The sequence below is a fragment of the Pseudoalteromonas sp. SD03 genome, assembly GCF_040937955.1.
Classification (GTDB): Bacteria; Pseudomonadota; Gammaproteobacteria; order Enterobacterales; family Alteromonadaceae; genus Pseudoalteromonas; species Pseudoalteromonas tetraodonis.
The window spans coordinates 805,765-863,435 of sequence record NZ_CP162514.1; the positions used below are offsets into that span (position 1 = coordinate 805,765).

Below are 57,671 nucleotides of genomic sequence, written 5' to 3' on the forward strand. Positions count from 1 at the left end.
GTTGCTCTGGGCTTTTCATTAACATGGCTTCTTGCGCAGGTGTTGATTGCTTGAGTGATATATGCGCTGATGCGGAAAATGTAAGCACTAAACCTAAAATGGCTACTGCAGAATTAAAAAACTTCATAATTACCTCTTATTTAAAATGATTAAAACCAAAATTTAATACCCGCAACAAATGCGGTGTTGTTGTTACTTTGTCCACTTGATGTGGCATAGTCGGCGGTATTGCCAAATTTATTGCTCCATTCAACGCCAATATAGGGCGCAAACTGGCGTGTAAATTCATAACGAACCCTAAAGCCAATCGCGCTGCTTGATAGGCCACTTCCAAGTTCGTTTTGTTTATCGTTTTTGCCATAAAGTGTAATTTCGGCTCGCGGTTGTATAATTAGCTTTTGCGTGAGTAATAGTTCGTACTCTGCCTCTAACGTAAATGCGGTATTGCCTCGCTCACCTACGTATGCTGTCATATCAAGTTCAAACCAATAAGGGGCTAAACCTTGTAAGCCAAAAGCTAACCATTGCCGATTTTCACCTTCTTTATTGTAATCAAGACGAACACCTGCTTGAGTATCCCAATATGCTGATACGGCGTGACCCCATAAAATATCGGTTTGGTTTTCTTCAATACTTCCTTCGCTGAAATCACCCTCGGTTTTAATTACCAATCGATCAAAGGTAGTGCCGTACCATGCTTGTAAGTCAAATACACCTGCGTTTGCTTGCTCGTTATATTCAAGACGATCGCCTAGTAATGCGTAAAATGGATGCTCATCAGCGAGTGTTAATCGCTCATTGCCCTCAAGCGCATATGGGCCTTCTGTTAAAGTTGTTCCCGCAGAGTAAGCATGGGGGTCTCTTGCATCTTTAGGTGCACTTCCTCCTTGTGGTTGCATCTTAGCGCTATTCATTTGTGCCATTTCACTTTGCGCTAATAAAGGGAAACTAATTAATGAAGCCCCTGTTAACATTAATAAACCTAATGATTTAGATAGTTTTAATTGTTTCATGATACGACTACCTCTCTAAACATACCGGCATCCATATGGAATAATAAATGGCAATGCCAAGCCCAGCGACCTACATCGTGAGGGGTGGTTAAAAAGCTGATTCTTTGTGCGGGTTGAACAGGTATCGTATGACGTCGCACTTGCACATCACCTTGCTCGTTTTCTAAATCACTCCACATACCATGCAAATGCATAGGGTGCGTCATCATGGTATCGTTTTGTAAAATAACTCTTAAACGTTGGTTATGCTTCATATGCACTGGCGTGCTTTTACCAAATTCTAAGCCATCAAATGACCAGCTATAACGTTCCATATTTCCGGTTAAATGCAGCTCAATTTCAGCTTCTGGCTCTTGCTGGTTAGTGATCCCTTCAAGTGAGTGTAAATCTGCAAGTGTTAAAACACGACGACCATTTTTACGTAAACCAATACCAGGATCATCAAGATTTGTTCTCGGCATATCAACGCGCATATCAACTGAAGCTCCATACTCCGTTTTTGCATGACGCACTTTAGAGCTGGCAACCGCTAATGGGTTTTCAGACATACCATGTTTGCTATGATCCATCGCCATTGGACCGTGATCCATAGCGCTATGATCCATTTCTTTAGAGTTCATACCTGACATGCCAGCCATACCTGCCATTGCAGAATGCTCACCGCCGTGGGTCATATTGCCCATCATATCGGTCATCGTTAACCATTCAACAGGGTCAAGTGCAGGTACTGGCGCATCAATATTAGGCGAGCTTGATAAAGTTCCTTTTGCGTAACCAGAGCGATCCATACTTTGAGCAAAAATCGTATAGGCATCATTTTTAGGCTCAACAATTACGTCGTAGGTCTCACCAGGGCCGAATCTAAATTCATCAACTGTCACTGGTTCAACGTTTTGCCCATCAGCTTGTACAACTGTTAGTTTTAGTTCTGGAATACGAACGTCAAAAAAAGTATTGCTTGAGCCATTAATAAACCTAAGTCTTACTTTTTCTCCAACTTTAAACATTCCTCGCCAATTTGACATTGGCGTACTACCGTTCATTAAAAAGGTCATTGCTGATGCAGATAAGTCAGCTAAATCTGTAGGATTCATTCTCATTTGATTCCACATTTTGCGGCGTTGCAAAGCATTCGAAACACCGCTATTTGAAACGTCATCAAAAAATTCTGGAACAGTGGGCTGATTGAAGTTAAATACATCACTCTGTATTTTTAATTTGCGGAACAGCGCCATTGGGTCATCATCAGTCCAATCAGATAATTGAATAACATGCTCGTTATCTGCACTAATAATATCTTTTTCTCGCGGTTCAATAATTAATGCACCGTACATGCCAGTCATTTCTTGAAAGCCACTATGTGAGTGATACCAATATGTACCGCTTTGTTGTAATTTAAATTTATAAACAAAGGTTTCGCCAGGCATAATGCCTTTAAAACTGATACCAGGTACGCCATCCATTTGGTACGGTAAAATAATGCCATGCCAATGAATTGAACTCGGTACTGATAACTTATTTGTTACTCTAATAGTAACGTCATCGCCTTCTTTGAGGCGCAAGGTAGGGGCGGGTATAGAGCCATTGATAGTTGTCGCCATACGTACTACGCCAGTAAAGTTAACCGGCGATTCATCTATAACCAGATCAATTACTTTGCCGCTAAGTTCGGGCACAGTGCCTGTTATTGTTCCTGTTACTAAAGATGATGCAGCATGTAATACACTCGGAAAAGCAGCAAGTACACCTCCTGCAATTAAGCCTTGAACAAATCGTCTTCGTGGTGTGCTAACCTGTTGTGATGACTTTTTAAACCCCATTTCCTTACTCCTTCATACCAGAATATGTATTGAGTATAGAAAATAGACCTGTCTTAAACATGACGCGAACATTACAAAGTTGTAATGTTGGTGTCATGTTGCTGTAGTGACAGATACTGCATAATATTTGCAGAGGTAGTTGTTAGGACTTTAATGAAGGAATTGTATGCGCTTATTAGTTGTTGAAGATGAATCAAAGACAGGAGATTATTTAAAACAGGGGCTAAGTGAAGCTGGTTTTCAGGTTTCTTTGGCGCGCAATGGACTTGACGGTCATCACCTAGCAATGACCGACTTATTTGATGTAATAATACTTGATGTCATGTTACCTGACGTATCCGGTTGGAAAATTTTACAGTCGCTACGTGAAGCAGATAACAAAACCCCAGTACTATTTTTATCTGCTCGCGATAGTATAGACGATAGAGTAAAGGGGCTCGAACTTGGTGCTGATGACTATTTAATAAAGCCTTTTGCTTTTGCTGAAGTTTTAGCAAGAGTACGCACTCTTATTCGCCGTGGTGTAGTACAAACAGTTGACGATATACTGATAGTTGCTGATTTAGAAATGGATATTCCAAAGCGAAAAATACAACGTGCAGGCAAGCGTATTTTATTGAGTAATAAAGAGTTTAGCTTACTTGAACTATTGTTACGGCGCGAAGGTGAAGTACTGCCACGTTCGTTAATTGCTTCTCAAGTATGGGATATGAATTTTGATAGCGACACCAATGTGATTGATGTTGCCATTCGTAGGCTAAGAGCAAAAGTTGATGATGACTTTACTGTTAAATTAATTCATACGGTTCGTGGTATGGGCTATAAATTAGAGGTTGAAACTGATGGCTATTAAGTCACGGCCTTTATCACTTACGATGCGTGTTGTGTTGTTTGTCGCTGTAACCGTTATTGCGTGCTTAACTTTAGTTGCCACCTTAATAAATAGTTCGATAAAACATCATTTTTTCCAGCAAGATAGTAGTGAACTGCATGTTATTAATCAATCTATTGAATTAGTTTTAAGACAACAGTATAAATCAAACCTGAAACTTAAAAATGAATTATCTAACGCTGTAGCGGGTCATCACGGTGTTTACTATCAGGTAAATACCGCAAAAGGAGAGCTCATTTTTCAAAGTTCTGAACGAGATTTTAGTGATTTTGTAATGAGTGCTAATGCTTCAGCTGGCTTTAACCGTAACAACATTACCTCATGGCAAAATGATACCCACACCTACCGAGCTCTGGTGAGTAATTTAAGTACTGGGCAACAGCAATACAAAATTACTACAGCGATAGACATGAGCTTTCATTTACACTTTCTCAATCAATTTCAACAAAGTCTTTGGGCTATTATGTTTGGCTCTGCGGTACTCATTTTATTGGTGGCTTGGTTTGCTATACATCAAGGATTGAACCCTTTACGAGGTTTGAGTCAGAAAATGCATGACATCCAAACTAATAAGATGGATGTAAGGCTTGATGAAAATAAAGTGCCTATTGAGCTTGTTAATATGGTGCAGTCGTTTAACTCGATGCTCGACAGGCTCCAAGGTGAATTTATTCGTTTATCAAATTTCTCTAGTGATATTGCGCATGAGTTACGTACTCCACTAACAAATATAATCACTCAAACACAGGTTGGTTTATCTAAAAAAAGACAGTTGTTAGAGTATCAAGAATTATTGTTTTCTAATCTAGAAGAGCTGGAACGACTAACTAAGATGGTTAGTGATATGCTTTGGCTTGCAAAAACTCAGAATGGACTGGTTAAACCCGTTCAAAATACTCTAAAAAGCCATGATGAAATTGAAGCATTATTTGAGTACTTTGATGCTTTGGCTGAAGACTCATTGATTACATTTAAGAAAAAAGGTCAAAACCTTTGTTTTTATTGTGACAAATTACACTTTCGCCAATTATTATCAAACCTCCTATCCAATGCAATAAGGTATGCCCCAAAAGGCTCATCAATCACAGTAAATAGTGAAATATTTACCGCTGATAAAATATGTATTTCAGTGATTAATACTGGGGAGAGAATACCTTCTGAGCATTTACCTTATTTATTTGACCGCTTTTATCGACCCGATAAATCGCGCCAACGACACAGCGATGGAGCTGGTTTAGGGCTTGCAATAGTTAAAGCTCTAGCGCAAGCAAACGGTGGAAATATAGAGGTCAGTTCAAATAATCAAACTACCAGCTTTAAAGTTTTTCTAAATTTAGCTAAAAGCTAATTATTAAATTTAATAACCCAATGTTTGCTTGTACCTCTAGACTTCCCAGCTTTCATTAAACACCGGTTTATAAACTTAAAGTACAAAACGGAAGTAAACTTCCGGTTTCTAACCCAATATTGCTATATTTCGGAAGCAAACTTCCGTTTATAGGAATTCAAAGGTAGTTATCGGAAATATACTTCTGTTTTTGAAAGCGTTGGCCTAGATAGCTATATGAGCCATTTTTCGGGGTCTTATTTGAGCGAAAAGCGGAGGGTCGGGTAAACTCGTTTTTGGACAGAAATGAGTTAAAGCCGACCAGTGGTTCTATGCCAAAAGCGGACTTGGTACAAAACAAAGGCACCTCTTGCTTCTATCAAAAGGTGCCTTCTTATTTTGTTAAAAGTCGTTTTTATCTTTAACCGATATAACTTGACCGTTTTTTGCAATTTGGAAGTAAAGCTTATCTTCGTTGCTAGCATTAGATGCACTAACTACATAGAAATTGTCTTCAACGCTAGCAATCGAAAGTTGCGACTTATCAATATTTTTCCATGACTCATCTAACTTACCGACTTCAAAACCAGCGTCTTTAAACGTCATTTTTTGAATATGTGTTGCAGCGATGATAACAGCTTTCTGACCGCTGATGACACCATGATCTCCATGTGCCTGTACATTACTAGTTAGCAAGGCACCACAAAGCGCAACGATTGATATTAGTTTGTTCATTTTAGTCTCCATTTGGTATGAAATTCGTAAAGTTAAATTCGTTATTGTTTAAGGCCAATAACTTCGTATTGCCCTTTAACCAGTAGCTGTACTGACACTGGTTTATCTGATTTGTTTTGCCAGTACCAACCATGAGAGCCTGCAAATGGGGTGGTATAACTGCCTTTCATTTCATTAGTTGTAGCAATAGCATAGCTTTCAAAATATCCCGTTGTGTCACCTTCAGGCTCACCATGTAAATCGAAGTACAATGGAGCACCATCGGTTAACCATTCATAAGTCATTTTTTCATGCTGCTTCATATAAAATTTATATTCGATGCCGCGTCCCGCAGGGACTGTCACTTCTATTGTTTGAAACTCATCCGTGCCTTTAGTTGTCTCTAATGACGTTGTTTCCATTTCAGCCGCTTGTGCAAGTGCTGTTAAACCTAACTTGTTGCCAATACCTGTCGGATCGATGTTGTACTCTGCTGGTAAGATAAAGGTAACCAGTGCAATAGCCGCGACAACGACTGCTGAAATACTCGCTTTAACGAGTGTTTTGGTACTAACTGTATGTTGCATAAAATTCTCTTTTATTTCTGTATTTCTATAAGTTAAAAATCGATTAAATAGTAAAGTAACCAGTAAGTTGTAAGCCCATCAACATCACACCAGCACTCATTAGTGCAGTATTCGTGACTGTCGAAAAACGTTGAAATGACGGCAGTTTTCTCCATGCATTTATCATGATCAAAATAAGTGCGAGCGCAGCAAATTGACCAAGTTCAACACCTAAGTTAAAGGCAATCAGGTTGGTAATAAGACCTTCATCAGCTAGGCTAAATTCTTGTAATTTGGTAGCTAAACCAAAGCCATGAAATAGACCAAAAATCAGCACCGCCCATTGGGTATTAGGCTGCCAATTAAAACAACGCTTAAAGCCACCTAGATTATCGAAGCCCTTGTAAATTACGGAAAAACCGATAATGGCATCAATTAAATAAGCGTTGACCTGTATGTCACTTAACACACCAAATAACAGAGTTGTACTATGTCCAATAGTAAACATGGTGACGTACAACAGTACGTCACGGCTACGATATAAAAAGAAGATAACACCCACTAAAAACAATAAGTGGTCATATCCCGTTATCATATGTTTAGCGCCTATGTATAGGAATGGAATAAACTGAACACCTGTATTCTGTTCCAAAAACGCTCTGGTTTTATCATCAACACCGTGAGCAAAGGCTTCAATGCTAACAAGTGCCAGCAACGCAACTGCCAAATAGGTTAACGCTTTAATCATATTATTTGGCATCTTGAGACTCCAATACTTCAACATCAGTCAAAATAGACTCCTTTTCTTTGTGTAAAATTCTGTATAAGGCAGGAATGACAAACAGAGTCAAAATCGTTGACGAAATAATGCCACCAATGACTACTGTTGCGAGAGGTCGCTGAACCTCTGAGCCAATCCCTGTATTTAAAGCCATCGGAATAAAACCTAATGATGCGACCAAGGCGGTTGTTAATACAGGGCGAAGTCGAGTAAGTGCACCGTCAAATATTGCTTTATCAAGTGCCAATCCATTTTTACGTAACTCTCTAATGAACGACACCATAACCAGTCCATTTAGAATTGCTATGCCCGATAAGGCAATAAAACCAACGGCTGCCGAAATTGAGAACGGAATATCACGTAACAATAGAGCAGCTATACCACCTGTTAATGCTAATGGAACACCTGTGAAGATGATCATTGCATCTTTAAATGAGCTAAGCGCTAGTATCAACAATCCGACAATCATAATTAAGGTGACTGGTACAACAATACTCAGTCGCTCAGAAGCGGATTGCAGTTTTTGGTAGGTGCCGCCATATTCCACCCAGTAACCAGCCGGAATTTCAACACTTTCATTAATTGCAGTTTGGATATCCGCAACAAAACTTCCTAAATCTCTTCCGCGAACATTGGCAGTAACCACAACCCTACGCTTACCATTTTCGCGGTTAATTTGGTTAGCACCAGATACAAGCTCAATTTCAACAAGTTCTTGCAGTGGCACTGAATGACCGTCAGCCAACATAATCGGTAAATAAGGAAGTTCATCAATATTATTTCGTTTTGATTCTGCTAGGCGTACTACAATATCAGAGCGCACATCGCCTTGATAAAACTTACCTGCGACAGTACCACCCATCGCAGTTGCCACTTGAGATTGCACTTGGCTAATACTAATACCAAACTGCATCAATTTTTCACGCTTTGGTACTAAGTTAAGCAGTGGTAATCCCGTTGTTTGCTCGACTTGAATGTCTGCAATGTTATCAACTTGCGAAATAGCACCTTCTATCTCATCACCTAATGCGGTTAAAGTTTCAAAATCATCACCAAATACTTTAATGGCAAGCTCGGCTCTAACCCCAGCTAATAGCTCATTAAAACGCATTTGAATGGGCTGTAAGAACTCATAGCGGTTGCCCGGAATCGGCTCAACAAGTGCGGCCAATTCTTCTACGATTTGTGCTTTAGTTTTGTCTGGATTAGGCCATAATTCACGAGGCTTTAAGATAATAAAGTTATCTGCAACACTTGGTGGAACCGCATCGGTTGCCACATCTGCCGTGCCTATCTTAGCAAAGACACGTTCAACTTCTGGCATTTGCTTAATTTTATCTTCTAACGATTCCTGAAGTGCTACAGCCTGAGATAGTGACGTACCGGGAATACGTAAGGCGTGCATGGCAATATCACCTTCATCCAGATTAGGCGCAAATTCACTACCTAACTTAGTCGCTTGATAGCCAGAAAATATAACTAAAAGTGATGCCGCAATTATCACTAACCAACGTGCTTTCAATACCCATTTCAAAGCAGGTTTATAAAGGACCGCAGCGCCACGAATAAGTGGACTGTGCTTTTCTTTTACTGGCTTTTTAAATAGTAAGGCAACCATTGCTGGTACGAAGGTTACCGAAAGCAACATAGCACTCAGTAATGCAATAACTACAGTGATCGCCATTGGATGGAACATCTTACCTTCTACGCCTTCAAGAGCGAAGATAGGCAGATAAACTACGGTGATAATAAATACACCAAATAATGCGGGACGTATCACTTCTCTTGTTGCTTCGAACACTAACTCTAAGCGTTCTTTTAGCGATAACGGGTTATTTCCAGCCTGACTTAGCCTGCGGAGACAATTTTCTACGATAATAATGGCACCATCGACTAACAAACCAAAATCTAACGCCCCCAAACTCATCAAGTTTGCACTCACCCTTGTATGCACCATACCTGTTACTGTCATCAACATGGCAAATGGGATCACTAATGCGGTTAAAAATGCAGCCCTGAAATTGCCTAGTAGTACAAAGAGCACAACAATAACCAAAATGGCCCCTTCAATTAGGTTGAGCTGTACGGTTTTTAAGGTTTTATCAACTAATTTAGTGCGGTCATAAACAGCGGTTGCGACAATCCCTTCTGGTAAAGTGGCGTTAATTTCTTTGAGCTTTTCTCCCACGGCATGGGCAACGGTGCGGCTGTTTTCGCCAATAAGCATGAACACCGTACTCATCACCACTTCACGACCATTTTGTGTAGCAGCACCAGTTCTTAGCCCTTTACCGTTTTCAATATCGGCTACGTCTTTTATATAAATTGATGAACCATCAAGCGACTTAAGCGGAATATTACCAATGGCAGTCATATCAGTAACCTGACCGGGCAGCCTTAATAACCACTGTGCGCCATTTTGCTCTATAAAGCCTGCGCCTTGATTTTGATTGTTTTGTGCGATGGCATTAACCACATCGGCTTGTGATAGTCCAAAAGCAAGTAGCTTTTCAGGTTTAAAGGCGACTAAAACCTCCCGTTCAAATCCGCCTATAGGGTTCACCTCTACAACACCGGGTACACGCATTAACTGTGGTCTTATGGTCCAGTCATGTACGGTTCGTAAATCCATTGGTGTAATAGGCGTGCCATCAGCATGTGTTGCATCAGGCTCAGCATCAACCGTGAACATAAAGATTTCACCAAGACCTGTAGCTATTGGCCCAAGTTGAGGCTCTAAGCTTTGAGGCAACTCAGCTCGTGCCGCAGACAAACGTTCATTGACTAGCTGACGGGCAAAATAGATATCCGTATCATCGCTAAATATCGCTACCACTTGCGATAAACCGTAGCGAGAAACCGAACGCGTATAGGTTAAGCCCGGTAAACCTGATAACGCAGTTTCTAACGGAAAGGTTACTCTTTGCTCAACTTCCAAAGGTGTAAAACCAGCCGCCTCAGTATTGATCATTACTTGAACATTGGTGATATCTGGTACAGCATCAATGGGTAGTTTGGTAAAGTTCCAGATACCAAGCCCTGAAACAGCAAGTACCATCACCATCACAAGGAATTTGCGCTTTATTGAAAAGCGTAAAATTGATTCCAACATTTATACGCTCCTAATGATCATGTGATGCGCCAGACTTTTCAATGTCGGCTTTTAAGATGTAGCTATTATCAGCCACGTATTCTGTACCTGCTTTTAATCCACCTAGAACTTCAATCCATTCACCTCCGGCTCTTCCAAGCTCAAGCATACGGACTTCGTATTGTTTACCGACTTTGGCATAGACAACGGTGAAATCTCTAAAACTTTGCAAACCAACACGCTTAACAGCAAGCGGCACATCGATTGTTGCTACTTCAATATTTGCTTTAACGAAGTTTCCTTCTGCAAGTTCAGCATCTGCTAATTCAACCCAAACCATTCTTGCTTGATCATCTCTCACGCTTGGCTCAATAAATGACACCTCACCTACAAGGGGGTTCTTATGACCTTCAATGTTTAACGTAACTGGCGTTTCCAGTTTAACCTTGGAATAATCCGAAGGATAAACCGCTAATTTGGCAATATGGCGATTAAAATTGGTAATGGTGAGTAAGGTTTTACCATTGGTTTGCTCACCCGCGTTTGCGAATAACTGGGTAATAACACCATTAATGGGCGCTTTAATAACGTAGGGCTTAAGACTTTCATTACTTTCTACTGTGAATAGCGTTTGCCCTTTTTTAACGATTTCACCGAAATTGACGTGTAATTTGGTGATTTCACCATCAAAACGCGCTGCAATGTTTCGCTTAGCGCCCACAGGTAAACTTAATTTTCCATAAGCAGGAATGGTTTGATGAATTGTCGCAGGGCCTGCAATTTCAGTGTTGATTTCCATTGCATCGGCAACTGCCTGTTCAATTGTGGTGCGACCCTCGAAGTTGTCATATCGCCAATTGTACTTTTTACCCTGATAAGTTGCTTCAATGGCAACGACAAAAGAGTGAGGCTCATAAATCACCATATCACCGCGAAGAAAGTCACCTTGGGCATTGAAGTTAATATCATCAGTGCCATCGCCTAGACGGATTAACTTTACGTTTAAACTAACTTTCGCTGGGTCAATAGGTTGCCCTTCATTTGTTGCCCAAACACGAAATTCTGGCGGCACGCCTGTTTCAAAAATAGAGAGTTCAATTGCAAAATCACCTTCTCGTAACATGCGCCCACGGTGTGGACCTTTCTCTGGTTCAGCTTGCTCAGCCGCAGGTGATGATGCCGCAATAGCATTAGGTGCGACGACGCCTGTTAATGAGATAAGTATCGCCAAACTCAATGACGACAGGATATTTTTATTTTTCATAAGTTTGCTCACGGTTCTACTCGCTATCACTAACGGACACGCCAGTTAGGCGTTGAATTTCAATATGTTGTAAGTGCAAAGATTGATAAGAATCAAGTAACTGATTTTGGGCGCTGAGTAGCTCTCTACGGATATCACTCCACTGGTTGTAGCTAAGTTTGCCGATATCAAATGCCTGACTTGCTTCAGTCAATGCGGTTTCTAGTACAGGAATAATTTCAGCTTGAATCGTTTCAATGACATGGTGGGAATGCGCCATTTCTTGCAATAGCACATAAAGCTGTGCATCAAGTTTCTGCATTAACGCTTGTTGCTGACTTGCCAGAACATCTTGTTTTGCGAGTAAGGCAGCTATTGTTCCTGCATTTCTATTTTCACTTCCCCAAGGAATAGAGACACCCGCCACTAAACCAAAATCATCGGTCGTTTCATATCGTCTTAGTCCAGCAGTGAATTGCCACTGAGGTTTGGCTTCAATACGTGCGAGTTCCATTTGAGACTGGGCGATACGTTGTTCATCAGCAAACTGCTGTATTTGCGGGATTTGCTTAAGCTTGTTTAGCTGGCTTTCTACAGATGGAATTTCCGGCTTAAGCACTAAATTCCCCGTTAACTTAAGCTCTGCCTGAGGCTTACCCCATAAGGATGACAGTTGATAATGGCTGGCTTTTAATTCGTGCTCTAAATCTTCGACAGCGAGATTTCTTCGAACCAACTCAGCTTGAGCCAAGCGCATTTCGACATTAGAACTTTTGCCTGCTTTTACTCTTTTGGCAATAGCGTCAACCACTTCCTGTGCCTGAGATACCGCTAATTTATTGAGTTTCAGGCGCTCTTGTTTTATCAAGATTTCAACAAACTGCTTAGCAACAATCGCAGATAAATCGAGGGCTTTTATTTTTTGCTCGACTATTACTGCACTTGCTTGGCTTTTTGCCGCATTAACTCTGCCATCAATTTGATCTTGTTGAAGCAACCAAGAGTAGGTGAGCGTTGATTGCATACTTTTTAATGCACTATGCTCACCAGTCCCTAACGCATCTTCAATCATTAAACCTATTTGAGGACGCTCTCCAATTCCAGCTTGCTCGATATTACCTTGCCACAAGGCTTCTTGAGCTATCAAGGCTTTTAATTCAGGATGACTTTGTAGAGTCATGGTCACAGCCTTGCTTAAATTTATAACCTGATGTGATGACTGTGATTGCTGCTGGATTTGCGCATTAGCCAAAAAGGGAGTTGATGTTACTAAACCAGCCCCCGTTGTTAAAAATAGACCAACAGCCAAAAACCGATTGCCAGTCGGTTTTTTTCTGTTGCTTTTATAAAGATTAAATCTCATTCCATATCCTTAATTAATGGATGAAAAAAGTTTCGATAAAGTGATGAAAACTATCGACAGTGGATGCCGCTAGTACTGGCATAGTTGCCAATAATGCTAGAGTAATGATGAAAGTAGTAAGTGACGGTTTATTAATTGGATTTAATAAACCTTCAACACGAAGACTCGTGTAATCATGTCCGAAGTAGCTAACAGACGCCTGATCGCAATCCGTAGGAAGTGCTTTTTGAAGTCTAGCGACATCAATTAATGTCTGTGCGATATCAAGGTGGTCGTATTCTTTTGTGACCTCATTGTCGGCCATCTTTTCCGTCATTAAGACATATTGCTCGATTAGGGTTTGTTTTATACGTGACGGATAGAAGCTGGCAAGTGCCGTGAAAAGCACTTTAAATAACGGGTCTCTTGCCGTTACATGAGCCAGTTCATGATTAACGATGATATTAAGTTGTTCATCGCTAACTTGGGTTTGTAGTCCGGTTGATACATATATCTTGGGAGATATAAAACCTGTAGTAAAGGCAACAGGCACTTTAACAGGCATCAATAAATATTGATTGCCATTAGTCGTCCTAGCATCTTGTGCATCAGTAAAGCTTAGTAAACTCGATAATGCGATGGACTGTTTGGTTCTAGCAAAGGTAGTCTTAGTTACGCGCCAAGCTAAATAGATTAGTGCTAAAAGTAAGGTTAACGCGTGCCAACTTGAAAAGCTAAAAATATCGATATGGTGCCAATGGGCAAAATCTTCGAACCAGCTTATGTTAAAAACTTTATCAAACCCTAACGAGTAAGGCATAAAGTAACTAATACAAGAAAAGGCTATCCACCAAGGTGCACTCACTAGTGACCACAATATAAACTTTTGACTATTAAAACTGACTTGTTCGAGTCTGAACAACACAAAACGAGATACGACAGCAACAGTTGCAATACCTATCACAAATGCAAGCACTGAAACACTGAGCAAATTTAGAACGATTGCCATATCTCCAACTAACATAATTAAGCCCGCTCCTTTCTAAGCTGGCGTTGTTTCTCGATCATTTTTTCTAATGTATCGAGTTGTTCGTCATTAAGCTGTGCCGAAGCAGAACTGAACGCAGCAATTAAGCTATTTTCACCATCATCAACAAAGTCACTGGTTACATTTGAAATAAGTTGAGCAATTAAGCCTTCACGATCTACTCTGGCTGAATAACAATACGCATGGCCTTGTTTAGTGCGTTTAAGTAATTCTTTTTTAAATAACCTATCAAGCGTACTTTGGATAGTATTTAACGAATTACCACGAGCTAACCCCAGTACTTTATGTACTTGCTTTGCATCCGCTTCTTTCACATTCCAGAAATGTTGAAGCACTAACTTTTCTAGTTCACCTAACTGCATAACACTTTACTCTATTTAATTCGTTGGCTATATTGTCACAACAAAAACCGATAGGCAATCGGTTTTTTCATTTAAGGACATTATATGGGTTGGCTAATAACTAAGTATTTGATCACCGCTACGGTCATTGTCGCGGCATCAGAGCTAGCAAAACGAAATGATAAACTAGGCGCACTAATAGTGGCCTTACCGACAGTCACAATTTTAGCCATGATTTGGTTATATGTTGAAAAGCAGCCGTCAGAGAAAATAGCCAATCACGCTTGGTACACCTTTTGGTATGTACTTCCCACATTGCCCATGTTTTTACTTTTCCCCATGCTGATGCAGCGCTACAGTTTTTGGCTATCGTTACTCATCAGCTCATTAATAACTGTAATTTGCTTTTGGCTGTTTTCTTTATTGCTGAAGCAGTTTGGAATAGATTTGCTTCCTTGAGGTTAACAGCAAGGTCCGTTGTTCGCCCCACAGCTGCCATTAGAGTATTTACGTTAACGCGTAATGGGGCAGAAGCGAGTTATACCTGAATGACTGAAATTGACACTTTTGCGAAGTTAGGCTGTGAACGATAAGTCATGGTTAGCTGTAATAAGCTAACTATTAGTAAGAGAAAATTTTCCTATTTACACATGTTTAAACAAGCTTTAGTAAGTCCAATATTTATAGTTGGCAATAAGTTATACTAGATGCTATTGATAAAATGAGGATGTTTTCGCACTAAAGTAGGGGAAGTCCAGTTAGTCGTATCTAAGTTCCCCCAAAGCTAATAACTCTAGGCATTTCTTTATGCTGTAAGAACAGTCATATAACTATACTGGTCTTGTGCAACACATAGCGCTAAGTTTCAATATTACTAAATATTTAATAGGATCAGGGATTGAGTAGCTACTTACAGCAAGAGACATATGACTGTATTTTGCATAAAGATACTACTAAGTCTTATTGATGGCTTACTTAGTACATATTCCTTTTCAATTAATTTAGACGCTAAACTACGATATAATTGTAAGTTTTTATCTGAAATTAATGTAAGTGAATACTGTAAGCTTATTTAAATTTAAAAATATTTTAAATTCAATAGCTTGAGTTTTTAAGTTCCATAAACTTACACTTTTTACCCTGTAGTTCTACCATGCGGCCGTAGAAATGCGCGACAATCCTAAGCTTGCAAGCGTACCGCTGGCAATTGGCGGAAATAGTCGCCGTGGAGTGCTCTCTACCGCTAACTATATTGCTAGAGAGTATGGGGTGCGCTCTGCTATGTCTAACTATCATGCCAAACAGCTTTGCCCTGACTTAGTTATTGTGCCTGGCAGAATGGCTGTTTATAAACAAGTATCTACACAGATCCGCGCCATTTTTAACCGCTATACTGACCTTGTAGAACCTCTTTCGCTTGATGAAGCATATTTAGATGTGAGCCATAGTACTGCTTTTAAAGGTAGTGCAACGTTAATTGCTGAGCAAATTCGTACCGATATTTTTAATACCACAGGACTGACTGCATCTGCAGGGATTGCCCCAATTAAATTTATAGCCAAAATAGCCAGTGATGAAAATAAGCCCAATGGCCAATTTGTAGTATTGCCTGAGCAGGTTGACTCGTTTTTAGCCCAATTGCCATTAGGTAAAATTCCAGGGGTGGGTAAAGTAACTCTAGAAAAGCTTAATTTAAAAGGGTTATACACGGGGCAAGATGTGCGCGAAAAAGGGGCTAATTGGATGCAACAGCATGTGGGTAATTTTGGTGTGTCGTTATATCAAAAGTGCATGGGTGAGCATATAGGGCGCGTTTCCACCGAGCGGGTACGTAAGTCATTGAGTGTGGAACATACTTATGAATACAACAAAAACAGCCTAGATGAATGCCTTGAACAATTACCGCAACTGTTAGATGAACTCGTGGTTCGATTAAATAAACAGCAACTACAACATAAAATTAATAAATTAAGTGTTAAAGTTAAATTTGCTAATTTTGTAGTGACCTCAGCAGATCAAGCTGCGCATCAATTAAACACGGCTATTTTTAAAGAGTTACTCGCCAAAGCCTATCAACGTGGATTACAACAACCGGTGCGCTTATTAGGAATTGGCGTGGGTATTAAAAATCAATCAGAGCATAATTTACAGCTCAGTATTTTAGATGTGTAAAACGTGTAACTCCAAGTTGCCAGTAAATATGCAGGTTATCGCAGTTCACTGGTTATAAATTGCTAAATAAATAATAATAGGGACTACGTTTTCTAACAGGATCCTTTTTTATGGCATATCCAAAAGCAGTACTGGCTAAGCCGGTAAGTGCAAGCCTAGATTGTACATCGCATGATGCACTTATTATTATCAGCAACGACTTTTCTCATTTACCAAATACGCCACTGCGTGATGCAATTTTAGACCAAGCCCAAGTAGACTCACGCATAGGCAATCAAGTCACCTTGTTAGTGATTGCCGGTAAACGTGTCGTGTTAGCGCCAACAGGCCCTTTAAACAGAGATTATGACGACGTTCGTCGTTATTTTGATGCAGCCAAATTAGCCATTAATGAGGCAAAAGCATCAGGTAGTGTTAACCCTGCTATTTATTTACCCGCTTTAAATACGGATAGCCGTTATCAACATGCTCTTGAAGTGGCTTACTTAGGCGCATGCCAAGCATTATGGCAACCCCTAGAAGCGCGTGAGTTTCATGGTCAAGGTATTGAACCTATTACTCAAATAGGCTTAATTGATGCCAATGAGCAAACAATCAAAGCAGTCAATGCGTTAGCTGCGGGGCAATATGCCGCACGTGATTTATGTGGCACCGAGCCTGAACGCATGGCCCCCCCACGTTTTGCTGATTATTGTACTGAGTTATTTGAAAACAGTGCGGTGAGCGTTGATGTGATTGATGATTTAGCTGCCATTGATAAGCATTACCCCATGCTAAGTACCGTTGCTCGCGCATCGTATGCGGTAGAGCGTCATCATCCACGCGTTGTTAAACTTGAATACGTGCCTGAGGGCGAAGTAACCCGAACACTGATGTTTGTTGGTAAAGGTTTAGTCTATGACACGGGCGGTGCAGATTTAAAAGTCGGTGGTTTTATGGCGGGCATGAGCCGCGATAAAGGCGGTGCGGCCTCGGTTGCTGGATTTATGAAAGCGGTAGCCGATTATCAGCCTAAAGGGGTTAAAGTGATTGCCTTTTTAGCGGTTGTACGCAACTCTATTGGTTCAGATTGTTTTGTCCCTGATGAAATAATTACTAGCCGTGAAGGTGTGCGAGTACGTATTGGTAATACCGATGCCGAAGGGCGTTTAGCTATGGGGGATTTACTTAGTGAAATGAAAGATTTAGCTAAAAATGAAATAAATCCAACGTTGTTTACAGTGGCAACCTTAACAGGGCACGCTGCGCGCGCTATGGGGCCTTATGGCGCATATGTTGAGAATGGGCCCGCGCGTAGTGCTAATATTTCACGCCAATTAGCCGATTGTGGTGATTTATGGGCTGACGGTGCTGAAGTGTCGCGTTCACGCCGTGAAGATTATGATTTTATAAAACCACGCACTTTAGCTGACGATGTGCTTTCTAGTAATAATGCGGCTTCTGCTGTCACAGCGCGCGGCCATCAATTCCCTATGGCATTTTTAGCTGTGGTAGGTGGATTAGATAAGCATGGTAATGAATCTACTTTACCACTTCCTTATGTACATATGGATATTGCTGGTAGTGGCGTTGAAGGCGGCGACTGGCAACATGGTAAACCAACTGCAGCGGCAGTTAGCAGTTTATTTGCCCGCTATTGTTTATAATTTTCTATAAATAATCCTAAAAAGCCCTGAAAATCAGGGCTTTTTAATTGGTGGAAGATATTTATTATCCGGAGTTAAGGTTAACTAAGCTTAAAGCGCGATACCACGCTTGATAACTCAACACTGCTTTGTTTGAGTTTGTCGCTAGCGCGAGTTAAATCTTTGGTGTTACCCAATGATTGCTCTGTAGATTGTGATAAATCATTAATTCTTAAATTCACCTCGTCTGCGGCTGATGTTTGCTGCTCTGTGGCGCGAGCAATTTGGCCGTTCATATCGGTGATCACCGATACCAGCCTGTCTATTTCATCAAGTGATGCATTAGCTGAAGAGGCTTGTTCAACCGTAGAAATAGAAATCTCTTGGCTAGATTTTACCGCTTCAACTGCAGCTTTAGCCCCTTCTTGCAGCTTAGCTATCATAGCTTGAATCTCATCAGTGCTTTTACCTGTCCGGCTGGCAAGTGTTCTTACTTCGTCGGCTACAACTGCAAAGCCTCTTCCATGTTCACCTGCTCTTGCAGCTTCAATAGCTGCGTTTAGCGCTAACAGATTGGTTTGTTCAGCAATGCTTCTAATAACATCAAGTACCGAGCCAATATTATTACTCTCTTGAGCAAGGTCGGCGGTCACTTTGCTCACGGTTTCTATATTACTAGAGAGGGTTTCAATGGCGATAATGGTTTTCGACACTACATTTTTACCCGTTGATGCATTACTAGCAGCATCATTTGCGGCTTGCTCAGCAGCTTCGGCATTACGGCTAACATCATGAATTTGATGAGTCATTTGCTCCATTGCCGCGGCTACTTGGGTTGAGCTGTCGTTTTGAAGTTCAATGAATGATTGGCTGGTTTTGCTAGAATCATCTACAGCATGGGCATGCTCGTTTACATCGTTTGCGCTTTTGGCAACCAGCACCAAAGACTCCCTAATTTTAGAGACAAACAAGTTAAATGACCGCGACAGCTGAGATATTTCATCATTGCCATTTTCGTTGAGAGTACGGGTTAAATCCCCCTCACCTTGAGAGATATCTTTCATCATTTCTGCTGCTAAACGAGTCGGCGTTAAAATACTGCGACCAATAAAGTAGCTAAAAAGTACGACAACGACGATCATAATCATTACATTGATAACGATAATAGTACGTTGCAGCGAAAAGGTGTTGTCTATGGTATCAAGGTAAACGCCCGAGCCGATGATCCATTGCCATTGATTAAAGCCTTTTACATACGCAATTTTATCTACGGGTTTGTCGCTGCCGGGTTTTGGCCACTTGTAAGGCACATAGCCTTCGCCGGATTTTTTAACAACATCAACCATTTCAACAAACAAAGGGGTGCCATCAGGGTCTTTATTATTCGTTAAATCTTTCCCTTCAAGGGCTGGTTTAATTGGGTGCATTACCATGGCTGGCTGATAATTGTTGATCCAAAAATAGTTAGTATCATCGTAACGCAATGATCGTATTAAGGCCATCGCTTGAGATTGTGCTTGTGCACGAGTGAGTGTTTGACTTTGTTCAAGCGCTGCGTAGTGTGTAATGATGCTATAAGCAGTTTCCACCACATTTTTAGTTTTTAGATATTGCTCATTTTTAAGCGATTTATATTGATTACTTAAACTCGAAATACTCAATACAATTAAACCAAAAATTACAATCCCTACTAAAATGGCTAAACGTTGAAATATAGTAAAACGACGGAGGTTTGGCATATGCATGTTCCCGTATTAGAGCATTATTTCTCTTAAATAAGCATAGTTAAAATATAGGCTAATACGGTTTTATTTTCCTTATATTGTATTTTTAATACTCTCTTTGTTAACTAGTTTGCGTAAATACAATAAAAAGGATAGGCCGAACTTTTACTTAACGGGTGCTTATAATGAATTTAATTATTGTTTGTTGACGTTTCAATATAGCTTATCTGCATAAAAAAAGGCTGATACTTATATCAGCCTTTAGTCGAATAATTAACCCGGTTTTAGTTACTTTGTATTAAAATTACGGTTAAAGAAGTTTGTAATAGTTTGATGTAAATGAGTTTGAACTTGTTTACCGCGAAGGCTATGTTTTGAGCCCGGGTAAGTCATCATTTCAAACTGTTGATTGTTATCTTGCAGCTGTTTAAACAATTTAGTGGCATGGGTAAATAATACGTTGTCATCGGCCATGCCATGGTAAATCATTAATGGGCCTTTTAAGCCTTCAGCGTATGGGAACACAGCACTGTCGATATAGCCTTGGGCATTAGTATCTGGGTGACCCAAATAGCGCTCGGTGTAATGGGTGTCGTATAGAGCCCAGTCGGTAACCGGAGCACCAGATACACCCGCGCTAAAGTAATCGCCTGCTTTAAACATAGTCATCAGCGCCATATAACCACCGTAGCTGTGGCCATAAATACCAATGCGAGCAGGGTCTACGTAATCAAGAGTACGTAAAAACTCAACGCCTTTGATTTGATCCGCCACTTCTACAACGCCTAAGTGCTTATAAATTGCATCTTCAAACTTTTTACCGCGATTGTAAGAGCCTCGGTTATCAAGTTGAAAAATTACATAACCTTGTTGCGCCATGTATTGAAAATATAAATTTTTACTGCGCCAGCTATTCGTTACTCGCTGAGCATGAGGACCACCGTAAACGTTGACAATAACCGGATGCTTTTTACCCTTTGCCATATTTGCTGGTTTAAATAAACGGTAATGCATAATTTGGCCGTCTTCAGCGGTAATTGTTCCGTATTCGGGCTGGGCTAAATCAGTTAGATACGGGGTAAGTGGGTGAGAGTCATCAAGCTTATTCTCTTCAAGCCACGTAATAAACTCACCATTAATTTTGCGCAGTGCAGCTGAATTTGGCTTATTAACCGATGAGCTATTATCAATGAAAGTTTTATTATCTTTCGCTAGAACGACATTATGGTATTGGCCTTTTTCAGTAATGCGCTTCATACCCCCTTTTTTAAATAAAGGCGCACTGTATAAATGGCTCTCTAGCGGGGTATCTTTACGTGCAGCAAAGTAAACAACGCCATTTTTTTCATCTATCCCTTTTAGGCTATCTACGACCCAATCACCTGCGGTAATCTGGCGGATAAGTTGGCCGTTATTACGATATAAATAAAGGTGCTTAAATCCATCGCGCTCTGAGGCCCATACAAAATGCTTTTTATCTTTTAAAAATTCAAGGTCAAAATGCAAGTTGATCCAGGTATCACTTTTTTCAGTTAAAGCAACGGTTTGCTGTTTTGTTTTAGTGTTGTAAAAACGTAGTTCTAAGTTATGTTGCGAGCGGTTTTGCCATTGATAAGAGAGCGTATTGCTGTCGTTTAGCCACTTAGCGCGGGCAATATAAATATCTTTATCGTCGCCTAAGTCAATCCAGTCAACTGCTTGATCATTAAGCTTTACCACCCCAAGTTGAATGTCAACATTATTGGTGCCAGTAAATGGATAACGCTGGTTAAATAGTTTTACTTCATCAGCATAAATTTCGTTACGAATCGCTTCTTGAACAGGGCTTTCATCAACGCGAGTAAAGGCGATTTTAGATTCATCATTTGCCCACCAATAACCGGTCATACGGCTCATTTCTTCTTGCGCCACAAATTCGGCCATGCCGTTTTTAATTACGCCACCGCCATCTTTACTTAACTGAATTTCTTTACCTGAAGCCAGCTCTAGTGCATATAGGTTTTGCTCTCGGATAAAGGATACGAAATTTCCTTTTGGAGAAAAACGCGCATCGGTTTCAAATGCGTCTGTGTTAGTCAGCTTTTTACTATTTTTAGCATCTAAGTCATAGTAATAAAGATCGCCATTAAGAGGGAATAACAGTGCTTTCCCATCTTTTGACCATTTATATTCAAGGATACCTTTTCCAAAAATACGTTGGCGTTCGCGGCGTGCTTTTTCTTCATCGGAGAGATTTTCTGGGCCTGAAAATAACTGCGCCGAATCAACTAACAACCGGTTGGTATTATCTTTTAAATTATATTCCCATAAATCGTAGCGGTTATAGTCATCGGTTTTACCTTGTAAGTAGGTAACCCGGCTACCATCAGGCGAAAACTTAAGTTGTACCGGAGATTTGCCTGCTAAGCTCGGATCATCAAATATACGCTCAAGCGTTAGCGGCTCAGCTTCTGCGCTTAATGCGCCCGCGAGTAGGGGAATTGCCAGTGAGAGGTGTTTTAGTTTTTTTAACACAGGATTGCCTTTACTTACATAAAATTATCTCGATGGTAAAGCACAAGCGTGTGCAACTGCAACTAAATGCTATAAAGTGTGCGGTAAAATAATCTAAGGACTTTAACATGAGCAAAACATCATTTACCTTAGCACCTGAACTGAAAAGAGATTGTATTGAACTGGCTGATTGGCCACTTTGTAAGGTGTTACTATTAAACGACAGCCAATATCCTTGGTTTGTATTGGTCCCCAGAATAGCGGGCTTAAAAGAGATTATTGATTTAACCGAGCAGCAACAAATTACTTATTTACACGAGTCAGCGAAACTCAGTCATTTGTTAATGGAGGTTTTTAATCCTGATAAGTTAAATGTAGCCGCATTGGGTAATATGGTGCCACAACTACATATTCACCATATAGCGCGCTTTAAAACGGATGTTGCGTGGCCTGCACCTGTGTGGGGAAAATTCCCCAGTGTGCCTTATACTAATGAGCAGATAGAGCAATTAAAAGCGCATTTTTAAAAATCAAAATGAGTTACTTTGAGGGGATAGTATGAAATTAATCAAACAACTCTGTACAAGTGTATTTATTGCAGCCATTGCAGTGTCAGCAGTGATAGCGGGCGAGCAGCCAGTAGCTATAGATGTGGTAAATAACGCTAATATTAAAAACTTTGCAGCACATAACAACTTAGTTTTTTCAGCAGCGCAACCGACTGATGAGCAGTTTAAGCAACTATCGCAAGCTAAGGTGAAGCACGTTATTAATTTACGTGCAGCAGATGAGCAAGACTGGGATGAAGGCGCGTTAGTCAATTCTTTAGGAATGAATTACCACGCAATTGAGATTGCAGGTGCACAAGATGTAAACATTGAAAATGCAAATCAGTTAGCCAGCCTATTAGCAAAGCTTAACGGTGAGTCAGTACTTGTTCATTGTGCAAGTAGCAACCGTGTTGGTGCGTTAATGGCTATTTCAGCCCATCAGCAAGGCGCTGATATTGAGTCTGCAATTGAAACAGGCAAGCAGTGGGGAATGGCAAGCCTTGAGCCGGTTGTTCGTAAAGTGATGAGTGATAAATAATTAGACTGATAAGTAATAAAAAAGCGTTACAGTGTAACGCTTTTTTTATGTGAGCTAATTTAGCGCATATTAATTAAGGCCAAGCACATCTTTGCCTTGTTTGAAGGTCACATCTACAGGGATGTTCGCTTTGCTTAACTTTTCTAAATCTTTAGCTAGTTCCGCTTTAATATCGCCATGAGTGGCAATCAGTTGATCAACTTTTTCGTAATCACCATCACCTTGCAGAGTTAAAATAAGGCGTGATAACTTTGCCATAGCATCGCCCATTTTATCCATGTTGATGCTATACAAGCCATCTTCATTTTTAGAGAAGGCACCTTCTTGAGCAAAAAAGTTAAAGCGGATCATATTTGCTTTACCATGTGCACTTGAAGCACCAAAGCGCACTGAGCGGAAAATACCCGCCATAAAAGTGGTGTAGTAATCTTCTAATGTACCTTCGGTGATTTCCCCTTTTTTAAGTAACTGTTCAACCATGTATAAACCAAGAATATCGGCTTTACCTTCTTCCAAGGCGCTAGCATGCTCTTGTAGAGATTGGCGAACGGTACCTTTGCCGGTAATAGTATTTTTAATACCTAAACCGTGAGCTACTTCATGGAACATAGTGTTAGCAAAAAATGCATCAAAGGTAATGTGTTTGCGTTGCTCAGGTACAATTAACTGCTCTGCGATAGGGACTAAAATTTTATCAAACTTCGCTCGCATTGCATTTTTAAGCTGTAAGCGACGTGTGCCTTTTTCTAGCTGCACTTGCTCATCATTGGGTAAGTTAATTGCAATGGTTTTACTGCCGGCATTTGAGTGCCCAGCATAATAAACAACATCGTAGGCATTTAAGTCAGCATCTGAACCAGGTACTTCTTGCTTGTACTTGCTATCAACAGGTAAGCCTTTTTGCAGCTCAGGTAAAAAGGCAGCAAATTTAGCCAGGCGTTCGCTCCATTTTAAATCTTTAATTAGTACATACGATTCATAGGCAGCACGGTAACCAAATAATTGGTCTTCGTAGTTTTCAATTGGGCCAATAACAACATCGATAGGATTATTTTTCATATCCATCCAAGCAAAGTCAGAGGCTTGGAAATCATCGCTTTGTATTGCGTCAGCTCGTAAGTTTAGGTAGTTGGCAAATTCTTTGTCGTCAGCTAATTTGCTAGCGTCTCTAAGTAACTTAGCTGCTTGGGCAAGTTCTACGGCATATTCTTCTGAATAAGGCGTGCTGTATAAATTACCTAGTTCATCGCGTTTAATAAGTGAGTAAAGCCCTGTTTTATCTTTTACATCAGCGTTATTAAGCTCTTCTTTGGTGATGTCGGCCGGATAAAAACCTGCCCCAAGCGGCTTTTCTTTATAGCCAGATAAAAATACTTCATCGCCATTTAAGCGATCCCATGGGCCGTAGTTAATATCAGCAAACTGACGTACTTTTTCATCATCTAATTGTGCTAAAAAGCTTTGTTTATCTTCACCAAATGCTTGTTTCCAAAATAAATCGTCCATAATTTTTGAAGCATCAATAAGCTTGGCAACCATGGCTTTTTGGTTCTCAGATAAGTGTGACAAATCGCTTTGTAAGCTAAAGTCTGTGTATATGTCTAAGCGTTGACGGTCAATATTAACGAGTGTTGGCCCTGAAGGCGCTTGAGAAGCCGTTGGCGCTGAGCTTTGCGGCGTATTGTTTGAAGACGGTGCTTGCTCAGAACAGGCACTAAGAAAAACGATGCCAGAGAGCAGTATTGCTTGGCTAATTTTATTTAAGATCATTATATTGCCTTTAAAAAGTCTATTTTATAACTTGTATACTGTAAGTTAAGGTACTGAATGAGTATTAGTGTGCCTTAGCATGCTTGCATTAAAGCAAAACATACTAGCAAATAGCAAGTATTAGACGTTAGAGTGCACTAATGAGGGGCCGCTGGTAAATAATCAATAATTATCTACAATTCTTTCTATTTTAGGTATATGTTTAATACTACTAAGCTTTGAAATAATTAATAATATAAGACTTGCTGTAAAGTGTAGGTCATTAAGCAAAGGGATATTTTATGTCTACAGAAAATGCCTTACTCACTATTTTAGTTGACAGAATTAACAACGACACACTGGTGTTGCCTACGTTACCTGAGGTAGCGATTAAGGTTCGCCAAGCCGCAGATAACCCCGATGTTAATTTGATGCAAATGTCAGATGTGATAGCACATGATCCTGCATTGTCGGCGCGGATGATCAAAGTCGCAAATAGTGCAATTATGGGCCGAGCTGTAAAGGTGTCTAACTTGCACCAAGCCGTTACACGTATTGGGCTTAGGCAAATAAAAAATATTGCCACAGCCATGGCGATGGAGCAGTTATTTGTATCTAACAACGAGTTAATAAAAGGCTACATGGGAAAGGCGTGGCATAAAACGCTGCATGTGGCCTCGCACTCTATTTCATTAATGGAGTTTTACTTAAAAAGAAATACCCATACATCGCTAAATCGCGATGCCATTACATTAGCTTCATTAGTTTATAATATTGGGGTGTTACCCATTTTAACTGAAGCAGAGCGTCACCCTGAAGTGTTTGCAAGCCCCAGCTTTTTAGCCCATGCGATTCAACGTTTAAGTGGTAAAATTGGTGGTTCAATCATGAAAGCGTGGGAATTTCCTGATGTGTTTGTTGAGGTCGCGCAGCACTGGGCAGATGTGAATCATCGTACTGCTGAGGTGAGTTATATCGACTTCATTCGTGTTGGTGCAATCCTTGAGGGAACCTTACAAGTATCTGATAAGTCAGCAGCGCTGCAAACGTATATTGATAAAGGCATATTTCCTTCATTAGAAATGTTAGAGAGTGAAGAGTATTTGCATATGGTTGAAGACGTAAAAGAAATGTTTAGTTAATACCAATTTTATTAAAAACATGATTATTCTAGCGTATTAAATAATCCGCTACCTGCGTTAAAAATTATTTATATAGAACAACTATGTATCATAATTTTTGCCTTGTTATCGACTTATTTCTTTGTCGCTATAATAGATCACTAATTTAATGCAATTGGTATAACTTGTTTTTGAACAATAAAAAGCACGATTAATATCGTGCTTTTATTTTTAATACTATTTAATAAAGCTTTTACGCTAAATCGTCAGCATCACCTAAGCCCTGTGTAAGCTCTTCTAGCAATTGCTTAATTTCTTCAGATGCAAGAATAAAATCAGCATCTAGTTTAACCGCCATATCTTCTTTAGGAATATCGGCATTTTCTTCTTTAAGTGTTTCTGAATAGCTTAAACGTTTAATTGAGCCATCGTTTTGTAGCATAAATTTAACGCGCTCTTGCCAATCAAGGGCAAGCTTAGTAACGCGCTTACCACTTTCAAGGTGCGACTTCACTTCGTCACACGATAGGTCATGGCCTTTGAGTTTTACCTGAGCACCACTGTCATCAGCTTCTTCAAGTTCAGCGTCTGATCCAATTGCAAAGCCTTCTGGAGTACTAAAGTTAGTAAGCCAGTCAGTTAAAAATACGTCTAAATCATAATTAGCAAACGCAGGAACAACGGGTAATGTCCCTAATGATTTACGTAATAGAGCAAGTAGTTCCTCTGCTTTATTAAAGCTTGCACTATTAACTACCACCCACCCATTTTCTTGGTCTATAAAAGCAAACTGCAAGCTCGATTTTTTAAATGCTTGTGGCAATAAGGTGTGTAAGATGTTTTCTTTTAGTTCATCTTTTTCTTTTTTCTTTACTGGGCGATTTTCTTCGGCTTCAATCTGATCAACTTTTTCTGCTACCAGCTCATTTATTACCGAGGCTGGTAATACTTTTTCTTCACGTTTAGCGCACACTAAAATACTTTTTTGTGAGAAATGAGAAAGAGTTTCACCATGTTTACCAAATGCTTTTGTCCAACCAAATGTTGCCAACTCTTGGCCAGTACAAGGACGAAATAGATCTTGCTCTAATGCCTTATCAAAGTCTTCTTGTGTGTATGAAACGTCTTGTTTAAAGCGATAGCATATAAGGTTACTAAACCACATCGGGGAATGATCCATTTAAAAAATTTGTGCAATCATAGCAATAAAAGCCGCTTCTAGAAACGGCTGATTTAGCTTAATCGAGTTTAAAAAGTGGCAGGGGAGATGACATGTTTTTAGGGAACGAAATACGGTAGTGTAACCCTTGCCCAGGCTCACTACTTACTTCAATTTTACCATTGAGCGTTTGTTTTACTAAATTAAAAATAATATGGGCACCTAAGCCGCTGCCACCCTCATCACGCTTGGTGGTAAAAAATGGGTCAAATAAACGCTTTAGTTGAGCCGGTTTTAAACCTAAACCGTTATCTTGATAATTAATGATGAGGTCGTTTTCATCAGTATTTACATCTATGGTGATTTGGCCGCTGTTTATATTTTCAAAACCATGCACTAATGAGTTCATAATTAGGTTCGTAAATATTTGACTAATGACTCCCGCAGGTAAGTTAATAATTAAATCATCTGGGCAATGTAGACGAATGCTGTGAGATGTTTTTTTAATTTGTGGGTGCAAAGAGCGTATAACTTCGTTGATGTAGTCTTTAAAATTAATTGTTCTTAGAGCTTCACTGGCCTGATCTACCGCAATTTGTTTAAAGCTGGTTATTAAATCTGAGGCACGTTCTAAGTTGTGAGAGAGTAGTTGAGCACTTTGCGCTGCATCATTAATAAAGCCTTCTAAAGCCGCAGACGATAATGATTTATTTTTATACGCAGTTTCTATTTCGGTTAATCGCTCTTGTAAAAAAGAGGTGGCAGTAACGCCAATACCAATAGGGGTATTAATTTCATGAGTGATCCCCGCCACTAAGCCGCCTAATACCGCCATTTTTTCTGAGCCAACCAGTTGCTCTTGCGCAAAGCTTAATTCATCGAGCGAGCTTTGCAGCTGAGTTTGCTTGCTTAACAGTTCTTGTTCGGTTTGCTTTCGTAAATCGACTTCTTCTGTTAATACTGCTTTTTGTCGCTCTAGTTCATATTTTTGTTGCTGCAGATCGATCATTGCTTGGCTTAAATTTGATGTTTTACGCGCAACATCCTGTTCAAGTTGTAAGTTTTGTTGGTCCAGTTTTTGATTGCTTTCAATTAGGTCATGCTGAGTTTGTTTTAACTCTTTTTTATACTCAACAACCTTCGAAATCAGATTGTTAAAAGAGCGTTCCATTACTTTAAGCTCGTTATTTTCATCGGTGACTATTTTAACCTGTTGACCATCAAGCTCTTCTAACTCAAGGTATTCAATTTGCTCGGTTAATTGAGTAAGGGGCTCGGTGAGTAACTTTCTAAATGCAATTAAAAATAAGATGATTAAAAAGGTTGTTTTAATCATGGCATTACCAATCAAAAAGTAGATAGAGAGCATAATGCGACTAAAAATTACATCGCGACTAGAAAATAAAGTAACATCGCCTACTTGCGTTGCTCGTCCTGAAAACTCAAAAATAAGTGGGAATGTATAGCCAAATAAACCGGCTTTGGTGTCCTCTACCATGACATCTTCTTGCACAAGTTGCTGGCTGTAAAGATTGTGAATATTTAGCGCGCGGCCTAATTGAGAAATAATAGCGCCATTATCGTCACGAATAATAACCCCCTCAACCATAGGTATATCGAGTAATCCTTCGGCGGTTGTGGTGGTTTGCTTTATATTTAGCTCCCAAATTGCTCGGGTTAAACTTCTACCAAAGGTCTTTTGTAATGTGCCAAGTTCATCGCGTATGTAATCTTTAGTATTGACGTACTCTGCGAAAATTTGCCCGCAGGTCACCACAAAGGTCAGTATAAAATAAACTGATAAAACCCGAGTGAGTAACTTTGTTGAAAGACTTTTTTGCGGCATGGGAGGCTTATATTTCCTTAAATTATTCAACTGTTAATGTACGCTTATAAACATTAGTTAATAAATGATTAAAAATAAACATATATTTTATAATATTGCTATTTAGCGTTGTTAAATAAGCAATCATTCTGTTCTATATGCATTGGGTTTCTATTTGAGTACCGTTTGTTTGGATAGGCTGTTTTTTACTTGGAAATAGTTAATTTACTAATTTGTATTGTGCAATTAAGCATTTTATTGATAACGTTTATAAAAGTTACAATAAATAATCTGCTCGTTGCTAATTTGGTTATAATTTTGACTGTTGCGGATTGGGCAACCAACTAATTTTACAGTGGGTTTAGGTGTTTTGTATGAGTTTAATTAATGAGTCATTATGATGCGTTTTTCTATTTTAGTCTGTGATGATTCCACCGTTGCTCGCAAACAGGTAATGCGCTGTTTAAAAGAATGTATTGATGCCGATATTCAGCAAGCAACTAACGGTAAAGAGGCATTGGAGCAATTGCGTCAAAGGCATTTCGATCTCCTGTGTCTTGATTTAACCATGCCTGAAGTTGATGGTATTGAAGTACTTGAGCAAATCAAAATTTCTAAAATAGAGTCTTATGTATTAGTGATCTCTGCTGATATCCAACAAAAAATGCAAGCACGTGTCGCGCAACTAGGCGCAATCGATTTTATTCATAAGCCAATTAATAAAACGCAACTGAGTACAGTTTTGCATAAGTTTGGCATTTATTAATAAATTTCATGATGAAAAAGACTGTTTTATCTGCTAATTTAGGGTTGACAGAATAGCCTTTGTTAAGGCAGTCTTAAGCTTATGAAAACATTTAGTCTTGTAACGACCATTATTATTACAACCACCATTCTTACTGGATAGTGGCATAGGTCGGTGCAACAAATTTAAAGGCCTGTGTTCACTTAGAACACAGGCCTTTTTTCGTTTTATGGAATGAGGAAACATAAAAAATGCGCGTATTAAAATTTGGCGGCTCATCGCTCGCTGATTTTGCCTGTTTAGAGCAAGTTGCTGCACTCGCTAAGGCACAATTAAAAGATGAAATGTTGCTGGTACTGTCAGCCCCAGGAGGCATGACTGACTCGTTAGTTAATTTAGCTAGTACTGCAGAGCAGGGGCATGACTTTAGCGAACAATGGCATTCACTGACTAGCCGATGCAACATGCTCAAAGCAGCGGTAGAGGAAAAGCAAGGAGCAGTTCAAAACTGGCCTGACTTTAACGAACTTAAAAATAAGCTTGATGGTATTGCACTGATAAAGTGCTGCCCTGATAAGGTCAGAGCATTCATTATTAGCTTTGGTGAGCGTGTTAGCGTATCGCTAATGCAAAGTCTATTAGCCGATCATAACGCGCATTATTTACAAGCAACAGATTGTATTGTTTCAACCGGCGGATACATAGACGCAGAAGCGGATTTAGTGGCCAGTAAAGCACGTTTTCAAGCCGTGTTAAAAGAATCCCCTGCGACGGTTTATATTATGCCGGGCTTTACCGCAAGTAATGATGAAGGGGAGCTCACAACGCTTGGTCGTAATGGGTCTGACTACTCGGCGGCGATTGCTGCGGCGTGTTTAGAGGCGCAAGTGTGTCAAATTTGGACTGACGTTGATGGTGTATACAGCGCCGATCCGCGTTATATCAAAAAAGCCACTAAGGTTGATTTCCTGTCTTATAAAGAAGCGATGGAACTTTCTTATTTTGGCGCTAAAGTATTGCACCCTAAAACTATCCTACCGTGTGCAAAAGCAGGGGTGCCATGCGAAATTAAAAACACTCATAACCCAGATGCGCAAGGCTCACTAATTAGTAACGATACGGTATCTGATGAACCAGTAAAAGCACTCTCAAGCCTACAAAATTTAGCTATGCTGACCGTTTCAGGCCCAGGCATGAAAGGTAAAGTGGGCATGGCATCGAAAGTATTTAATGCATTGGCGCATGATAACGTGTCAATTGTACTCATTACCCAGTCATCATGTGAATTTAGCATTAGCTTTTGTGTACATGAAAGCGATTTAAATCTAGCGTTAAGTGCGTTGCAAGTAGCCTTTGATTTAGAGTCAAAAGCGGGGCTCATTGAGCCGGTAAATGTGCAACGTAATTTAGCAATAGTAACGTTAGTCGGTGATAACATGCGTGCCCACAAGGGTTTAGCGGCTAAGTTTTTTGCATCGCTTGCACAAGCGCAAGTAAACATTGTTGCCATAGCGCAAGATTCAACAGAAAGTGCTATTTCAGCCGTTATTGACGGTGAATTATGTAATGACGCGGTTAAAATTTGCCATGAAAACTTCTTTACTCATGTGCCTTCAATTGATGTGTTTTTATTGGGCTGTGGCTTAGTCGGCCAAGAGCTAATTAACCAACTTGAGCGTCAACAAGCATGGCTTGAAAAGCGTAATATTAAATTAAACCTATATGGTGTTGCCAACTCTCGTCAATTACACCTTGATGGTGAGGGGATTGCGTTTGATGATTGGCAGCAAAAACTGGCGCAGTCAGAGCAAGCGTTTGATTTAAAATTGGTCGAGCAGTTTGTTAAGCAAAATCATTTAGTTAATCCAGTGCTAGTTGACTGTACTTCATCAGATGCCTTGGCTGCACAATATGTAGATTTTTTAAATGCAGGTTTTCATGTCGTGGCTGCCAATAAAAAAGCCACCACGAGCTCATATACGTATTACCAAGATTTAATTGCAGCAACACATAAAAATAATCGTAAGTTTTTATACGAAACTAACGTAGGTGCAGGTTTACCTGTAATCGATAATTTGCAATCGTTGTTTGGTGCAGGTGATGAGTTACTTGAGTTTAGTGGTATTTTATCAGGTTCGCTTTCATACATGTTTGGTGCACTAGAAGATGGTTTATCACTTTCTGAAGCAACAATTAAAGCCAAAGAAAGCGGGTTTACAGAGCCCGATCCGCGCGATGACTTATCGGGAACTGACGTAGCACGTAAATTACTGATCATTGCACGCGAAGCCGGTATGAAATTAGAGCTTAGCGATATTGAAGTGGAGTCGGTTTTACCGCCAGGTTTTGCCCAAGGTGACAATGTTGAGCAGTTTATGGCGAAATTACCTAGCTTAGATGCTGGTTTTAACGACCGTGTTCAAAGTGCAGCAAGTGAAGGTAAAGTACTTCGCTATGTAGGCACAATTAAAAATGGTCACTGTAAGGTCGGAATCGAAGCGGTAGATTCATCACATGCATTGAATGTTATTCGTGATGGTGAAAATGCGCTGGCTATTTTAAGCCAATACTACCAACCGCGTCCGTTTGTAATTCGTGGTTATGGGGCTGGCTCTGCAGTAACGGCTGCGGGTGTATTTGCAGACATATTAAAAACATTATCTCGCTAGGAGTCAGTCATGATTGAAGTATATGCTCCGGCGTCTATTGGTAATTTTGCCGTTGGCTTTGATGCGCTGGGCGCCGCACTTGCGCCCATTGATGGCGGTTTATTGGGTGATGTGGCGGTTGTTAGTGCCGCATCGAGTGATGAATTTATTTGTACAGGCGACTATGCACATAAGCTACCTAGTGATGCGCAAGAAAATTTAGCGTATCAGTGTTTAGTGCACTTTAGAGCGCATGTTGCGCCTGATATGCCTGCGGTAAAGCTCGAACTTAGGAAAAATTTGCCGATTGGTTCGGGATTAGGCTCAAGTGCTTGCTCTGTGGTGGCGACATTTGCAGCACTGGATAAATTTGCCAAAACTAATTTAAGCCAAGTAGAGCTCATTGAGCTTATGGCAGATTTTGAAGCCGTTGTAAGTGGGGGGCGCCATTACGATAACATCACACCGTGTTATTTAGGTGGCTTACAGTTAACCGGTGATTTAATTCCTGATAAATCTATTGCTTTACCTATTGATGAAAGCTGGTATTACGTTGCCGCATTTCCGGGTTTTTCGCTCAATACTGCAAAGGCACGCTCTGTTTTACCAAAAGAGCTCAGCATGCATGCGGGGGTTGAATTTGCTCAGCGTTTATCGGCGTTTAGTAGCTTACTGTTAACAGGGCGTTTTGATGATGCATTAAGCATTATGAAAGACGAAATAGCAGAGCCATACCGTGCGCCACTTATAAGCGGCTTTAGTGATGCCAAAGCAAGCTTACCAGCACTGGGTGCTGAAGTTGTGAGTATTTCAGGCGCAGGGCCGACCTTGTTTAGTGTATGTAAAACACTTGAAGCGGCAGAGCAATGCGCGCAGTGGCTAGAGGAAAATTACATCAACGAGCAAGGCTTTTGCCATATTTGTAAATTAGATAACGACGGCACGCGTCAATTAAATGTTTTATAGGATAAAGAGTCATGCAATTACATAATTTAAAAGAATATTCACAAAAAGTGTCGTTTGTTGAAGCTGTAAAAACAGGACTAGGGCGTAATCAAGGTGTGTTTTTTCCAGAGTCGTTAGCGCCATTAAGTGATGTTGATGCATTACTAGATATGGACTTTGTTACTCGCAGCGGCAAAATTTTATCGCACCTTATTGGTGACGAGCTACCAAGTGATACTGTTGCCCAGATGGTTAAGAATGCGTTTAACTTTCCGGTTAAGCTGGTGGAAGTTGAAGATAATACCTATTGCTTAGAGTTATTTCACGGCCCAACACTGGCATTTAAAGATTTTGGTGGCCGTTTTATGGCCGAGTGCTTGGCGCAATTTAATCAAGGTGAAAAAGTCACTATTTTAACTGCAACATCGGGTGATACCGGGGCTGCCGTAGCGCATGCTTTTTATAACAAACCAAATATTGATGTCGTTATTTTATACCCTAAAGGTAAAATTTCATTAGCGCAGCAAAAGTTATTTACAACGCTTGGTGACAACATTCACTGTTATGCGATTGAGGGTAGTTTTGATGATTGCCAAGAGTTGGTTAAAAAATCATTTTTAGATGAAGAGCTAAAATCGAAGTTAGGTTTAAACTCAGCAAATTCAATTAACATTAGCCGTTTAGTCGCGCAGGTATGTTATTACTTTGAAGCCATTGCACAGCTGCCAAAAGAAAAGCGTGCTACAGCGCATATTTCAGTACCGAGTGGTAACTTTGGTAATGTGTGTGCGGCTATGATTGGCGCGGTTATTGGTATGCCTGTAGGTAAACTAAGCGCGACTACAAACCAAAACGACACAGTACCGCGCTTTATGCTTGATAAAAATTGGACGCCTAATGCGACAATTGAATCGCTTTCAAATGCAATGGATGTGAGTAAACCTAATAACTGGCCACGTGTGCAATCAATGTTAGATAATAACTGGTTTAGTTATGATAACTTTTATTCGGTGAGTGTTGATGAACAGCAAACACAAACAGTGATGAAAAAAATTCAACAGCTTGGCTATATTGCAGAGCCTCACACCGCAATTGCTTACCAAGGTCTTGTAGAAAATAAGGCGGCAGATGCTGTGGGGGTTTTTTTAGCGACTGCGCATCCGGCCAAATTTAAAGACAGCGTTGAGGATATCCTTAATGTTGAATTAGATATGCCAAAGCCGTTAGCTGATGCATTAGCAAAACCGTGTTTAGCCACTGATATGCACAACGATTATGCTGTTTTGCGTACAGAATTGTTTAAAAAGCTTGCCTAAAAAAGGCCGATAATAAAAGCGGCTTAGGCCGCTTTTTTTGTTTGTTTATGCATCGCTTTAGACATAGCGCATAAGCTATATAAATGTAGTAAATAAAATTCATTTAAAATTGTTATTAGTTTATAAAAAAATATCATCATCAAAATGCTGTGAAATAGTTTCAATCCCTGTTTAAATATCCTCAACTTAAGAGCGTAGGCAAAACGTCGTTTTAAGCGTACAATAAAGCCTCTAAAAAATACCCATACACGTTGCCCAGGAGACCCCAATGTTAGAACGTAGCATGAATATTTCGGACTTTGATCCAGAGTTATTTGACGCGATGAGCAAAGAAACATCACGTCAGGAAGAGCATATTGAGTTAATTGCATCTGAAAACTACTGTAGCCCACGCGTACTTGAAGCGCAGGGTTCTCAGCTGACTAACAAATACGCTGAAGGTTACCCGGGCAAACGTTACTACGGTGGCTGTGAGCACGTAGACGTGGTTGAGCAACTTGCTATTGACCGCGCAAATGAATTATTTGGTACAGATTACGCAAACGTACAGCCTCATGCCGGTTCACAAGCGAATGCTGCTGTTTTCCAAGCTCTTTTAAGCCCACTTGATACTGTATTAGGCATGAGCCTAGCGCACGGTGGTCATTTAACGCACGGCTCACACGTTAACTTCTCTGGTAAAACATACAACGCAATTCAGTATGGCCTTAACGAAGAAACTGGCGAAATTGATTACGCACAAGTTGAAGCGTTAGCACTTGAGCACAAACCAAAAATGATTATTGCGGGTTTCTCTGCTTATTCAGGTATTGTTGACTGGGCTAAGTTCCGTGAAATTGCAGACAAAGTAGGTGCATACTTATTTGTTGATATGGCGCACGTTGCAGGTTTAATTGCTGCGGGTGTTTACCCAAGCCCGGTGCCATTTGCTCACGTTGTAACAACCACAACACACAAAACATTAGCGGGTCCTCGCGGTGGTTTAATCATTTCTGCGTGTGGCGATGAAGAAATTTACAAAAAGCTAAACAGCGCTGTTTTCCCAGGTGGCCAAGGTGGTCCTTTATGTCATGTTATTGCTGCTAAAGCGGTCGCATTTAAAGAAGCACTTCAACCTGAGTTTAAAACATACCAAGCACAAGTTGTTAAAAATGCACAAGCAATGGTTGCCGTATTACAAGAGCGCGGCTACAAAGTAGTATCGGGTAAAACTGACAACCACTTATTCTTACTTGATTTAATCGATAAAGATATCACAGGTAAAGATGCAGATGCTGCCCTAGGTAATGCGAATATCACGGTTAACAAAAACTCAGTACCGAACGATCCACGTTCACCATTTGTTACTTCTGGTTTGCGTATTGGTTCACCAGCAATCACTCGTCGTGGCTTTAAAGAAGCAGAGTCAAAAGAGTTAGCGGGCTGGATCTGTGACGTACTAGACAACATCGAAGATGAGTCAGTACAAGCGCAAGTAAAAGAAAAAGTGAAAGCAATTTGTGCAAAATTACCTGTTTACGCTTAATCCAAGAGTAAAATAGTAATTTAGATCACAACTGCACACATTTTTGTTATGATAATGGCCGCTATAATAGCGGCCATTTTTTGTTTTTAAAACGGAAACACACAGTTATGCATTGCCCATTTTGCACCGCCAAAGATACTAAAGTTATTGATTCTCGCCTTGTCGGCGGGGGACACCAAGTACGTAGACGTCGTGAATGTAATGAGTGCCACGAACGATTTACCACCTTTGAAGGGGCTGAATTAGTGATGCCACGGGTCATCAAGCAAGATGGCAGCCGCGAACCGTTTAATGAAGATAAGTTACTAAATGGCTTAACTCGCGCCCTCGAAAAACGCCCCGTAAGCACTGAGCAAGTTGACGAAGTGGTTAATATTATTAAGTCGCAGCTGCGAGCCACTGGCGAACGCGAAGTGTCTAGCCATTTGGTGGGTGAGTGCATTATGGAAGCGCTTAAAAAGTTAGATAAAGTGGCCTATGTAAGATTTGCCTCTGTATATCGCTCGTTTGAAGATATACGCGAATTTGGTGAAGAAATAGCCCGCTTAGGGGAATAGTAATGACCAAGCAAAGTTCGTTTTCAGAGGATGATAAACGCTACATGGCTCGCGCTATTGAACTGGCAAAAAAAGGGCGCTTTACGACAACCCCTAATCCTAATGTTGGCTGCGTACTCGTAAAAAACAATAAAGTAATAGGTGAAGGGTTTCATCAGTTAGCGGGCCAAGGTCATGCAGAGGTAAACGCACTGGCTATGGCTGGCGAAAATGCCAAAGGCGCAACCGCTTATGTAACCCTAGAGCCTTGCAGTCATTATGGTCGAACACCGCCTTGTGCTGAAGGGCTAAAAGTAGCCGGTGTTAAAAAAGTGATTGCCGCAATGGTTGACAGCAACCCGCAAGTTGCAGGCAAAGGTCTGAAAATTTTAGCGGATGCTGGTATAGAAGTTGCTCACGGATTACTTGAAGCGCAAGCTCGCGCATTAAACCTTGGGTTTTTTAAGCGCATGGAGCAGGGGTTACCCTTTGTGACTTGCAAAATGGCCGCCAGTATTGATGGTAAAACGGCGCTTAAAAACGGCCAAAGTAAATGGATAACAGGCCCCGCTGCGCGCCAAGATGTGCAACTATACCGAGCACAAAACTGTGCAATTTTAACCGGTGCCGATACGGTATTAATGGATGATGCAAAATTAAATGTGCGCCCAGAAGAGTTACCGTATTCTTTACCAACTGATTTACCACTGCGCCAACCGGTTCGCGTTGTTATTGACTCACAAAATAGACTTACCCCTGATCTTGCCTTATTTTCAATTCAAAGTGAGGTGATAATATTTACCACCAAGGTTGATAAATCGCATCAGTGGCCTCATTTTGTTAAACAGATTGAAGTACCTGAAAATAATAATAAAGTAGATTTACTGGCCGTGTTAAACACGCTAGCCCAATTGCAGTTTAATAATGTGTGGCTAGAGGCCGGAGCAACACTGGCTGGCAAAATGACAGAACTTGATTTAATTGATGAGTTTGTTTTTTACATTGCTCCTAAATTAATGGGCAGCGATGCTAAAAGTTTACTAAATTTCCCAGAGTTAATGAGTATGCAAAATACCATTAATTTAACTTTTAATGAGTGTGTGCCAATCGGTGATGATTTACGTATCACAGCACTAAAAAAAGCTCATTAATCATTTTATATAAAGAGTAGCACTATGTTTACTGGAATAGTTGAAGCGACAGGTAAAATTGCGTTATTACAAAAAAAACAAGGTGATTTAGCTATTCGTATCCAAAGTAAAAACCTTGATATGAGTGATGTTAAGTTAGGTGACAGTATTGCAACTAATGGTGTCTGCCTGACGGTTGTTGATAAGCATATTGACGGCTTTAGTGCTGACTTATCAAATGAAACGATTAGCTTAACAGGGTTTGCACATTACGCATTAGGGCAAACCGTTAATCTAGAAAAGGCGATGCAACCTGTTTCGCGCCTCGGTGGTCATTTAGTGTCTGGCCATGTAGATGGTATTGCCACTATCACAGCAATTAATGCAAATGCGCGAGCAACAGAATATTGGTTAGCCACCGATGAAAATTTAATGAAATACATTCCTTACAAAGGGTCGGTTTGTATTGATGGTATTAGCCTGACGGTTAATGCTGTTGAAGGTAATAAATTTAAACTGACGATTGTGCCCCACACCAGCGGGCAAACGACCATAGCTGATTTTCAAGTCGGTACCAAAGTGAATTTAGAGGTCGACCAAATAGCACGTTATTTAGAGCGCCTAGTTAGAGGGGCTGAGCAGCCTACGGGTTCAGATATTTCGATGAGCTTACTCGCTAAAGCGGGCTTTATAAAATAACGACATTGACAACTTATACGAGCAACTTATGAATTTAAACAGCGCACAAGAAATAATTGATGACATTAAAGCCGGTAAAATGGTTATTTTAATGGATGATGAAGACAGAGAAAATGAAGGCGATTTAATTATTGCTGCTGAACACATTAGTGCAGAAGCCATTAACTTTATGGCGACTCATGGCCGTGGACTAATTTGTTTAACGATGACTCAAGAGCGTTGCTCGCAGCTTGATTTACCATTAATGGTAAAAAATAATGGTGCCGCATTCTCAACTAATTTCACTATGTCGATTGAAGCATCAAAAGGGGTTACCACAGGTATTTCTGCAGCGGATCGTGCCCGCACTGTTCAAGCTGCCATCGCGAAAGGCGCTGTGCCAAGCGATATTGTACAACCAGGTCATATTTTTCCTATTATGGCGCAACCAGGCGGCGTGTTAACACGTGCAGGGCATACAGAAGCGGGGTGTGACTTAGCGCGTTTAGCAGGGCTTGAGCCATCATCAGTGATTGTAGAAATCCTAAATGAAGATGGCACCATGGCGCGTCGTCCTGATTTAGAAGTATTTGCTAAGCAACATGATATTAAAATTGGCACCATTGCTGATTTAATCGAGTACCGCAACCTAAACGAAACCACAATTGAGCAAGTTGCAAAATGTAAATTGCCAACTGAACATGGTGAGTTTGACTTAGTGACATACAAAGACACCATTGATGGGCAGTTACACTATGCATTGCTTAAAGGTGAAATAAAACAACAAGAACCGACCTTAGTGCGTGTGCATTTACAAAGTACCTTTAACGATATTTTACTCTCTGATCGCAACGCTGACCGTAGTTGGGGTTTATCGCAAGCAATGGCTTATATTGCTGAGCATAATGGCGCCTTAGTTATTTTAGGTAAGCAAGAAAGCACTGAAGAGTTAGAAGCCACAGTAAAAGCATTTGCCGCAGCTGATGCGGGTGAAAATGTGACGCCACGTAAATTTCAAGGTACTTCGCGCACCGTAGGTGTGGGTTCGCAAATTCTGGCTGATTTAGGTATTCAAAAAATGCGTTTGATGAGTTTACCTAAAAAATACCATGCATTATCAGGGTTCCATTTAGAAGTGGTTGACTACGTAGAGCCACAATAATTACGCGCTAGGTTATTATTTTATTTATGTGGTATAATGCGCATCAATTTTTGCGCAACCGAAATCGCTTAAACTTATTTTTAGGGTTATCAAATGAAAATTATTGAAGGTAATAAATACGCTCCAGGCAAAAAGTTTGCCATTGTCATTTCTCGTTTTAATGACTTTATTGGTAGTAGCTTGCTTGCAGGTGCTGTTGATGAGCTAAAACGTACTGGTGGAGTATCAGAAGACGATATTACCGTGATTTACGTACCCGGTGCGGTTGAATTACCTTTAGCAGCGAAACGCGTTGCAGCAAAAAAAGAATATGATGCAATTATCGCCTTAGGTGTAGTGATCAGAGGGGGCACGCCTCACTTTGATCTCGTCGCTGGCGAGTCAAATAAAGGGCTTGCACAAGTATCGCTTGAGTATGATATCCCGGTTGCATTTGGCGTATTAACCACTGAAAGCATTGAGCAAGCAATTGAGCGCGCAGGTACCAAAATGGGTAACAAAGGCGGCGAAGCTGCTTTAGGTGCGCTTGAAATGGTTAATGTGTTAGATAAAATTTAAGTTTAAGGAATTTTTGTGAAACCAGCAGCAAGACGTAAAGCACGTATCTTAGCACTTCAAGCCGTGTATTCATGGCAATTAAGCGGCAATGCAATTGCCGATATCGAACAACAAATGTTGATCGAAAACGATGTGACTAAAATTGATGTTGAATATTTTAAAGATTTAGCGCGTGGAGTTGCCGTAAATCATAAGCAACTAGACGAAGCTGTATCGCCTCATTTAACTCGTCCATTTGATGAATTAGACGAAGTTGAACGTGCAATCTTACGTTTAAGCAGCTACGAGCTTAAATTTCGTGAAGATGTTCCTTACAAAGTGGCTATCAATGAAAGCATTGAATTAGCGAAAATGTTTGGCGCTGAAGATAGCCATAAATTTGTAAACGGTGTACTTGATAAAGCTGTAAAACAGTTACGCAAGTCATAACAACTTAAGCTGCATATTAATTTCAGTGAGTTGTTATAAATAACCGTTAAAAAGGAGAGCCGGCATAGGTCGGCTTTTTTGTGTATGAAGGAATTTGAATTAATTAATCACTACTTTAAAGGTCGCGGTATCACTCGTCGCGATGTTAATTTAGGGATTGGAGACGACTGTGCGCTTGTCACAGTACCAGCAAACTGTCAGCTTGCTGTAACAACAGATACCTTAGTTGCTGGGGTGCATTTTTTTCATGATATCTCTCCTCGCGCATTAGGGCATCGAGCTCTGGCAGTAAATTTAAGTGATTTAGCTGCCATGGGTGCAGAGCCTACATGGGTATCGGTTGCACTCACGTTGCCAAGTATCGATCCACAATGGATTGCAGAGCTGACTGACGGCATGCATGAAATTGCTGAGTACTTTAATGTACAAATTATTGGTGGCGATACGACTCAAGGCCCACTCAGTATTACTATTTGTGCAAAAGGCACGGTTCCTGAAGGTAAAGCACTGCGTCGAAGTGGCGCAAAAGTGGGCGACTGGATTTTTGTAACCGGACCGCTAGGTGATGCTGGTTTGGCAATTGAGTCAAAAAAACAAGGTTTGCCAGTTGCACCTGAACATTTAAAGCATATTAATAAATGTTTAAACTTTCCAACGCCACGCGTGGCCGCCGGACAAGCTTTGCGTGGCTTAGCGTCATCAGCTATTGATATTTCAGACGGTTTACTTGCTGATTTAGGTCACATTTTGGATTTGTCACAGGTCAGTGCAACAATCAATATTGAAAATGTACCTACTTCTGATGCGATGCAAGCGAGTCTTGATTTTGAGCAACAGCTTCCTTTTATACTCAACTATGGCGATGACTATGAACTACTTTACACTGTCCCAGACAGTAATAAGAGTATGCTCGATATTAAGTTGCGCCAATACGGTGTAGAAGCAACCTGTATCGGCCAAATCAAAAGTGGTGACGGGAATATAGAATTATTACACCAAGGTGAAAAGTTTGTTTTTGAGCACAAAGGCTTTGAGCACTTTTCCAAGGAGCAGGTTTGAATAAAAACCGATTATTTAATTTAAAACGCCCACATCAATTTTTTGGTTTGGGTTTTGGTACAGGGCTTGCGCCTAAAGCCCCTGGTACATTTGGTACTTTAGCGGCGTTACCATTTATTTTTATTACCATGCATTTTCCGTTATGGTTACAAATTGTATTTGCGGTGGTGATCAGTATATTTGGTATTTGGGCATGTGGAAAAACAGCTGATGACCTTCAAGTTCATGATCATCCAGCTATTGTTTGGGATGAAGTCGCTGGTTACTATATAACGATGATTGGTGCAGCACTGAATTGGCAAACATTATTAGTGGGCTTTTTACTATTTCGCTTTTTTGATATAGCAAAGCCAGGGCCGATTCGTATACTTGATAAACGTGCTCATGGTGGGTTTGGTATTATGGCCGATGATGTACTTGCAGGTATTTTTTCGCTTATTTGTTTGCAAGCATTGATAAAAGTAGGTTTACTACCCTTTTAATTTATTATTTGTTTAACTAGGTGGCAGCACTATGATGCGATTTTTATTGGTTTGTGTACTCTTGATGTGTGCCATGCCAAGTACGGCTTCAATTACTGATTACGTAGTTAAACAATGGAACATTAAAGACGGACTTCCCTCACAATCCCTCAAAAGTGTGGTGCAAGATAACCAAGGCTACATGTGGCTTGGTACGCAATTTGGATTAAGCCGATTTGATGGTAACACTTTTACTAATTACAACACTCAAAATAGTCTGTTTTTACCCAGCAATGGCATCAATAAATTACTGATTGATGGCCAAGGACTATTATGGATAGGCACGAAAAACGGCCTCGTTGTTATAGACCCAGAAAAGCTAACCGCACAAGAGTTTAATATTAAAGGCCCTGTTAGAGATATTCTTGAAGACTCTAAAGGCAGTATTTGGATAGCAGCTAATGGGCTTTATTACATAGACAGAGGCCAGATAGAGCTGCGCGACCAGCTAAACAATCCGAGCCCTATCGTAAATGCCACTGCGATCACCCAAATAGTAGGGTCAGTCAGTAAAATGGCGCTCTCACCAGAGGGAATTTGGCTGGTTAACGATCGTAATTTATTGCGCTTGACGCAAAGCGCGTCTGATTTTTCTAAATTGCGCTTAGAGCTTACCGCTAAAGTGGCCTTGCCTGATCGTTTAGCACAAACAATTGTTCACGACTTATCCTTTTTAAATGGCAATTTATATCTTGCTTCTGAGCTAGGCGCTTACTTTTTAGATTTAGATGATGAGCTACGCCCATTTCCGCTGCCTAACGCTAACAACTCAGCCGTTTATAAGTTTATGAGTGATGGCAATGGTGGCTTGTGGGTATCGACTTATGGGCGCTTATTGTTCAGAGGGAAGTCGGATGATTGGCAATGGGTTGAGCCCAGTCAATTAGATCAAAGTATTTGGTTTGCCGATATATTTAGAGATGATGAAAATAATATATGGTTAGCGAGTTTTAGTGAGGGACTTTGGCTTGCTCACGAAGGGCGAATAGAGCGCCATTCAGCCATTTCTAAAATGACCGAAGCGGTTATGGCCATTAGTAAATCACCAGATGGTAAGTTATGGATTGCCAACAAAAGCGGCGTAGGCTATTTCGATGCCGATAAAACGTTTATCAATGTCATCAACAGTGCCAAGTATGGTAATGCCTCAGTACATGACTTACAGTTTGACGGCAATCGTCTTTATGTTGCCACTGGTAGAGGTTTGTTTTTCTACGAGTCGAATACCTTATATAGTTTCCCTGCCCGTGCGCTAAGTGATAATCCTGTATTTGCTATTAGTACGTCGACTAAAGGCGGCTTTTGGGTGGGCACTGGGCGAGGCTTATATCGTTTAAATTACAACGGGTTAAACCCTTTTGCGTACAATGCTTTTTTAGGCAGTAAGTTTGTAACCTATGTTTTAGATAAACCAAATTTTGGGGTGATTGGTACCAGTAAAGGGGCGTATTACTTTACTGAACGCGGGATAGAAAAAATAGGCGACCAAACCACTTTGGAAAGTGCGTACGTTACTAGCATTTTACACATTAAAGGCGTGGGGATTTTAATTGGCTCGCTTAACGATGGTTTGTTTTATCGCAGTGGACAAGGGCAGTGGCAGCAATTAGATGCCGCCAATGGGCTGCCATATGGTTCTATATTTAGTCTTGAGTACGATGATACTACAAAACGCATTTGGGTAAGCACCATGAAAGGGGTTTATCGCATGCCAGTTGAGCAATTCAAAGCCAACATTGAAAGCCTAAAAGTGGAGGAAGTGATCTCTTCATTTGATCGACAGCTCGATGGTAAAGCAAGTCAATGCTGTAATGGTTTAGGCCATGATGCGGTGGTTGATATGGATAATTCAATTTGGTATCCCAGCTTGCAGGGCGTTGTAGAAATTCCTAAAGACGTAGAATTATTTGGGCTGCGTTCACTTAAACCAACTATAGAAACTTTAACCACGCCATCACGAAAACTTGCTGCGGCTGCGTTAGGTAAAAAGCCAGTACTTAAAACTGACGAGCGTGATGTAACGCTTACCTATACCGCTATCGATTATTATGCACCTGCAAGTATAGAGTTTAGGTATAAACTCAATGGACTTGATAATGATTGGCGCTATGCAAATACCCGCCGAGAAGCAATTTACACTAACTTACCAGCAGGTATGTTTTTATTTGAATTAGAGACAAAACGTCAAGGTGAAGATTGGGGCAAAGCGCAATCGGCCGAATACGCTTTTGTGGTGCCTGAACGATTTGGTGAAACTATATATTTTAGATTACTGATCACCAGTGGTTTTGTGTTGCTCTTTTATTTGGTGTTTTGGGTATTTAAAGTTCAAGAGCGACGTAAGCAGCAGGTTCTTGAGGGGCTTATTACTGAGCGAACCCTTGAGCTTCGCCAAGCAAACGATAAATTAAACCAAGTAAACTCTCAGCTTAAACTTGTTAGTCACTCTGATGAGCTAACAGGGCTGAGAAGTCGCCGTTTTTTGTTTGATCAACTACCAAAAGATATTGAGCATTTTCAGCGTAACTCGCAGTCATTGCAGGCTCAAGGTAAATCGTTGGTGTTGTTAATTATTAATTTAGATAACTTTAGCCGCATTAACGATGCCTATGGTCCTATTGCTGGAGATAGCTGTTTACAACAAGTAGCGGCATTACTTAACTCGCGTACTCAAGGTTCTGATTATGTTGCCCGTTGGAGTGGTGATGAGTTCTTACTGTTATTGCGCGATTTTAAATGTAATTTAATCGACAGCTATGTATCTGAATTATGCCAAGCAATTGCAGATTATTCGTTTCAGCTTCCTAACGGTGAAACAACCAATATAACAGCGTCAGTCGGGTGGTCGTTCTATCCGTTACCTCTCTTAGGTGGGCAAGTTATTAGCTGGGAAACATCAATTAATCTAGCTGACATAGCATTACATCAAGTTAAAAAACGCGGCGGCGATGGCGTCGCTAATATTACCTTTGACGAGCAATTAGATGCATTTGAGTTTGAGCAAAACCCCAATGTTGAACAGCAAATTGGTTTGTTACAAAGCAATGGTCTAGCCGATATTAAGGTATGGATGCGCTAGAGGTTATAGATGAGCAATAAAAAAGGAGCCAATGGCTCCTTTTTTATTAAACACGATAAGTGTTAGCTCATAAATGATTTAATTGAAGTTAAAATACCGCGTTCACCTAACCCCATTTCATCGTGCATTTGCTGTTGTGTGCCATGTTTAATGAATTCATCAGGAATACCTAAGTTAAGCACTTTTACATCGGCTTTAATGCTCGTTAAATATTCATTAACTGCAGAGCCTGCACCGCCCGCAATCGCGTTATCTTCAAGGGTTACAATAATATCGTGATCATTAATCAGCTCATTAATTAATGCCGTATCAAGTGGCTTAATAAATCGCATGTTTACTAGAGTGGCATTGAGCTCATCAGTGGCAAGTTGTGCGTTTTCAAGCAAGGTACCAAATGACAATATAGCCACTTTAGTACCTTTTTTAATTACATTCGCTTTACCCATTTCAAGTTGTTGCATAGTGCTTTGAATGTCTGCTGAGCCTGCACTACCACGCGGGTAACGAACAGCAACAGGACAATTAGCTTGATAGCCTGTATAAAGCATATGACGGCATTCGTTAGTATCACTTGGGGCCATAATGACCATATTAGGTATACAGCGCATAAAGCTTAAGTCGTAGGCGCCTTGATGGGTTTCACCATCGGCTCCAACAATACCGGCGCGGTCTATAGCAAATAATACCGGTAGGTTTTGCAGTGCAACGTCGTGAATTAGTTGATCGTACGCGCGTTGTAAAAAGCTAGAATAGATAGCCACAACGGGCTTTAAGCCCTCACAAGCAAAACCTGCAGCAAGAGTAACAGCGTGTTGTTCTGCTATTGCTACGTCAAAGTATTGTTCTGGATACTCTTTAGAAAAACGTACCATGCCTGAACCTTCACGCATAGCTGGCGTGATTGCCATGAGCTTACTGTCTTGCTCGGCCATGTCACAAAGCCAATCACCAAACACATTTGAGAAAGTCGCCGCACCTGGCTTAGATTTTGGTAAGCTTGATGTCGCAGGATCAAATTTTGGTACGCCATGATAACCAATCGGATCGGCTTCGGCAGGCTTGTAACCTTTGCCTTTCTGGGTTTTTATATGTAAAAGCTGTGGGCCTTTTAAGTTACGCATATTGCGCAGCGTATCAACCAACATATTCACATCATGTCCATCAATTGGGCCAATGTAATTTAGACCTAATTCTTCAAAAAAAGTACCCGGGATCATCATCCCTTTAATGTGTTCTTCCATACGGCTGGCAAGCTCTTTTACCGGCGGTACACCAGAGAGCAGCTTTTTACTGCCTTCGCGGATGTTGGTATAAAAGCTACCTGATAAAATACGCGCAAAATGATTGGTTAACGCACCGACATTTTCAGATATCGACATTTCGTTATCGTTCAAAATGATCAGCATGTCTGATTTAACATCACCAAGGTGGTTCATTGCTTCAAAGGCCATACCAGCAGTAATTGCGCCATCGCCTATTACCGCGACTGTTTTACGCCCTTTGCCTTCTTTTTGTGCAGCAATAGACATACCTAACGCCGCAGAAATTGAGGTACTTGAATGGCCAACACTAAAGGTGTCGTATTCACTTTCATCTCTAAAAGGGAAAGGATGCAATCCGTCTTTTTGGCGAATGGTATGCATTTGATCACGACGGCCAGTCAGTATTTTATGCGGATAAGCTTGATGACCCACATCCCAGACCAAGCGGTCTTCGGGTGTGTTGTATACATAATGTAGTGCAACGGTAAGTTCTACGGTTCCTAAACCAGACGCTAAATGGCCGCTACTTTGCGATACCGAATTGAGTAAATAGTCACGCAATTCATGGCTAAATGCAGGAAGCTTATCTTGTGCTAAGTCTCGCAAGTGGGCTGGTTCGTTCACCAAATCAAGTAATGGATACTTGCTGCTATCAAGTGTCATGGTTTTTTATATATCCTTCGCTAATATTAACCCTCCTCAAAACAAACGAGGTTTAAAAGGCGGCTTAATATTCAGTAATAATTTTATACTAAGAGTTAATACGTTTTAGCTGTATTTAATGGTCACGTTCAATTAAATAGTTAGCCAATGCAGCTAAATCTGTTGTGTCTGCGTCAATGTTAGCTAATGCCTCATGGGCTTGTTGTATTAAATTTTGTGCTTTTTGCTTAGCGCCTAGCATACCTAATAAAGCGGGGTATGTCGCTTTATTCGCTGCAATATCTGACCCTTGTGGCTTGCCTAAAGTAAGCGTATCGCCCTCAACATCTAAAATATCGTCATGAACTTGAAATGCAAGCCCTATAGCGTATCCAAAAGTTGATAAGTTATCTAAAGTTTGTTGGCTTGTATTAGGGGCGCACAGTGCGCCAAGAGTAATCGCACAATTTATTAGCGCACCGGTTTTAAGTTTATGAATGCGTTCTAACTCATCAACAGTAATAACCTTATCGGTTGCTGCAATATCGCGGCCTTGTCCGGCAACCATACCTTGTAACCCCGATGCATGCGCTAGTGCTGCGATCATTTTTAATTGTGCTTCAGTCGAACATTTAAATTTATGCTTAGCAATAAGTTCAAATGCTAAAGTTTGCAGTGCATCTCCAGCTAAAATCGCTTGTGCTTCACCGTATACAATATGACATGTAGGGCGACCACGGCGTAAATCATCATCATCCATAGCAGGTAAGTCGTCATGAACTAATGAATAACTATGAATACATTCAATGGCTGCGGCAAGTACATCTAAATCACGCTTGTCAGCACCGAGTATTTTACCTGTGGTGTACACTAAAAACGGGCGCAGTCTTTTACCACCATTCATTACACTGTAATGTGTGGCTTCTTTTATAGTATTGTCGCTTTCAAGAGGTTGTTCAAAATAAAGGTTGAGCGTATTAGCTACATCATCTTGAGCGAGTTTTATTTGTTCTTTTATGCTCACGATTATTCCATATCGTTATCAAACTGAGTAAGCGGTGCTTTTTCGTCATTACCCATTAATATCGACACCTTTTGCTCAGCTTGTTGAAGTTTGCCTGAAGATGCGCTCGCAAGTGCAATACCGCGCTCAAATTGCTTTAAAGACTGTTCAAGCGATAAATCACCTTGTTCCATTTCACTGACAATTGTTGTTAACTCTTCTAGTGCTTGTTCGAAACTTAAATTTTCAGGTTTTTTAGTCGCCATCTTTATTTTCAACTTACATAATAAATTTAGACGCCAATTTTAGGGGGAATGCTAAACTAGGTCAAAGAATGATATTGTTTTTTGATAGATAAATGCTGTTGATTGGGTTTTATTGCGTTTCAACGTTATTTTTTAAAATTATTAATTTTGATTAATTAGATTGATTACCTATGTTGATCTAAAATATAACTAATCTTAATTTTACCGTTTATCATAAAAATCACTTAAGTATTTCAGTATCTTGCCGATAAACAATTAATAACAACGCTTGCGAAGAAAAAATATAAAACCTTTGGAGGGAATGTGGATTTAGCAACCATTATTGGGATCCTTGGCGCAATTGGCTTAATTGTCATGTCCATGTTTATGAGTAGTAGCGGTGAAGTCGCTATGTTTTACAATACCCCTTCTGTGGTTATTGTATTTGGTGGTTCCCTTTTTATCGTTTTATCTAATTTTACCATGTCGCAATTTCTTGGCATTGGTAAAGTATGTGCAAAAGCGTTTATGTTTAAAATTGAGCCTCCTGAAGCATTAATCGAAAAAGCGGTAGAATTAGCTGACTCTGCTCGAAAAGGCGGGTTTTTAGCCTTAGAAGAAGCCGAAATCCCAAATCCTTTTATGCGCAAAGGCGTTGATATGCTAGTAGATGGACATGATGCTGATGTGGTACGTGCAACATTACAAAAAGATATTTCGTTAACCACCACTCGCCATGAAATGGGGGCAACCTTATTTAAATCATTAGGTGATATTGCACCTGCAATGGGGATGATCGGTACGTTGATAGGCTTAGTGGCTATGCTTTCGAACATGGATGACCCCAAAGCTATCGGACCGGCAATGGCGGTTGCGTTGTTAACCACATTATACGGTGCATTTTTAGCAAACGTTGTAGCCATTCCTATTCAGGTAAAACTTGAACTGCGTAAAGACGAAGAGGCCATGAATCAGCGCTTAATTTTAGATGCAGTATTAGGTATTCAAGACGGGCAAAATCCTAAAGTAATTGAAGGGATCTTGAAAAATTATCTAGCTGAATCAAAACGCGCAGTCAATACTGAGGAATAATTATGTCAGATGAAGAGTGCAAATGCCCACCTCCAGGACTTCCTGCGTGGATGGGAACGTTTGCCGATTTAATGTCATTATTAATGTGCTTTTTCGTACTTTTACTCGCATTTTCTGAAATGGATGTACTTAAATTTAAACAAATTGCAGGCTCAATGAAGTTTGCTTTTGGTGTACAAAATAAAATAGAAGTAAAAGACATTCCAAAAGGGACATCTGTTATTGCTATGGAGTTTACGCCGGGTAAACCTGAGCCAACTCCTATAGAAACCATTCAGCAACAAACGGTTGAAATGACCCAACAAATGCTTGAGTTTCAGGCGGGAGATGAAAGCTCCGCAGGTGGACGTCAAGAGCAACGTGGTGAAAAGCGAGGTGGTGAATCAAGTAGTACCTCAGAGGAAGTTGCTGCAGCTACGGCAGTGTCTGCTGCTGATCAAGAGCAAATAAATGACTTAGTTAAAAAAATTGCGCAACAGCTTGAAAAGCAAATTATTGATGGGGCTATTGAGCTTGAATCTTTAGGGCAGCAAATCATAATTCGTATTAGAGAAAATGGCTCGTTTCCATCGGGGAGTGCATTTTTACAACCACAATTTAAACCTATCATTCAAGATATTGGCCGATTACTTAAAGATGTACCCGGTGAAATTACGGTGTCTGGTCATACGGATGATTTTCAGGTTTCCAACGAGCTTTACATTAATAACTGGGATTTATCATCTAAACGCGCAGTTGCGGTAGCGAGTGAATTACAAAAAGTTCCAGGTTTTGATAAAACCAGAATGATGGTGGTAGGGCGTGCAGAAACTAGGCCCTTAGTGCCGAACGATTCCCGCGAAGATCGAAGACGTAACCGCCGTGTAGAAATATCAATTTTACAAGGCAAGGCAAAAGAGTCAGCGCCAATTGATGTAAGATAGAATGACTTGGCTATGTACCTTTTTTAGCATAGAATGCAACATTCTTAACAAATGTAATGGGGCGAATATGTTGACTAAGTATTGTAGTATGCCTGGTAACGGCGATGGAACTGATGAAGATACAAAAGTTAAGTAAGGTTATTTAGTTTGCCTGAATGGTTTTTGTATTTTGTAAGTATATTAAGCAAAAGCTGGGTTCTTATTTTGAGTCCGGCTATTTTTATATTCTTTATCCTCAAAGATTATTTAGCTCTTAGGTTCGTTGTTATTACTGCCGCTTTTTTCTTATTTGGCACTGTGACCTACTCAAGTTTAATGGCGTTTGATGATGGTATTTATATATACCGTTACCTTGTATGGGCATTAACAGATATTACTTGGATGGCACTTATTGCTTATTGGGGTCTTAAAGATAAAGTGCATTTGTGGCAATGTGTACTTGGGCAGCTTATTGTTATTGGTGCACCCATTCTTCAATTATTTCGCTTAGTTGACCGACACCTTTGGGATTTATCTTATAGCACTGTGATGTATCAAACATTTATGCCTTTAATAAATATTGCCACTGTTGTTGTCTGCTACCTGCCTCTTTTATATCTTTTTGTTAATAAGCGAAATAAAGCTTTAAGTTAGAAACTATAAAAATATCCCCAGTTTTAAACTGATATGCTAAACTACTGTTTATATGAACAGTGTTAGGGTGTGGTTATGAAACTTTATATTGCTGAAAAACCTTCATTAGGACGCGCTATTGCAGATGCGCTTCCAAAACCTCATAAAAAACACGATGGTTATATTGAAGTGGCGAATGGTGATTGTGTGTCTTGGTGCATAGGCCATTTGCTCGAGCAAGCAGAACCTGATGACTATGACGAACGTTTTAAAAAATGGCAATTTGAGCATTTACCTATTGTGCCTGAACACTGGCAATTAAAAGCTAAAACAAAAACCCGTAAGCAGCTTACCATTTTAAAAAAATTAATTAAGCAGGCAACAACACTCGTACATGCTGGCGATCCTGATCGTGAGGGTCAGCTACTGGTTGATGAAGTAATCGAGCAAACAAAAATTAGTCAAACCAAAAAGCAAAGTATTCAACGCTTATTGATTAGTGATTTAAACTTAACTGCGGTAAAAAAATCACTCAACTCTATGCGGGCTAACCGTGATTTTATCCCTTTAAGTGTATCTGCTTTAGCGCGGTCTCGTGCTGATTGGTTGTTTGGTATGAATTTAACGCGAGCTTATACGCTAGCTGGGCAAAAAGCGGGCTTTGGTAATGTGTTGTCGGTTGGGCGAGTACAAACACCTATTTTAGGTTTAGTTGTAAATCGTGATAATGAAATCGCAAATTTTGTATCCAAACCATTTTATGAAGTACTTGCTCATCTTGTTACACCTGAGCAGCAATCATTTACTGCTAAGTGGATACCGAGTAAAGCGTGCGAACCATATCAAGATGAAGAGGGCAGAGTACTTAATAAAGCCTTAGCCGAAAATGTGACTTCACGCATTGCTAATCAGCCCGCAAATGTAACAGCGCTTGAGCAAAAGCAAAAAAAACAAGCCGCGCCGCTTCCTTATAACTTATCTGCTTTACAAATAGATGCTGCTAAAGCTTTTGGGATGCCAGCACAAAAAGTACTCGATATTTGCCAAGTTTTATATGAGCGTGATAAATTAATTACCTACCCACGCTCAGATAACCGTTACTTACCGAGAGAGCATCACCAAGATGCACCTGCTATTTTAAAAGCGATAGCCGTAAATGGTGGGCAGTCAGTAGAGCTGGTAAATGAGGCAAATGCAAAACAACGTAGTAAATGTTTTAATGATGCAAAAGTGGCCGCTCATCACGCCATTGTGCCGACAGCTAAACAGTTAAAAAGTGTGAGTTTAGCCAATGATGAAGCAAAAATTTATCAGTTAATAAGTCGACACTATTTAATTCAGTTTTATCCCGACTACATTTACAACGAAAGTAAAGTAGAGGTAACCATAGCCGGTGGTTTATTTAAAGCAAGTGCAAAGCAAGATGTAAGCTTAGGTTTTAAATTGCTCATGGGTAAGTCGGAACTTAAAGAAGAAGCTACATTACCTTATTTAGAAAAAGGCATGGCACTTACTTGTACTAAAGGTGAAGTGGTGCAAAAGCATACATCTCCTCCGGCTCATTTTACCGATGCAACCTTACTTGCTGCTATGACGGGAATTAGCCGTTATGTAAAAGACCTGCAAATCAAAAAAATATTAAAAGAAACAGATGGCCTCGGTACAGAAGCAACGCGTGCAGGCATTATTGAGCTGTTATTTAAACGTCGCTTTTTAAAACGTGAGGGAAAAGCAATTAAAGCAACTGAAACAGGTCTTGCATTAATTAGTGTATTACCAGAGGGATTATCAAGCCCCGACTTAACTGCAAAATGGGAGTCGAGTTTAGGTGATATTGCACAGCAAGCAATGAGTTATCAGCAGTTTATACAACCTTTATTAGCCGATTTAACTAATTTTGTAAGCCAAGCGGCGAACTGCAATAGTCAGGCATTTGCACTGTTACCTAAAACGTCACCTAAAAAGCGCTTTGCCAAACGTACAAAAAAAGCGCCATATAAAAAGTCGAGTTATAAAAAAAGCCCTGCGGTAAATTAATCGCAGGGCTTACATATAGCGTTGGAGGTTACTGATTGAATAGTGCCACAGCGGCGTTACTCATTGCCTTTATTCCTGTAGGCAGTGCTACTTTATAATCAGGCGCAAATTTACTTGAATGTAACGAGGGCAGTGTTTCGTTATTTTTTATTGCCTTGGCGTACTGCTGTTGGTTAACGCCACCTAGCCAAAATAAGGTGATAGGAATATTTTCGTCGGTGCGCCCGTATAATCCAAAGTCTTCACCGGCCATTACCGCTTCTGTTTCGAGCACGTTTGCATCACCTATCGCACTTTTTATAGCGTTTCGAACAAGGTTAGTTTGTACTGGGTTATTGTAAGTTGATGGAATTGATTCATCTTCATGAACTTTCACTACAGGGTAGAGAGATTCCTCGAGGCCTGCACTTTGTGCTATACCTGCAGTAATACGTTTAATTGCCGCTATTTGTGCGTTACGTACATCTGGATTGTAGCTGCGTAGCGTAAGTTGTAACTTAACTTCATCAGAAATAACATTGTGTTTAGAGCCACCATGAATGGAACCCACCGTTATCACTGAAGGTTCAAGTGGAGAAAGCTCTCGACTAGTAATTGTTTGTAGTGCAAGTATTGTTCGAGCTGCGATGATCACAGGATCGATAGTTGTATGCGGGTAAGCACCATGGCCACCTTTGCCTTTTATACTAATATCAACAGAATCAACACTGGCCATGGTGTATTCATTTTTCATTGCCACTTTACCCGCAGCAACGCTAGCGCTTACATGCAAAGCAATAATATGATCTGGTTTAGCGTATTTGTTAAATAATCCTTCCTTGAGCATTGCTTTTGCACCACCGCCTACTTCTTCAGCGGGTTGAGCAACCATCATTAAAGTACCTTGCCACTTATTTTTATGCGTAATTAATTGCTCAGCAGTACCAATAAAAGAGCTCATATGAATATCATGACCACAGCCATGCATAACGCCAACTTCACTACCTTGATCATTAATTGTGGTAATAGTTGATGCGTAAGTTTTGCCTGTTTGCTCTGTTATAGGCAGGCCATCAGTATCAGTTCTGATCATGACGGTAGGGCCTTGACCATTTTTGTAAATTCCGACTACACCATAGCCACCTACATTATCGGTTACGTCAAACCCTAATTTCTGAAGTCGTTCAGCGATTTTTTTACCTGTTTGCTTTTCCTTATATGACAATTCAGGTGATTGATGTAGGTCTAAGTAAAGTTTTTCTATTGCCGGCATGCTGGTATCAAGATCCAACTTAAGTGCTTGCGCATTCAATAATGGGCTGACTAATAAACACAATGCACTTACATACGCTAATTTCATATTTCCCTCACTACCTTCTATTGTATTTAAATGATTTAAACAGATGACTTGTAATTATTATCTTCATCACCATATAAAAAACCTAAATAGATGAACATGGCAATAATTCAATGAGCAATATAGTTAGTCTTAACGCACAAAACCTTCAGCAAGTATTGGGTGAAACATCACAACAAAAGTTAGTACTACTTAACTTTTTTTCTCCACAAAGCCCAGAGTGTATTAGCCAAGCAGCTATTTTAGATAAGTTAGCTGCTGAATACAGCAACTATATAGTAGTCGCAAACTTAGACTGCGATGCAGAGCAGGCACTTGCCTCTCAACTTGCCCAACAAGTTGGATTGCAAACCTTACCTACTTTAGTGTTATTAAAAGACTCAGCTCCAGTTGATGTATTAGCGGGTGCTCAAACAGAAAGCCAAGTTCGTGATGCATTATCTAAACATTTACCAGCTCAACAAGACTTATTATTAGAGCAGGCTAAGCAAGCACTGATTAATAGCGACTTAAATGCCGCGTTTACTTATGCCAAACAAGCGTATGAACTTGATAGTCGAAATGCGAGGATTAAATTAGTACTGGCAGATATATGTATACAAATCCACAAACTCGATGAAGCCGCTGCGTTAATAGAAACAATAGATGTAAAAGAGCAAGATGCATACTTTAATAATATTAAGGCAAAATGTGAGGCCGCATTAGAGGCAACCGATTCACCGCAGATAAAAGAACTTCAAGAAAAAGTCGCTAAACATCCAAATGAACTTGATTTGCAAATGCAGCTAAGTAACCTTTTAAATGAAGCGGGAAGGAAAGAAGAGGCATTAGAAGCACTCTTTACTATCCTTAAAAAGGATCTTAACTATGATGAAGCCAAACCAAACTTCTTAGCAATAATCGCCTCTTTACCTGACGGCGATGCATTAGCCGCTAAATATCGCCGCAAGCTCTATAGTATTTTATATTGACGGCTAATTAGAACCTTTATAAAAGCATCTAACTAAAGATGCTTTTTTGTTTTCTACATTTAAAAAGAGGATAAATGCAGGGTTATCCACAGGGTTTTGTGGGTAACGTGTGTGTCTAGGTGGGGTATCTTAGGGGGAAAAATTAAATGCAAAAAAGCCTTTAAAAACGCTTGCGTTAAAATCGATTCTCCCTATAATGCGACCCCACTGAGACGGGGAACGCCAACGCATAGCGAAGCAGGAGCTGCTCAGAAAGTCGAGTAAAACTTGAGTTTAGATTTTTGATAAAGTTTAAAATTAAGTGTTGACAAAAAAATAGGAAAGCGTAATATGCGCAGCCCTAGCGAGATAAAGTTAAACGCTTTAATCGCAACGTTCTTTAACAATATAAAGCAATCATCTGTGTGGGCACTCGTACAGATTGAGTTCTAACAGCCAAGCTACTTAGGTAGTGAGGCAAACAAATTTAGAGTCTCAATCGAAACTGAGTGACCAACAGAATAATTACTTAGGTAGTTATTCAGCACAGTCAATTCAATATCGAAAGATATTAAATAAATTCAGAATTCATTGAGCTGTCGAAAGACATAAAACTTTTTAATTGAAGAGTTTGATCATGGCTCAGATTGAACGCTGGCGGCAGGCCTAACACATGCAAGTCGAGCGGTAACATTTCTAGCTTGCTAGAAGATGACGAGCGGCGGACGGGTGAGTAATGCTTGGGAACATGCCTTGAGGTGGGGGACAACAGTTGGAAACGACTGCTAATACCGCATAATGTCTACGGACCAAAGGGGGCTTCGGCTCTCGCCTTTAGATTGGCCCAAGTGGGATTAGCTAGTTGGTGAGGTAATGGCTCACCAAGGCGACGATCCCTAGCTGGTTTGAGAGGATGATCAGCCACACTGGGACTGAGACACGGCCCAGACTCCTACGGGAGGCAGCAGTGGGGAATATTGCACAATGGGCGCAAGCCTGATGCAGCCATGCCGCGTGTGTGAAGAAGGCCTTCGGGTTGTAAAGCACTTTCAGTCAGGAGGAAAGGTTAGTAGTTAATACCTGCTAGCTGTGACGTTACTGACAGAAGAAGCACCGGCTAACTCCGTGCCAGCAGCCGCGGTAATACGGAGGGTGCGAGCGTTAATCGGAATTACTGGGCGTAAAGCGTACGCAGGCGGTTTGTTAAGCGAGATGTGAAAGCCCCGGGCTCAACCTGGGAACTGCATTTCGAACTGGCAAACTAGAGTGTGATAGAGGGTGGTAGAATTTCAGGTGTAGCGGTGAAATGCGTAGAGATCTGAAGGAATACCGATGGCGAAGGCAGCCACCTGGGTCAACACTGACGCTCATGTACGAAAGCGTGGGGAGCAAACAGGATTAGATACCCTGGTAGTCCACGCCGTAAACGATGTCTACTAGAAGCTCGGAACCTCGGTTCTGTTTTTCAAAGCTAACGCATTAAGTAGACCGCCTGGGGAGTACGGCCGCAAGGTTAAAACTCAAATGAATTGACGGGGGCCCGCACAAGCGGTGGAGCATGTGGTTTAATTCGATGCAACGCGAAGAACCTTACCTACACTTGACATACAGAGAACTTACTAGAGATAGTTTGGTGCCTTCGGGAACTCTGATACAGGTGCTGCATGGCTGTCGTCAGCTCGTGTTGTGAGATGTTGGGTTAAGTCCCGCAACGAGCGCAACCCCTATCCTTAGTTGCTAGCAGGTAATGCTGAGAACTCTAAGGAGACTGCCGGTGATAAACCGGAGGAAGGTGGGGACGACGTCAAGTCATCATGGCCCTTACGTGTAGGGCTACACACGTGCTACAATGGCGCATACAGAGTGCTGCGAACTCGCGAGAGTAAGCGAATCACTTAAAGTGCGTCGTAGTCCGGATTGGAGTCTGCAACTCGACTCCATGAAGTCGGAATCGCTAGTAATCGCGTATCAGAATGACGCGGTGAATACGTTCCCGGGCCTTGTACACACCGCCCGTCACACCATGGGAGTGGGTTGCTCCAGAAGTAGATAGTCTAACCCTCGGGAGGACGTTTACCACGGAGTGATTCATGACTGGGGTGA

Annotated in this window: 46 protein-coding genes, 1 rRNA gene and 1 pseudogene (2 of these 48 only partly in view); 28 read left to right on the forward strand and 20 right to left on the reverse strand. The window is 40.6% G+C overall.

Annotated elements, in window-relative coordinates:
• The 3 genes in view from ABZP26_RS03775 to ABZP26_RS03785 are tightly spaced (at most 22 nt apart) and all read right to left on the reverse strand, a layout consistent with a single transcriptional unit that may run on beyond the window.
• Positions 1-127, reverse strand: the 5' end (the start) of a protein-coding gene (locus ABZP26_RS03775) for a copper resistance CopC family protein (protein ID WP_008109924.1). 281 nt of this gene lie to the left of the window's left edge; 127 of the gene's 408 nt are visible here — the first part of the coding sequence; its start codon is at positions 125-127; its stop codon lies off the left edge, out of view.
• A gap of 22 nt (positions 128-149) precedes the next feature.
• On the reverse strand, positions 150-1,013 hold the full coding sequence (locus ABZP26_RS03780) for a copper resistance protein B (RefSeq protein WP_008109922.1): 864 nt from the start codon (positions 1,011-1,013) through the stop codon (positions 150-152).
• Positions 1,010-2,833, reverse strand: coding sequence for a copper resistance system multicopper oxidase (locus tag ABZP26_RS03785; protein ID WP_024601571.1), 1,824 nt, complete (start codon positions 2,831-2,833; stop codon positions 1,010-1,012). The genes ABZP26_RS03780 and ABZP26_RS03785 overlap by 4 nt, the downstream gene beginning before the upstream one ends.
• 166 nt (positions 2,834-2,999) lie before the next feature.
• Here ABZP26_RS03785 and ABZP26_RS03790 point away from each other — a divergent pair, with 166 nt between their 5' ends.
• Both ABZP26_RS03790 and ABZP26_RS03795 read left to right on the forward strand, forming a co-directional pair.
• Positions 3,000-3,686, forward strand: coding sequence for a heavy metal response regulator transcription factor (locus ABZP26_RS03790; protein ID WP_004588805.1), 687 nt, complete (start codon positions 3,000-3,002; stop codon positions 3,684-3,686).
• Positions 3,676-5,073, forward strand: a complete 1,398-nt coding sequence (locus tag ABZP26_RS03795) for a heavy metal sensor histidine kinase (RefSeq protein ID WP_024601570.1) — start codon at positions 3,676-3,678, stop codon at positions 5,071-5,073. The genes ABZP26_RS03790 and ABZP26_RS03795 overlap by 11 nt, the downstream gene beginning before the upstream one ends.
• A 381-nt stretch (positions 5,074-5,454) precedes the next feature.
• On the opposite strand, the gene ABZP26_RS03800 is transcribed toward ABZP26_RS03795, so the two are convergent.
• Genes ABZP26_RS03800 through ABZP26_RS03835 form a run of 8 tightly spaced genes read right to left on the reverse strand, consistent with a single transcriptional unit; the run spans position 5,455 to position 14,199 of the window.
• The gene (locus tag ABZP26_RS03800; RefSeq protein ID WP_028834945.1) at positions 5,455-5,787 is read right to left on the reverse strand and encodes a DUF6488 family protein; all 333 of its coding nucleotides are present in this window, start codon (positions 5,785-5,787) and stop codon (positions 5,455-5,457) included.
• A 41-nt stretch (positions 5,788-5,828) separates the two neighbouring features.
• Entirely contained in the window at positions 5,829-6,353 is a 525-nt protein-coding gene (locus ABZP26_RS03805) for a hypothetical protein (RefSeq protein WP_028834944.1), read from the reverse strand.
• A 43-nt stretch (positions 6,354-6,396) separates the two neighbouring features.
• A complete protein-coding gene (locus ABZP26_RS03810) occupies positions 6,397-7,092 on the reverse strand; it encodes a HupE/UreJ family protein (protein WP_028834943.1) in 696 nt (231 codons plus the stop codon).
• Positions 7,082-10,225 carry an efflux RND transporter permease subunit gene (locus ABZP26_RS03815; protein WP_028834942.1) on the reverse strand — a complete coding sequence of 1,048 codons (3,144 nt, stop codon included), beginning with the start codon at positions 10,223-10,225 and terminating at the stop codon, positions 7,082-7,084. The genes ABZP26_RS03810 and ABZP26_RS03815 overlap by 11 nt, the downstream gene beginning before the upstream one ends.
• Before the next feature lie 10 nt (positions 10,226-10,235).
• On the reverse strand, positions 10,236-11,468 hold the full coding sequence (locus tag ABZP26_RS03820) for an efflux RND transporter periplasmic adaptor subunit (RefSeq protein ID WP_028834941.1): 1,233 nt from the start codon (positions 11,466-11,468) through the stop codon (positions 10,236-10,238).
• 16 nt (positions 11,469-11,484) lie between these two features.
• The gene (locus tag ABZP26_RS03825; protein ID WP_028834940.1) at positions 11,485-12,810 is read right to left on the reverse strand and encodes a TolC family protein; all 1,326 of its coding nucleotides are present in this window, start codon (positions 12,808-12,810) and stop codon (positions 11,485-11,487) included.
• Positions 12,811-12,823: 13 nt separating this feature from the next.
• Positions 12,824-13,813: a M56 family metallopeptidase gene (locus ABZP26_RS03830; RefSeq protein ID WP_028834939.1), complete on the reverse strand. Its 990-nt coding sequence runs from the start codon at positions 13,811-13,813 to the stop codon at positions 12,824-12,826.
• A gap of 2 nt (positions 13,814-13,815) precedes the next feature.
• Positions 13,816-14,199, reverse strand: coding sequence for a BlaI/MecI/CopY family transcriptional regulator (locus tag ABZP26_RS03835; RefSeq protein ID WP_028834938.1), 384 nt, complete (start codon positions 14,197-14,199; stop codon positions 13,816-13,818).
• 84 nt (positions 14,200-14,283) lie between these two features.
• Between ABZP26_RS03835 and ABZP26_RS03840 the strand changes: the two genes are divergently transcribed.
• The 3 genes and pseudogenes from ABZP26_RS03840 to ABZP26_RS03850 all read left to right on the forward strand — a co-directional run bounded on the left by ABZP26_RS03840 (position 14,284) and on the right by ABZP26_RS03850 (position 17,996).
• Positions 14,284-14,637, forward strand: coding sequence for a DUF3147 family protein (locus ABZP26_RS03840; protein ID WP_028834937.1), 354 nt, complete (start codon positions 14,284-14,286; stop codon positions 14,635-14,637).
• 681 nt (positions 14,638-15,318) lie between these two features.
• A pseudogene (dinB, locus tag ABZP26_RS03845) lies at positions 15,319-16,350 on the forward strand (DNA polymerase IV).
• Positions 16,351-16,460: 110 nt separating this feature from the next.
• On the forward strand, positions 16,461-17,996 hold the full coding sequence (locus ABZP26_RS03850) for a leucyl aminopeptidase family protein (RefSeq protein WP_350608012.1): 1,536 nt from the start codon (positions 16,461-16,463) through the stop codon (positions 17,994-17,996).
• A gap of 80 nt (positions 17,997-18,076) precedes the next feature.
• Here ABZP26_RS03850 and ABZP26_RS03855 read toward each other — a convergent pair whose 3' ends face one another.
• Together ABZP26_RS03855 and ABZP26_RS03860 are read right to left on the reverse strand one after the other, a co-directional pair.
• Positions 18,077-19,714 carry a methyl-accepting chemotaxis protein gene (locus ABZP26_RS03855; RefSeq protein WP_368485383.1) on the reverse strand — a complete coding sequence of 546 codons (1,638 nt, stop codon included), beginning with the start codon at positions 19,712-19,714 and terminating at the stop codon, positions 18,077-18,079.
• A 273-nt stretch (positions 19,715-19,987) separates the two neighbouring features.
• Positions 19,988-22,213 carry a S9 family peptidase gene (locus tag ABZP26_RS03860; protein WP_064664262.1) on the reverse strand — a complete coding sequence of 742 codons (2,226 nt, stop codon included), beginning with the start codon at positions 22,211-22,213 and terminating at the stop codon, positions 19,988-19,990.
• Positions 22,214-22,320: 107 nt separating this feature from the next.
• On the opposite strand from ABZP26_RS03860, the gene ABZP26_RS03865 reads away from it, so the two are divergent.
• Positions 22,321-22,719 carry an HIT domain-containing protein gene (locus tag ABZP26_RS03865; RefSeq protein WP_368485384.1) on the forward strand — a complete coding sequence of 133 codons (399 nt, stop codon included), beginning with the start codon at positions 22,321-22,323 and terminating at the stop codon, positions 22,717-22,719.
• Between the two features lie 31 nt (positions 22,720-22,750).
• Positions 22,751-23,281: a hypothetical protein gene (locus ABZP26_RS03870; protein ID WP_368485385.1), complete on the forward strand. Its 531-nt coding sequence runs from the start codon at positions 22,751-22,753 to the stop codon at positions 23,279-23,281.
• A 69-nt stretch (positions 23,282-23,350) separates the two neighbouring features.
• Here ABZP26_RS03870 and ABZP26_RS03875 read toward each other — a convergent pair whose 3' ends face one another.
• Positions 23,351-25,051: a hypothetical protein gene (locus tag ABZP26_RS03875; protein ID WP_013464222.1), complete on the reverse strand. Its 1,701-nt coding sequence runs from the start codon at positions 25,049-25,051 to the stop codon at positions 23,351-23,353.
• 281 nt (positions 25,052-25,332) lie between these two features.
• On the opposite strand from ABZP26_RS03875, the gene ABZP26_RS03880 reads away from it, so the two are divergent.
• On the forward strand, positions 25,333-26,172 hold the full coding sequence (locus tag ABZP26_RS03880; protein ID WP_013464223.1) for an HDOD domain-containing protein: 840 nt from the start codon (positions 25,333-25,335) through the stop codon (positions 26,170-26,172).
• Positions 26,173-26,404: 232 nt separating this feature from the next.
• Here the strand turns inward: ABZP26_RS03880 and rdgC are convergent, their stop codons facing one another.
• Together rdgC and ABZP26_RS03890 are read right to left on the reverse strand one after the other, a co-directional pair.
• Positions 26,405-27,316 (reverse strand): recombination-associated protein RdgC, encoded by a 912-nt coding sequence (rdgC, locus tag ABZP26_RS03885; RefSeq protein WP_008111993.1) that lies wholly within the window; start codon positions 27,314-27,316, stop codon positions 26,405-26,407.
• Between the two features lie 73 nt (positions 27,317-27,389).
• Positions 27,390-29,156, reverse strand: a complete 1,767-nt coding sequence (locus ABZP26_RS03890) for an ATP-binding protein (RefSeq protein ID WP_013464224.1) — start codon at positions 29,154-29,156, stop codon at positions 27,390-27,392.
• Between the two features lie 376 nt (positions 29,157-29,532).
• Between ABZP26_RS03890 and ABZP26_RS03895 the strand changes: the two genes are divergently transcribed.
• The 14 genes from ABZP26_RS03895 to ABZP26_RS03960 all read left to right on the forward strand — a co-directional run bounded on the left by ABZP26_RS03895 (position 29,533) and on the right by ABZP26_RS03960 (position 45,466).
• Complete coding sequence (locus ABZP26_RS03895) at positions 29,533-29,901, forward strand: response regulator (protein ID WP_024601555.1); 369 nt, start codon at positions 29,533-29,535, stop codon at positions 29,899-29,901.
• A 230-nt stretch (positions 29,902-30,131) separates the two neighbouring features.
• Entirely contained in the window at positions 30,132-32,549 is a 2,418-nt protein-coding gene (thrA, locus tag ABZP26_RS03900) for a bifunctional aspartate kinase/homoserine dehydrogenase I (protein ID WP_058154253.1), read from the forward strand.
• Between the two features lie 9 nt (positions 32,550-32,558).
• A complete protein-coding gene (gene thrB, locus ABZP26_RS03905; RefSeq protein ID WP_058154254.1) occupies positions 32,559-33,494 on the forward strand; it encodes a homoserine kinase in 936 nt (311 codons plus the stop codon).
• Between the two features lie 11 nt (positions 33,495-33,505).
• Complete coding sequence (gene thrC, locus ABZP26_RS03910; RefSeq protein WP_058154255.1) at positions 33,506-34,789, forward strand: threonine synthase; 1,284 nt, start codon at positions 33,506-33,508, stop codon at positions 34,787-34,789.
• Between the two features lie 268 nt (positions 34,790-35,057).
• Positions 35,058-36,314, forward strand: a complete 1,257-nt coding sequence (gene glyA / locus ABZP26_RS03915; protein ID WP_013464229.1) for a serine hydroxymethyltransferase — start codon at positions 35,058-35,060, stop codon at positions 36,312-36,314.
• A gap of 107 nt (positions 36,315-36,421) precedes the next feature.
• Positions 36,422-36,871: a transcriptional regulator NrdR gene (gene nrdR, locus ABZP26_RS03920; RefSeq protein WP_010390928.1), complete on the forward strand. Its 450-nt coding sequence runs from the start codon at positions 36,422-36,424 to the stop codon at positions 36,869-36,871.
• Between the two features lie 2 nt (positions 36,872-36,873).
• A complete protein-coding gene (gene ribD, locus ABZP26_RS03925) occupies positions 36,874-38,001 on the forward strand; it encodes a bifunctional diaminohydroxyphosphoribosylaminopyrimidine deaminase/5-amino-6-(5-phosphoribosylamino)uracil reductase RibD (protein WP_290172936.1) in 1,128 nt (375 codons plus the stop codon).
• Positions 38,002-38,025: 24 nt separating this feature from the next.
• Positions 38,026-38,679: a riboflavin synthase gene (locus tag ABZP26_RS03930; RefSeq protein ID WP_008110218.1), complete on the forward strand. Its 654-nt coding sequence runs from the start codon at positions 38,026-38,028 to the stop codon at positions 38,677-38,679.
• Positions 38,680-38,707: 28 nt separating this feature from the next.
• On the forward strand, positions 38,708-39,820 hold the full coding sequence (gene ribBA / locus ABZP26_RS03935; protein ID WP_013464232.1) for a bifunctional 3,4-dihydroxy-2-butanone-4-phosphate synthase/GTP cyclohydrolase II: 1,113 nt from the start codon (positions 38,708-38,710) through the stop codon (positions 39,818-39,820).
• Between the two features lie 93 nt (positions 39,821-39,913).
• On the forward strand, positions 39,914-40,378 hold the full coding sequence (ribE, locus tag ABZP26_RS03940; protein WP_008110216.1) for a 6,7-dimethyl-8-ribityllumazine synthase: 465 nt from the start codon (positions 39,914-39,916) through the stop codon (positions 40,376-40,378).
• A 15-nt stretch (positions 40,379-40,393) separates the two neighbouring features.
• Positions 40,394-40,807, forward strand: a complete 414-nt coding sequence (gene nusB, locus ABZP26_RS03945; protein WP_008110215.1) for a transcription antitermination factor NusB — start codon at positions 40,394-40,396, stop codon at positions 40,805-40,807.
• Between the two features lie 84 nt (positions 40,808-40,891).
• Positions 40,892-41,866 (forward strand): thiamine-phosphate kinase, encoded by a 975-nt coding sequence (gene thiL, locus ABZP26_RS03950; protein ID WP_008110214.1) that lies wholly within the window; start codon positions 40,892-40,894, stop codon positions 41,864-41,866.
• Positions 41,863-42,348 (forward strand): phosphatidylglycerophosphatase A, encoded by a 486-nt coding sequence (locus ABZP26_RS03955; protein WP_008110211.1) that lies wholly within the window; start codon positions 41,863-41,865, stop codon positions 42,346-42,348. The genes thiL and ABZP26_RS03955 overlap by 4 nt, the downstream gene beginning before the upstream one ends.
• A 31-nt stretch (positions 42,349-42,379) precedes the next feature.
• Entirely contained in the window at positions 42,380-45,466 is a 3,087-nt protein-coding gene (locus ABZP26_RS03960) for a ligand-binding sensor domain-containing diguanylate cyclase (protein WP_024600857.1), read from the forward strand.
• 62 nt (positions 45,467-45,528) lie between these two features.
• On the opposite strand, the gene dxs is transcribed toward ABZP26_RS03960, so the two are convergent.
• From dxs to xseB, 3 genes are all read right to left on the reverse strand, one after another.
• The gene (gene dxs / locus ABZP26_RS03965) at positions 45,529-47,391 is read right to left on the reverse strand and encodes a 1-deoxy-D-xylulose-5-phosphate synthase (protein WP_368485386.1); all 1,863 of its coding nucleotides are present in this window, start codon (positions 47,389-47,391) and stop codon (positions 45,529-45,531) included.
• A gap of 115 nt (positions 47,392-47,506) precedes the next feature.
• Positions 47,507-48,394 (reverse strand): (2E,6E)-farnesyl diphosphate synthase, encoded by an 888-nt coding sequence (ispA, locus tag ABZP26_RS03970; RefSeq protein ID WP_033102638.1) that lies wholly within the window; start codon positions 48,392-48,394, stop codon positions 47,507-47,509.
• 2 nt (positions 48,395-48,396) lie between these two features.
• The gene (gene xseB, locus ABZP26_RS03975; protein WP_008110204.1) at positions 48,397-48,639 is read right to left on the reverse strand and encodes an exodeoxyribonuclease VII small subunit; all 243 of its coding nucleotides are present in this window, start codon (positions 48,637-48,639) and stop codon (positions 48,397-48,399) included.
• A gap of 303 nt (positions 48,640-48,942) precedes the next feature.
• Between xseB and pomA the strand changes: the two genes are divergently transcribed.
• The 4 genes from pomA to ABZP26_RS03995 all read left to right on the forward strand — a co-directional run bounded on the left by pomA (position 48,943) and on the right by ABZP26_RS03995 (position 53,282).
• A complete protein-coding gene (gene pomA, locus ABZP26_RS03980; protein ID WP_016900636.1) occupies positions 48,943-49,710 on the forward strand; it encodes a flagellar motor protein PomA in 768 nt (255 codons plus the stop codon).
• A gap of 2 nt (positions 49,711-49,712) precedes the next feature.
• Positions 49,713-50,633 (forward strand): flagellar motor protein MotB, encoded by a 921-nt coding sequence (locus tag ABZP26_RS03985; protein ID WP_028834921.1) that lies wholly within the window; start codon positions 49,713-49,715, stop codon positions 50,631-50,633.
• 147 nt (positions 50,634-50,780) lie between these two features.
• Positions 50,781-51,266, forward strand: coding sequence for a hypothetical protein (locus ABZP26_RS03990; protein ID WP_013464238.1), 486 nt, complete (start codon positions 50,781-50,783; stop codon positions 51,264-51,266).
• 75 nt (positions 51,267-51,341) lie between these two features.
• Positions 51,342-53,282, forward strand: a complete 1,941-nt coding sequence (locus ABZP26_RS03995; RefSeq protein WP_368485387.1) for a DNA topoisomerase III — start codon at positions 51,342-51,344, stop codon at positions 53,280-53,282.
• A 28-nt stretch (positions 53,283-53,310) separates the two neighbouring features.
• Here the strand turns inward: ABZP26_RS03995 and ABZP26_RS04000 are convergent, their stop codons facing one another.
• Complete coding sequence (locus ABZP26_RS04000) at positions 53,311-54,621, reverse strand: M20 family metallopeptidase (RefSeq protein WP_368485388.1); 1,311 nt, start codon at positions 54,619-54,621, stop codon at positions 53,311-53,313.
• A gap of 110 nt (positions 54,622-54,731) precedes the next feature.
• Here ABZP26_RS04000 and ABZP26_RS04005 point away from each other — a divergent pair, with 110 nt between their 5' ends.
• Together ABZP26_RS04005 and ABZP26_RS04010 are read left to right on the forward strand one after the other, a co-directional pair.
• A complete protein-coding gene (locus tag ABZP26_RS04005; RefSeq protein ID WP_013464241.1) occupies positions 54,732-55,589 on the forward strand; it encodes a tetratricopeptide repeat protein in 858 nt (285 codons plus the stop codon).
• A gap of 598 nt (positions 55,590-56,187) precedes the next feature.
• A 16S ribosomal RNA gene (locus ABZP26_RS04010) occupies positions 56,188-57,671 on the forward strand; it runs 50 nt beyond the window's last position.

Excerpts from the sequence above, each read along its gene's own strand:
- ABZP26_RS03830 (WP_028834939.1), bottom strand. The coding sequence starts at position 13,813 with ATGTTAGTTGGAGATATGGCAATCGTTCTAAATTTGCTCAGTGTTTCA.
- ABZP26_RS03895 (WP_024601555.1), top strand. The coding sequence starts at position 29,533 with ATGATGCGTTTTTCTATTTTAGTCTGTGATGATTCCACCGTTGCTCGC.
- ABZP26_RS03960 (WP_024600857.1), top strand. The coding sequence starts at position 42,380 with ATGATGCGATTTTTATTGGTTTGTGTACTCTTGATGTGTGCCATGCCA.
- ribD (WP_290172936.1), top strand. The coding sequence starts at position 36,874 with ATGACCAAGCAAAGTTCGTTTTCAGAGGATGATAAACGCTACATGGCT.
- rdgC (WP_008111993.1), bottom strand. The coding sequence starts at position 27,316 with ATGTGGTTTAGTAACCTTATATGCTATCGCTTTAAACAAGACGTTTCA.
- thiL (WP_008110214.1), top strand. The coding sequence starts at position 40,892 with ATGAAGGAATTTGAATTAATTAATCACTACTTTAAAGGTCGCGGTATC.
- ABZP26_RS03815 (WP_028834942.1), bottom strand. The coding sequence starts at position 10,225 with ATGTTGGAATCAATTTTACGCTTTTCAATAAAGCGCAAATTCCTTGTG.
- thrB (WP_058154254.1), top strand. The coding sequence starts at position 32,559 with ATGATTGAAGTATATGCTCCGGCGTCTATTGGTAATTTTGCCGTTGGC.
- dxs (WP_368485386.1), bottom strand. The coding sequence starts at position 47,391 with ATGACACTTGATAGCAGCAAGTATCCATTACTTGATTTGGTGAACGAA.
- ABZP26_RS03930 (WP_008110218.1), top strand. The coding sequence starts at position 38,026 with ATGTTTACTGGAATAGTTGAAGCGACAGGTAAAATTGCGTTATTACAA.
- nrdR (WP_010390928.1), top strand. The coding sequence starts at position 36,422 with ATGCATTGCCCATTTTGCACCGCCAAAGATACTAAAGTTATTGATTCT.
- ABZP26_RS03880 (WP_013464223.1), top strand. The coding sequence starts at position 25,333 with ATGTCTACAGAAAATGCCTTACTCACTATTTTAGTTGACAGAATTAAC.
- ABZP26_RS03995 (WP_368485387.1), top strand. The coding sequence starts at position 51,342 with ATGAAACTTTATATTGCTGAAAAACCTTCATTAGGACGCGCTATTGCA.
- ABZP26_RS03810 (WP_028834943.1), bottom strand. The coding sequence starts at position 7,092 with ATGCCAAATAATATGATTAAAGCGTTAACCTATTTGGCAGTTGCGTTG.
- ribBA (WP_013464232.1), top strand. The coding sequence starts at position 38,708 with ATGAATTTAAACAGCGCACAAGAAATAATTGATGACATTAAAGCCGGT.
- ABZP26_RS03870 (WP_368485385.1), top strand. The coding sequence starts at position 22,751 with ATGAAATTAATCAAACAACTCTGTACAAGTGTATTTATTGCAGCCATT.
- thrC (WP_058154255.1), top strand. The coding sequence starts at position 33,506 with ATGCAATTACATAATTTAAAAGAATATTCACAAAAAGTGTCGTTTGTT.
- xseB (WP_008110204.1), bottom strand. The coding sequence starts at position 48,639 with ATGGCGACTAAAAAACCTGAAAATTTAAGTTTCGAACAAGCACTAGAA.
- ABZP26_RS03855 (WP_368485383.1), bottom strand. The coding sequence starts at position 19,714 with ATGCCAAACCTCCGTCGTTTTACTATATTTCAACGTTTAGCCATTTTA.
- ABZP26_RS03850 (WP_350608012.1), top strand. The coding sequence starts at position 16,461 with ATGGCATATCCAAAAGCAGTACTGGCTAAGCCGGTAAGTGCAAGCCTA.
- ABZP26_RS03985 (WP_028834921.1), top strand. The coding sequence starts at position 49,713 with ATGTCAGATGAAGAGTGCAAATGCCCACCTCCAGGACTTCCTGCGTGG.
- ABZP26_RS03820 (WP_028834941.1), bottom strand. The coding sequence starts at position 11,468 with ATGAAAAATAAAAATATCCTGTCGTCATTGAGTTTGGCGATACTTATC.
- ribE (WP_008110216.1), top strand. The coding sequence starts at position 39,914 with ATGAAAATTATTGAAGGTAATAAATACGCTCCAGGCAAAAAGTTTGCC.
- ABZP26_RS03785 (WP_024601571.1), bottom strand. The coding sequence starts at position 2,833 with ATGGGGTTTAAAAAGTCATCACAACAGGTTAGCACACCACGAAGACGA.
- glyA (WP_013464229.1), top strand. The coding sequence starts at position 35,058 with ATGTTAGAACGTAGCATGAATATTTCGGACTTTGATCCAGAGTTATTT.
- ABZP26_RS03890 (WP_013464224.1), bottom strand. The coding sequence starts at position 29,156 with ATGCCGCAAAAAAGTCTTTCAACAAAGTTACTCACTCGGGTTTTATCA.
- thrA (WP_058154253.1), top strand. The coding sequence starts at position 30,132 with ATGCGCGTATTAAAATTTGGCGGCTCATCGCTCGCTGATTTTGCCTGT.
- ABZP26_RS03825 (WP_028834940.1), bottom strand. The coding sequence starts at position 12,810 with ATGAGATTTAATCTTTATAAAAGCAACAGAAAAAAACCGACTGGCAAT.
- ABZP26_RS03780 (WP_008109922.1), bottom strand. The coding sequence starts at position 1,013 with ATGAAACAATTAAAACTATCTAAATCATTAGGTTTATTAATGTTAACA.
- ABZP26_RS03805 (WP_028834944.1), bottom strand. The coding sequence starts at position 6,353 with ATGCAACATACAGTTAGTACCAAAACACTCGTTAAAGCGAGTATTTCA.
- ABZP26_RS03790 (WP_004588805.1), top strand. The coding sequence starts at position 3,000 with ATGCGCTTATTAGTTGTTGAAGATGAATCAAAGACAGGAGATTATTTA.
- ABZP26_RS03875 (WP_013464222.1), bottom strand. The coding sequence starts at position 25,051 with ATGATCTTAAATAAAATTAGCCAAGCAATACTGCTCTCTGGCATCGTT.
- ABZP26_RS04005 (WP_013464241.1), top strand. The coding sequence starts at position 54,732 with ATGAGCAATATAGTTAGTCTTAACGCACAAAACCTTCAGCAAGTATTG.
- ABZP26_RS03795 (WP_024601570.1), top strand. The coding sequence starts at position 3,676 with ATGGCTATTAAGTCACGGCCTTTATCACTTACGATGCGTGTTGTGTTG.
- ABZP26_RS03800 (WP_028834945.1), bottom strand. The coding sequence starts at position 5,787 with ATGAACAAACTAATATCAATCGTTGCGCTTTGTGGTGCCTTGCTAACT.
- ABZP26_RS03835 (WP_028834938.1), bottom strand. The coding sequence starts at position 14,199 with ATGCAGTTAGGTGAACTAGAAAAGTTAGTGCTTCAACATTTCTGGAAT.
- ABZP26_RS03840 (WP_028834937.1), top strand. The coding sequence starts at position 14,284 with ATGGGTTGGCTAATAACTAAGTATTTGATCACCGCTACGGTCATTGTC.
- ABZP26_RS03865 (WP_368485384.1), top strand. The coding sequence starts at position 22,321 with ATGAGCAAAACATCATTTACCTTAGCACCTGAACTGAAAAGAGATTGT.
- ABZP26_RS04000 (WP_368485388.1), bottom strand. The coding sequence starts at position 54,621 with ATGAAATTAGCGTATGTAAGTGCATTGTGTTTATTAGTCAGCCCATTA.